Origin of the sequence: Capnocytophaga sp. oral taxon 336 str. F0502 (genome assembly GCF_000411575.1) — a bacterium.
In the GTDB taxonomy this organism is placed as follows: Bacteria; Bacteroidota; Bacteroidia; order Flavobacteriales; family Flavobacteriaceae; genus Capnocytophaga; species Capnocytophaga ochracea.
Genome location: NZ_KE150490.1, coordinates 328059 through 385433 on the forward strand (window position 1 = coordinate 328059; position 57375 = coordinate 385433).

General features: G+C 39.5%; 61 protein-coding genes (1 of these 61 cut by a window edge). 35 read left to right on the forward strand and 26 right to left on the reverse strand.

Annotation, left to right across the window (positions count from 1 at the left end; all coding sequences use genetic code 11):
* Window positions 1–263 precede the first annotated feature (263 nt).
* The 12 genes from HMPREF1528_RS07160 (at window position 264) to HMPREF1528_RS07220 (ending at window position 10364) form a co-directional block, all read left to right on the forward strand.
* The gene (locus tag HMPREF1528_RS07160) at window positions 264–878 is read left to right on the forward strand and encodes a TetR/AcrR family transcriptional regulator (protein WP_016479217.1); all 615 of its coding nucleotides are present in this window, start codon (window positions 264–266) and stop codon (window positions 876–878) included.
* Between the two features lie 219 nt (window positions 879–1097).
* Window positions 1098–2390, forward strand: coding sequence for a TolC family protein (locus HMPREF1528_RS07165; RefSeq protein ID WP_016479218.1), 1293 nt, complete (start codon window positions 1098–1100; stop codon window positions 2388–2390).
* Complete coding sequence (locus HMPREF1528_RS07170; protein WP_016479219.1) at window positions 2387–3319, forward strand: HlyD family secretion protein; 933 nt, start codon at window positions 2387–2389, stop codon at window positions 3317–3319. Before HMPREF1528_RS07165 ends, HMPREF1528_RS07170 begins: the two co-directional genes overlap by 4 nt.
* 153 nt (window positions 3320–3472) lie before the next feature.
* On the forward strand, window positions 3473–3976 hold the full coding sequence (locus HMPREF1528_RS07175) for a hypothetical protein (protein ID WP_016479220.1): 504 nt from the start codon (window positions 3473–3475) through the stop codon (window positions 3974–3976).
* Between the two features lie 121 nt (window positions 3977–4097).
* Window positions 4098–4922 carry a hypothetical protein gene (locus HMPREF1528_RS07180; RefSeq protein ID WP_016479221.1) on the forward strand — a complete coding sequence of 275 codons (825 nt, stop codon included), beginning with the start codon at window positions 4098–4100 and terminating at the stop codon, window positions 4920–4922.
* A gap of 611 nt (window positions 4923–5533) precedes the next feature.
* A complete protein-coding gene (locus HMPREF1528_RS07190; RefSeq protein ID WP_016479223.1) occupies window positions 5534–6040 on the forward strand; it encodes a hypothetical protein in 507 nt (168 codons plus the stop codon).
* A gap of 94 nt (window positions 6041–6134) precedes the next feature.
* Window positions 6135–6533, forward strand: coding sequence for a hypothetical protein (locus HMPREF1528_RS07195; RefSeq protein ID WP_002672913.1), 399 nt, complete (start codon window positions 6135–6137; stop codon window positions 6531–6533).
* A gap of 198 nt (window positions 6534–6731) precedes the next feature.
* Complete coding sequence (locus HMPREF1528_RS07200; RefSeq protein ID WP_016479224.1) at window positions 6732–7343, forward strand: hypothetical protein; 612 nt, start codon at window positions 6732–6734, stop codon at window positions 7341–7343.
* Window positions 7344–7761: 418 nt separating this feature from the next.
* Window positions 7762–8229, forward strand: a complete 468-nt coding sequence (locus HMPREF1528_RS07205) for a GNAT family N-acetyltransferase (protein ID WP_016479225.1) — start codon at window positions 7762–7764, stop codon at window positions 8227–8229.
* Window positions 8230–8248: 19 nt separating this feature from the next.
* On the forward strand, window positions 8249–8782 hold the full coding sequence (locus tag HMPREF1528_RS07210) for a hypothetical protein (RefSeq protein ID WP_016479226.1): 534 nt from the start codon (window positions 8249–8251) through the stop codon (window positions 8780–8782).
* 33 nt (window positions 8783–8815) lie between these two features.
* Window positions 8816–9658, forward strand: a complete 843-nt coding sequence (locus tag HMPREF1528_RS07215) for a hypothetical protein (RefSeq protein WP_016479227.1) — start codon at window positions 8816–8818, stop codon at window positions 9656–9658.
* Window positions 9659–9806: 148 nt separating this feature from the next.
* The gene (locus tag HMPREF1528_RS07220; protein ID WP_016479228.1) at window positions 9807–10364 is read left to right on the forward strand and encodes a hypothetical protein; all 558 of its coding nucleotides are present in this window, start codon (window positions 9807–9809) and stop codon (window positions 10362–10364) included.
* A gap of 7 nt (window positions 10365–10371) precedes the next feature.
* Here the strand turns inward: HMPREF1528_RS07220 and HMPREF1528_RS07225 are convergent, their stop codons facing one another.
* Complete coding sequence (locus tag HMPREF1528_RS07225) at window positions 10372–10701, reverse strand: DMT family transporter (protein ID WP_009744566.1); 330 nt, start codon at window positions 10699–10701, stop codon at window positions 10372–10374.
* A gap of 92 nt (window positions 10702–10793) precedes the next feature.
* Between HMPREF1528_RS07225 and HMPREF1528_RS07230 the strand changes: the two genes are divergently transcribed.
* The 4 genes from HMPREF1528_RS07230 (at window position 10794) to HMPREF1528_RS07245 (ending at window position 14812) form a co-directional block, all read left to right on the forward strand.
* Entirely contained in the window at window positions 10794–11699 is a 906-nt protein-coding gene (locus tag HMPREF1528_RS07230; RefSeq protein ID WP_016479229.1) for an ABC transporter ATP-binding protein, read from the forward strand.
* 106 nt (window positions 11700–11805) lie between these two features.
* Window positions 11806–12540, forward strand: coding sequence for an ABC transporter ATP-binding protein (locus HMPREF1528_RS07235; RefSeq protein ID WP_016479230.1), 735 nt, complete (start codon window positions 11806–11808; stop codon window positions 12538–12540).
* 15 nt (window positions 12541–12555) lie between these two features.
* Entirely contained in the window at window positions 12556–13686 is a 1131-nt protein-coding gene (locus HMPREF1528_RS07240; protein WP_016479231.1) for an ABC transporter permease, read from the forward strand.
* A gap of 7 nt (window positions 13687–13693) precedes the next feature.
* Window positions 13694–14812: an ABC transporter permease gene (locus tag HMPREF1528_RS07245; protein ID WP_016479232.1), complete on the forward strand. Its 1119-nt coding sequence runs from the start codon at window positions 13694–13696 to the stop codon at window positions 14810–14812.
* 106 nt (window positions 14813–14918) lie between these two features.
* Here the strand turns inward: HMPREF1528_RS07245 and HMPREF1528_RS07250 are convergent, their stop codons facing one another.
* The 5 genes from HMPREF1528_RS07250 to HMPREF1528_RS07270 form a co-directional block, all read right to left on the reverse strand.
* On the reverse strand, window positions 14919–15647 hold the full coding sequence (locus HMPREF1528_RS07250; protein WP_009410716.1) for a Bax inhibitor-1 family protein: 729 nt from the start codon (window positions 15645–15647) through the stop codon (window positions 14919–14921).
* Window positions 15648–15755: 108 nt separating this feature from the next.
* On the reverse strand, window positions 15756–16823 hold the full coding sequence (fbaA, locus tag HMPREF1528_RS07255) for a class II fructose-bisphosphate aldolase (RefSeq protein WP_016479233.1): 1068 nt from the start codon (window positions 16821–16823) through the stop codon (window positions 15756–15758).
* 298 nt (window positions 16824–17121) lie between these two features.
* Window positions 17122–18492 (reverse strand): M16 family metallopeptidase, encoded by a 1371-nt coding sequence (locus HMPREF1528_RS07260; protein ID WP_016479234.1) that lies wholly within the window; start codon window positions 18490–18492, stop codon window positions 17122–17124.
* A gap of 10 nt (window positions 18493–18502) precedes the next feature.
* A complete protein-coding gene (locus tag HMPREF1528_RS07265; protein WP_016479235.1) occupies window positions 18503–19771 on the reverse strand; it encodes a M16 family metallopeptidase in 1269 nt (422 codons plus the stop codon).
* Window positions 19772–19869: 98 nt separating this feature from the next.
* Complete coding sequence (locus HMPREF1528_RS07270; protein WP_016479236.1) at window positions 19870–21237, reverse strand: TlpA family protein disulfide reductase; 1368 nt, start codon at window positions 21235–21237, stop codon at window positions 19870–19872.
* Between the two features lie 320 nt (window positions 21238–21557).
* Between HMPREF1528_RS07270 and panD the strand changes: the two genes are divergently transcribed.
* Window positions 21558–21908 carry an aspartate 1-decarboxylase gene (gene panD / locus HMPREF1528_RS07275; protein WP_016479237.1) on the forward strand — a complete coding sequence of 117 codons (351 nt, stop codon included), beginning with the start codon at window positions 21558–21560 and terminating at the stop codon, window positions 21906–21908.
* Window positions 21905–22858, forward strand: a complete 954-nt coding sequence (locus HMPREF1528_RS07280; protein WP_016479238.1) for a YbhN family protein — start codon at window positions 21905–21907, stop codon at window positions 22856–22858. Before panD ends, HMPREF1528_RS07280 begins: the two co-directional genes overlap by 4 nt.
* A gap of 76 nt (window positions 22859–22934) precedes the next feature.
* On the opposite strand, the gene rimM is transcribed toward HMPREF1528_RS07280, so the two are convergent.
* The gene (rimM, locus tag HMPREF1528_RS07285; RefSeq protein ID WP_016479239.1) at window positions 22935–23468 is read right to left on the reverse strand and encodes a ribosome maturation factor RimM; all 534 of its coding nucleotides are present in this window, start codon (window positions 23466–23468) and stop codon (window positions 22935–22937) included.
* A gap of 4 nt (window positions 23469–23472) precedes the next feature.
* A complete protein-coding gene (locus HMPREF1528_RS07290) occupies window positions 23473–24015 on the reverse strand; it encodes a 30S ribosomal protein S16 (RefSeq protein ID WP_016479240.1) in 543 nt (180 codons plus the stop codon).
* 152 nt (window positions 24016–24167) lie between these two features.
* On the opposite strand from HMPREF1528_RS07290, the gene HMPREF1528_RS07295 reads away from it, so the two are divergent.
* Complete coding sequence (locus HMPREF1528_RS07295) at window positions 24168–25196, forward strand: threonine aldolase family protein (RefSeq protein WP_016479241.1); 1029 nt, start codon at window positions 24168–24170, stop codon at window positions 25194–25196.
* 4 nt (window positions 25197–25200) lie between these two features.
* Here the strand turns inward: HMPREF1528_RS07295 and hemE are convergent, their stop codons facing one another.
* The 8 genes from hemE to HMPREF1528_RS07335 all read right to left on the reverse strand — a co-directional run bounded on the left by hemE (window position 25201) and on the right by HMPREF1528_RS07335 (window position 32420).
* Window positions 25201–26226, reverse strand: coding sequence for a uroporphyrinogen decarboxylase (gene hemE / locus HMPREF1528_RS07300; protein ID WP_016479242.1), 1026 nt, complete (start codon window positions 26224–26226; stop codon window positions 25201–25203).
* A 74-nt stretch (window positions 26227–26300) separates the two neighbouring features.
* Entirely contained in the window at window positions 26301–27050 is a 750-nt protein-coding gene (gene tpiA / locus HMPREF1528_RS07305) for a triose-phosphate isomerase (protein WP_009420925.1), read from the reverse strand.
* 250 nt (window positions 27051–27300) lie between these two features.
* A complete protein-coding gene (gene ychF / locus HMPREF1528_RS07310) occupies window positions 27301–28392 on the reverse strand; it encodes a redox-regulated ATPase YchF (protein WP_002672862.1) in 1092 nt (363 codons plus the stop codon).
* 79 nt (window positions 28393–28471) lie between these two features.
* Window positions 28472–29413, reverse strand: a complete 942-nt coding sequence (locus HMPREF1528_RS07315) for an NAD(P)H-dependent flavin oxidoreductase (protein WP_016479243.1) — start codon at window positions 29411–29413, stop codon at window positions 28472–28474.
* 3 nt (window positions 29414–29416) lie between these two features.
* Window positions 29417–29836, reverse strand: a complete 420-nt coding sequence (locus tag HMPREF1528_RS07320) for a VOC family protein (RefSeq protein ID WP_016479244.1) — start codon at window positions 29834–29836, stop codon at window positions 29417–29419.
* 1 nt (window position 29837) lies between these two features.
* Window positions 29838–30194, reverse strand: coding sequence for an MmcQ/YjbR family DNA-binding protein (locus HMPREF1528_RS07325; protein ID WP_016479245.1), 357 nt, complete (start codon window positions 30192–30194; stop codon window positions 29838–29840).
* Between the two features lie 97 nt (window positions 30195–30291).
* Window positions 30292–31776, reverse strand: a complete 1485-nt coding sequence (locus HMPREF1528_RS07330) for a cellulose synthase family protein (RefSeq protein WP_009410730.1) — start codon at window positions 31774–31776, stop codon at window positions 30292–30294.
* 131 nt (window positions 31777–31907) lie between these two features.
* Window positions 31908–32420, reverse strand: a complete 513-nt coding sequence (locus HMPREF1528_RS07335) for an NUDIX hydrolase (RefSeq protein ID WP_016479246.1) — start codon at window positions 32418–32420, stop codon at window positions 31908–31910.
* A gap of 342 nt (window positions 32421–32762) precedes the next feature.
* On the opposite strand from HMPREF1528_RS07335, the gene HMPREF1528_RS07340 reads away from it, so the two are divergent.
* The 6 genes from HMPREF1528_RS07340 (at window position 32763) to mraY (ending at window position 38821) form a co-directional block, all read left to right on the forward strand.
* The gene (locus HMPREF1528_RS07340) at window positions 32763–34019 is read left to right on the forward strand and encodes a dihydroorotase (RefSeq protein ID WP_016479247.1); all 1257 of its coding nucleotides are present in this window, start codon (window positions 32763–32765) and stop codon (window positions 34017–34019) included.
* Window positions 34009–34755 (forward strand): alpha/beta hydrolase, encoded by a 747-nt coding sequence (locus HMPREF1528_RS07345; protein ID WP_034567948.1) that lies wholly within the window; start codon window positions 34009–34011, stop codon window positions 34753–34755. The genes HMPREF1528_RS07340 and HMPREF1528_RS07345 overlap by 11 nt, the downstream gene beginning before the upstream one ends.
* Window positions 34756–34758: 3 nt before the next feature.
* Entirely contained in the window at window positions 34759–35658 is a 900-nt protein-coding gene (locus tag HMPREF1528_RS07350) for an ion transporter (protein WP_016479249.1), read from the forward strand.
* A complete protein-coding gene (gene miaA, locus HMPREF1528_RS07355) occupies window positions 35648–36574 on the forward strand; it encodes a tRNA (adenosine(37)-N6)-dimethylallyltransferase MiaA (protein WP_016479250.1) in 927 nt (308 codons plus the stop codon). Before HMPREF1528_RS07350 ends, miaA begins: the two co-directional genes overlap by 11 nt.
* Before the next feature lie 279 nt (window positions 36575–36853).
* Window positions 36854–37552: a hypothetical protein gene (locus HMPREF1528_RS07360; protein WP_016479251.1), complete on the forward strand. Its 699-nt coding sequence runs from the start codon at window positions 36854–36856 to the stop codon at window positions 37550–37552.
* 33 nt (window positions 37553–37585) lie between these two features.
* On the forward strand, window positions 37586–38821 hold the full coding sequence (gene mraY / locus HMPREF1528_RS07365) for a phospho-N-acetylmuramoyl-pentapeptide-transferase (protein ID WP_016479252.1): 1236 nt from the start codon (window positions 37586–37588) through the stop codon (window positions 38819–38821).
* 83 nt (window positions 38822–38904) lie between these two features.
* Here the strand turns inward: mraY and HMPREF1528_RS07370 are convergent, their stop codons facing one another.
* The 4 genes from HMPREF1528_RS07370 to HMPREF1528_RS07385 are packed head-to-tail and all read right to left on the reverse strand — an operon-like array spanning window position 38905 to window position 42381.
* Complete coding sequence (locus HMPREF1528_RS07370; protein WP_016479253.1) at window positions 38905–40074, reverse strand: MalY/PatB family protein; 1170 nt, start codon at window positions 40072–40074, stop codon at window positions 38905–38907.
* Window positions 40075–40134: 60 nt separating this feature from the next.
* The gene (gene murA, locus HMPREF1528_RS07375; RefSeq protein ID WP_016479254.1) at window positions 40135–41445 is read right to left on the reverse strand and encodes a UDP-N-acetylglucosamine 1-carboxyvinyltransferase; all 1311 of its coding nucleotides are present in this window, start codon (window positions 41443–41445) and stop codon (window positions 40135–40137) included.
* Window positions 41432–42094 (reverse strand): DUF4290 domain-containing protein, encoded by a 663-nt coding sequence (locus HMPREF1528_RS07380; RefSeq protein WP_002672843.1) that lies wholly within the window; start codon window positions 42092–42094, stop codon window positions 41432–41434. Before HMPREF1528_RS07380 ends, murA begins: the two co-directional genes overlap by 14 nt.
* Window positions 42091–42381: a DUF493 family protein gene (locus HMPREF1528_RS07385; RefSeq protein ID WP_002672841.1), complete on the reverse strand. Its 291-nt coding sequence runs from the start codon at window positions 42379–42381 to the stop codon at window positions 42091–42093. Before HMPREF1528_RS07385 ends, HMPREF1528_RS07380 begins: the two co-directional genes overlap by 4 nt.
* A gap of 743 nt (window positions 42382–43124) precedes the next feature.
* Here HMPREF1528_RS07385 and pepE point away from each other — a divergent pair.
* From pepE to hemW, 4 genes are all read left to right on the forward strand, one after another.
* A complete protein-coding gene (pepE, locus tag HMPREF1528_RS07390) occupies window positions 43125–43817 on the forward strand; it encodes a dipeptidase PepE (protein ID WP_016479255.1) in 693 nt (230 codons plus the stop codon).
* Between the two features lie 168 nt (window positions 43818–43985).
* Window positions 43986–44519 carry a hypothetical protein gene (locus tag HMPREF1528_RS07395; protein WP_002672833.1) on the forward strand — a complete coding sequence of 178 codons (534 nt, stop codon included), beginning with the start codon at window positions 43986–43988 and terminating at the stop codon, window positions 44517–44519.
* Window positions 44520–44532: 13 nt separating this feature from the next.
* Window positions 44533–45078: a crossover junction endodeoxyribonuclease RuvC gene (gene ruvC, locus HMPREF1528_RS07400; RefSeq protein WP_002672831.1), complete on the forward strand. Its 546-nt coding sequence runs from the start codon at window positions 44533–44535 to the stop codon at window positions 45076–45078.
* Between the two features lie 13 nt (window positions 45079–45091).
* Window positions 45092–46243, forward strand: coding sequence for a radical SAM family heme chaperone HemW (gene hemW / locus HMPREF1528_RS07405; protein WP_084667258.1), 1152 nt, complete (start codon window positions 45092–45094; stop codon window positions 46241–46243).
* Here the strand turns inward: hemW and HMPREF1528_RS07410 are convergent.
* The 5 genes from HMPREF1528_RS07410 to HMPREF1528_RS07430 all read right to left on the reverse strand — a co-directional run bounded on the left by HMPREF1528_RS07410 (window position 46217) and on the right by HMPREF1528_RS07430 (window position 49651).
* On the reverse strand, window positions 46217–46690 hold the full coding sequence (locus tag HMPREF1528_RS07410; RefSeq protein WP_016479257.1) for a hypothetical protein: 474 nt from the start codon (window positions 46688–46690) through the stop codon (window positions 46217–46219). The genes hemW and HMPREF1528_RS07410 overlap by 27 nt on opposite strands.
* Window positions 46683–48011: an exonuclease domain-containing protein gene (locus HMPREF1528_RS07415; protein ID WP_016479258.1), complete on the reverse strand. Its 1329-nt coding sequence runs from the start codon at window positions 48009–48011 to the stop codon at window positions 46683–46685. Before HMPREF1528_RS07415 ends, HMPREF1528_RS07410 begins: the two co-directional genes overlap by 8 nt.
* Before the next feature lie 99 nt (window positions 48012–48110).
* The gene (gene rplS / locus HMPREF1528_RS07420) at window positions 48111–48458 is read right to left on the reverse strand and encodes a 50S ribosomal protein L19 (protein WP_002672812.1); all 348 of its coding nucleotides are present in this window, start codon (window positions 48456–48458) and stop codon (window positions 48111–48113) included.
* Window positions 48459–48614: 156 nt separating this feature from the next.
* Entirely contained in the window at window positions 48615–49307 is a 693-nt protein-coding gene (locus tag HMPREF1528_RS07425) for an LrgB family protein (protein WP_002672811.1), read from the reverse strand.
* A complete protein-coding gene (locus HMPREF1528_RS07430) occupies window positions 49307–49651 on the reverse strand; it encodes a CidA/LrgA family protein (RefSeq protein WP_009410752.1) in 345 nt (114 codons plus the stop codon). The genes HMPREF1528_RS07425 and HMPREF1528_RS07430 overlap by 1 nt, the downstream gene beginning before the upstream one ends.
* A gap of 128 nt (window positions 49652–49779) precedes the next feature.
* On the opposite strand from HMPREF1528_RS07430, the gene HMPREF1528_RS07435 reads away from it, so the two are divergent.
* Entirely contained in the window at window positions 49780–50745 is a 966-nt protein-coding gene (locus HMPREF1528_RS07435; protein ID WP_002672807.1) for a hypothetical protein, read from the forward strand.
* 129 nt (window positions 50746–50874) lie between these two features.
* Window positions 50875–53295: a glycosyl hydrolase family 95 catalytic domain-containing protein gene (locus HMPREF1528_RS07440; RefSeq protein ID WP_016479259.1), complete on the forward strand. Its 2421-nt coding sequence runs from the start codon at window positions 50875–50877 to the stop codon at window positions 53293–53295.
* 268 nt (window positions 53296–53563) lie between these two features.
* On the opposite strand, the gene HMPREF1528_RS07445 is transcribed toward HMPREF1528_RS07440, so the two are convergent.
* Complete coding sequence (locus HMPREF1528_RS07445; RefSeq protein ID WP_016479260.1) at window positions 53564–54823, reverse strand: M64 family metallopeptidase; 1260 nt, start codon at window positions 54821–54823, stop codon at window positions 53564–53566.
* A 310-nt stretch (window positions 54824–55133) separates the two neighbouring features.
* Here HMPREF1528_RS07445 and HMPREF1528_RS07450 point away from each other — a divergent pair, with 310 nt between their 5' ends.
* The 4 genes in view from HMPREF1528_RS07450 to HMPREF1528_RS07465 are tightly spaced (at most 24 nt apart) and all read left to right on the forward strand, a layout consistent with a single transcriptional unit that may run on beyond the window.
* Entirely contained in the window at window positions 55134–56171 is a 1038-nt protein-coding gene (locus tag HMPREF1528_RS07450; protein WP_016479261.1) for a glycosyltransferase family 9 protein, read from the forward strand.
* Between the two features lie 9 nt (window positions 56172–56180).
* Window positions 56181–56900, forward strand: a complete 720-nt coding sequence (locus HMPREF1528_RS07455) for a head GIN domain-containing protein (RefSeq protein ID WP_009410756.1) — start codon at window positions 56181–56183, stop codon at window positions 56898–56900.
* 7 nt (window positions 56901–56907) lie between these two features.
* Window positions 56908–57327: a type II 3-dehydroquinate dehydratase gene (gene aroQ, locus HMPREF1528_RS07460; RefSeq protein WP_002672802.1), complete on the forward strand. Its 420-nt coding sequence runs from the start codon at window positions 56908–56910 to the stop codon at window positions 57325–57327.
* A 24-nt stretch (window positions 57328–57351) separates the two neighbouring features.
* Window positions 57352–57375, forward strand: partial view of an AsmA family protein gene (locus HMPREF1528_RS07465; RefSeq protein ID WP_016479262.1) — the start only. The gene runs 2772 nt beyond the window's last position; 24 of the gene's 2796 nt are visible here — the first part of the coding sequence; it begins with the start codon at window positions 57352–57354; the stop codon falls past the right edge of the window.

The following is a 57375-nucleotide window of genomic DNA, read 5'->3' on the forward strand; positions in this document are numbered from 1 at the left end:
CATTAATCATTAACCATTAATCATTAACCATTAATCATTAACCATTAATCATTAACTACGCTTCCCATTTGCTAATTTTCTAATTTTCTAATTTGCTAATTTTCTAATTTTTCACCTACCCATAGGTTTTATTTATATATGTAAATATATGACTTTTAGATTGTTACTACTACCTATGTACTATGTAAATTAAATTTTTGTTCTAACCATTTGGTTAATTCAAAAACTCGTTGTACCTTTGCCCCCGAAAATCAGAAGTAACGATGAAGAAGACAAAAGATATAAGCACCGAAGAACGCATCAAAGCCGCTGCCCGCAAAGTCTTTCATCAGAAAGGTTTTGCAGGCACACGCACTCGCGACATCGCCGAAGAAGCGGGTATCAACCACGCAATGCTCAACTATTATTTTCGTAGTAAAGAAAAGCTCTTTGAAATGGTAATGATGGAAACAATGGCGCAATTCTTTAAAGGAGTAAACCTTATGCTGAACGACGAAAGTACCTCTCTCGATGAGAAAATAGACCTCATCGTCTCTAACTACGTCGATTTACTCCTCAAAGAACCCGAATTACCTACCTTTATACTCAATGAGGTGCGTCCTAACCCGCAAGCATTTGTAGAGCAAAACCCTATTAAAGAGGCACTTACTCACTCTGTGCTCACCCGTCAATATGCCGAAGCTGTAGCCCGTGGCGAAATCACAGAGCCTAACCTAATGCAAGCTATCCTAAATGTCATCGGGTTGGTAATATTTCCTTTCATTGCAAAACCTATCCTAACCTCAATTATCAACATACCCGAAGAACAGTACAAAGTCCTAATGCTCCAGCGTAAAACTCTTATCCCCCAATGGATTAAAGCGATGCTATGGAAATAATAATACGATTTCTCTTAAACAATTGTCTTTGCGGATTGTCCCCCTTCGGGGGAACGGAGGCTAAATAACATTTTTTTTATCTATACCCTAACCAAATGGTTAAACTAATTTATTAACACTATAATACCCCTAAAAGCCTTAATTCATCAGTCTTTTACTCTGTTTTATGGCTTGCCCCCTCTCTTTCGGAGAGGGGGAACGGGGGTGAGGATTGCCACTATGAAACACCTTATCCTAACACTCACCGCATCTATAGCCCTTACTCTCACCACGCAAGCGCAGGCTATCCTTTCTTTGGAGGACTGCTATCGTCTTACTCGTGAGAACTACCCTACCATCAAAAAGCTCGATTTGGTAGCCAAAACCGAAGGCTATACCCTTGCCAATGCCAATCGTGCTTACCTTCCACAGGTCTCTATCCTAGGGCAAGCCACTTACCAGTCGGAAGTAACCGACCTCTCTAAAACCATTGTAGGAGCACTCCCACTGCCTCCTAACGTCTCTTTGCCTACGATTGACAAGGAGCAATACAAGGTCGTGGGCGAGGTAAGCCAACTTCTCTATGGAGGTGGTGCGATTCACAGTCAGAAGGCAGTCGCCAAAGCTCAAAGTGCTGTCCAAGCGCAAGCGGTCGAAACGCAGTTATACACCCTAAAACAACGCGTGAGCAACCTATATTTTGGGGTATTACTCATCAATGCCCAGTTATCGCAAAACCGCCTCAATATCGAAACGCTTGAGTCGCAATTTAAGAAGGCGGAAGTAGCCCTAAAAAACGGTACGATCCTCCCCAGCAATGTAGACGAGTTGAAAGCCGAAATCCTCCGTGTAAGAATGCAAACCACCGAGTACGAAGCCACCCAAACTACATACTTGCAAATGCTGTCTACTTTCATAGGCAAAGAGCTCACCAACGCTTCCCAGCTTACACAGCCTACGCCCCAATCCCAGTCTCAAAGCGTAAGTACCGAGATTTTTCGTCCTGAACTCAAAGGGTTTCAGCTACAGGAATCGTTGCTCAAAGCGCAAGAAAAACAGCTCAACACCGAATTCCTACCCAAGCTCAGTGCGTTTTTCCAAGGCGGTTACGGGCGTCCCACACTCAATATACTCAACAACCAAGCGGACTTCTACTACATCACAGGGCTCCGCTTGCAGTGGAACTTAAGTCCGCTATACAACCTATCGAGCAAGAGACATATTTTGCGCCTCAATCGCGAAAGTATCGCAACCGACCGTCAAGCCTTTTTGCTCAACACAAAACTCGAACTTACCCAGCAGTCCGAGCAACTTAAAAAGCTACAAAAGCTGATAGAACAAGACGAAGCATCGGTAACTTTGCGCCATTCCGTCGCCAAAGCAGCCGAAGTACAATTAGACAACGGGGTTATCACCACTCACGAATACTTGCAGAAAGTCAATGCTTGGCATCTTGCTCAGCAAACCCTTATCCTGCACCAAATACAACTCCTCCAAGCTCAAGAGAATCATCAATTAATTATAGGAAAATGAAAAAGATAGCACTTATTACTACATTGATAGCTTTAATAGCTTGCAATAATAAGAACAAATTCGACGTTTCTGGCAACTTCGAAGCCGACGAAGTCATTGTTTCTGCCCAACAGACGGGGCAACTCATCGACTACGATGTAGAAGAAGGCAAAACTCTTACCGAGGGTCAAAAGATCGGTCAGATAAACGTCGCCCTTCTCAAGATACAGAAAGAACAGGTGGAAGCCACTATTGCCTCACTCAAAGAGAAAACCCAAAACCCTGCCGACCAGGTGGCACTCATTCGTAGTCAACTCGAAGTACAGCGCGCACAACTCGCCCAACAGGAACGTGAACTTACACGTACACAAAACTTAGTGCGTGGTGGGGCTGCTACCCAAAAGCAATTGGACGACCTCTCCGCCCTCATCGACCAGCTTCGCAAGCAGATAGCCGTAACCGAAAACCAACTCAAAGTGAGTCTGACCAATATCAACACGCAGAACCGCAACGTGCTCAGCCAAGAAGCTCCTCTGCAAAAGAATGTCGAAGCCGTTCAAGAACAAATCAATCAGGGTGATATTATCAACCCCATTGCGGGCACTGTGCTTACTAACTACGCCCTCAAAGGGGAAATGCAGACTTTTGGAAAGCCTCTCTATAAGATTGCTAATACCGACGTACTAACCCTAAAAGCCTACATCACCGGTGACCAACTATCCCAAATCAAGTTAGGACAGCAAGTTACCGTGCGCACCGATGCCGGAAAAGGCGAATACCGCACCTATCAAGGCGAAATTATCTGGATATCCCAAGAGAGCGAGTTCACCCCCAAAACGATACAAACCAAATCTGAACGCGCCAACCTTGTATACGCCATCAAGATAAAGGTTAAAAACGACAGCTATCTCAAGATAGGAATGTACGGTGAAGTGCTATTCAATAATTAATTAGTAAGAGATGCTATTTATTGTCCCTAAAGGAGATATTTTATATTCGAAAATGTCTTCTTGAGTATTCAGTATTAAAAATCTTTTGTAAAAGCATACAGTATTCGCAAAAAAATCCCTACATTTGTCCTATAATTTTTAATTTTTGAAGTTATGCCGAAGAATTTGATTAGTATGGAGGTTCCTGCTGAGACCCTCACTAAGCTTCAAGAGAAGCTAAAAGAACTTCGCGAGCTATTGGCTCCGTATTTGGTTACCCTTACGTTGGAAGACCGCAAGAGCCTGCCTAAGATGAGCGACAAAACATTGGCATTTGTTTCCAAAACGGCAGAGTATGTGAAATCTAATCCTAAACTTATCCCCCCGATGATGGAAGCTGAAGAATTAGGTAAGGATTTCACCCTCAACCAATCGTTACAACCTGTGTACAACAGCCTCAAGCAGTTGGTCGACAACCTGTCGGACACACTGATGCTCTCAGGACACGAGGCTTATGCACAGGCGTTGCTCTACTATGCGAGTGTTAAAATGGCTGCCAAACTCGGCGACCAAGATGCCAAATCCATTCAGGAAGATTTGGGCAAACGGTTCGCACTACAAGGCAGACGCTCCAAAGGCACTGACCCTGCCTCTAATGAGTCTACACCCACTCCGTAGGCAACTGACAGATGTGAGCTATAAACTCAGTTTAGTTAGTTTATAGCTCACTTTTTGGATACAAAAATAGCACAAAATATAATCCAAAGTTAATTAATAAAAATTATAAAATATTTAGATTATGGGAATTTTAAAAATTGAAAAAGAAAATAGAGAGGATTCATACAAAGTATACATTACAGATAGCACAGAAAAATTAGTGGCTACTCTTTATTTAAAAAATGAAAAAGGGGAAGTAATACAAACAGCTACTGCTTCTCTTAATATTAAACATAAAGGAGTAGCTATTTATATTGCATTTCCAGATTATAAAGCAGACCCTGAGCTAGAAGTAAAAATTCCTTATTTTAAAAAGAAAATAAAAGCACCTAAAATACCTTCTGGGCACGCAGGAATTTTATTAATAACCAATAGCGGAAAAACAGCCTATTATGAATTTGGAAGATATGCTCATTCTTGGGATAATACAAAAGGTTATGTCAGAAGAGTAGCTGTTCCTGATGTAAAATGGGATGGAAATGGAATAATAGATGTGAATGAATTAAATAAAGTATTCAAAGTTCTTTCTAAAAAATCAGGACAAAATGGAAATATAAAAGGAGCTTATATTGAAACTAATTATATTAACAGAATGTTATCCTATGCTGAAAGAAAGCATATAGAAAGTGTCCCTGATAATATAAATGACCCTACTAAACATAAACAACATTCCAAAGGTTATGAGAATTTAGAAGGTGTAGAATACTCAGAAGATAGAGAGGAATATAGTTTTACAGCTAATAATTGTGGTACTTTTGCCTTAGAAGTAGTGAAAGCTGATGAGAATATTAGTGTTCCTTCATTAGTTATAAATACTTCTCCTAATAATATACAAGATGAATTAATAGAAGAAGGTCATAAAGATGTTTTTTACAATTCAACAACAAATAAAACTACTATAAAATGAAAAGGAGGTTTCGATTATATTTTAGTATTTGGTGTTTATTATCGGTAGTTTTTGCTCCTATAATAATAGGAACATATCTTTTTTATCAGGATTTTTACAACATAAATACCATAGAATTTATTTGTGGAATTATTTTTATCACTGCTTATGTATTATTCCCTTTGTTTTTTATATATCAAATATTCATCAGAGTAAAAAATAATGAGAAAACACTAGACTTTACTATTTCTATAATATCTATTGCAGTTATTCTTATTAGTATTTTATTCTATATAGGCTTATATTGGTTAGTTGATAGAGCTATTAGTAATACTTATAGAAATGCTTAGAAGTTTTAATATTATTTTAGAAGTCCAAAGGTCAAATATCTGAGTCTATAGGCAACAAAAGTTAGTTCAAAACAAACATCTGTTAGTAAAAAGGTAACTAATGCAAGTTCATAGGTAATATCAGTCAGTAAAAAGCTAACACAAAGGAGCTCGAAGGTAACATCAGTCAGTAAAAAGCTAACACGAGTGAGTTCAGAAGTGAATTAGTTTAGTTCAGAACTAACACGAGTGAGCAGTCATTTTATTATTGGGATTGGAAAAACACATATTTATCAATAAATTATGAACGAATTTATCAAAGCATTGCATTATGACAAAAAAGACCCACGCATACCGGAAGAATACGATTTTTTCGGTGCTTTGGTGGGCGAGTGGAATATCGAATGGGTAGACCATCTGGAAGCCGACGAACCCAGACGCGTAAAAGGCGAATGGATTTTCTCTTGGGTGTTGGAAGGTACGGCGATACAAGATGTCTTTATTGTCCCCTCACGCTCGGAGCGTTTGCAAAACAAACAGCCCGATGCCGAGTACGGCACCACGCTACGTATATTCAACCCCCGAAGCTCGACGTGGGATATTTTCTACGGTTGCAGGGGCGAGGCTATCCGTCTGACAGCTCGCAGGGCAGACGATGAGATTATTCTGACAGAAAATACCTCCGAAGAGATGAGATATGTATTCTCCGAGATAACATCTACTTCCTTCAAATGGCGAAAAGAGCTCAAAAACGCATCGGGCAAATGGTACGTGATTGCCAAAGTAATGGCACAGAAAGCAAAAGAGTAATTTAAAACTTTGGTCGGAATTCTATACCCCGATATAAGTTCCAAAATAAAACAAATGATTTTAGAAATTAAATTAGTAACAATTATAAAAAAATATGATACGTAATTATTTTTACCTTGTAGTGGGAGTATTTTGCTTACTCTCTGCCGTTACTCACGAGATAAACGGCTTTGCAACTGTTTTCCCTGCCTTGTCAAACACAAATATTGATGCTGAAAGTAGGGTAACATTCAATTATCTTTGGCATATCATAGCCACCGAAAACGTAGTAATGGGTATCGCTTTAGTGTTGATGGCACTGCGCAAGAACGACAATGCAGGCAAGTTTATAGCTCTCTTTGTAATGGCTTTACTAGTGGTGCGTTGGGCAAGTATCGCTTTTAGTACCTTAACTGCCAATTGGGCTAACTTTACCAAAATACTTCCTGAAAGTGCTATAATGTGGGCGCTTATACTTCTATTGTGGTTAGGTGCAAGAAAAAAAGAACAATAAAAAAGACAAAAATATGAATATCCGAGCCATCACTCCCATATAAGTTCGGAGGCTAAACATTGGAGCTCAGAGGTTGAATTTCGAAGCTAACTTCTCTCACATTTAATGCTAATTATTTTAGATGATGAATAAAAGTATCAACTCGAGAAGAATTCAATCTCTTACTCTGTCATAATCATAATTAAAATATCAAGCAATATGAAACGTTATTATATATGTATTGTCATCTTCTTTGTCTCTGTATGCGGGATAGCACAAACTGTAGACAGTATTAGGAATATACGAGAATTTGACGAGTTCGAAAAATATACCCACTTGGCAAAAGACAGTCTTGCCATTCAAAACATTGTAGAGCATCAGAAGTTTCGTTATTCGGCACGACACTTTATCGTAGAGAAAGGAGAGAAGGGAGAAGCTGAGGTTACGCATAGACTTTTAATGTGGTCGCTTTCGTCGGTATTATGGCAGAATAAAATATCGGTTCGCAACCCACAAGCAGATTATTGCCTGACGAATCTTTATGTGTATACCAATACGGAACTTTTTTTCGATCACATCATCAACGTGTATGTATTATCTCCGTTCTCGTCTGTCAATAAGTCGTTAATGAAGTTTGTACACTCTCTAAAGGATAAAGATTATATAGTATTCGACCCCATAATGAAAATGTCGCACGTTTGTTATATGTTTTGGTACGAAGAAAAACTCATAATGATACTTGTTCCCTGTCGTATAATCTCTTTTGCAAAAGATGTAGACGATAAGATTGTAGAAGTGGCAAAAGAAGCGTTGGAGCGTTATTATAAATAAGCATTTTTGTCATTAGGACAACAAATTATTAATAAATTAAGGTAGATAATAGATCCAAAAAAAACAATGATGAAAAAACGTCTTTTATACCTAAGTATCGCGTTTTTATGCTCAGCCATACTCGCACCCATCATAGTAGTAACACGCCCACTATACCCCAGTTACTACCATTCAACCCTTGGGATAATTCTATCCAAAGCCGTTTTTATCACAACTTATATCATATTTCCGCTATTTTTTATCTATTTGATAATAGCCGAAACCAACCTTAATTTTATGTACCAACACAGCCTTAGAAAGAGGCTACACAAGCGAACAACCAGCTTCAACCTATCACTCATCACTTTAGCACTCGTGCTCCTGAGCCTTTTCTGTCGTCTCTTTTTCTAAGATTAGTAACACACAAAAAAGACAAAATATGAACATCAGAGCCATTACCCCCAATGAATACCTACTTTTAGACGATTTTCTGTATGATGCTATCTTCATCCCCGAAGGCGTAACACCCCCCGATAGAAGCATCACACAGCTCCCCGAGCTGCAAAAATACATCGCTCATTTCGGTACACAGAAAGACGATTATTGTTTGGTAGCCGAAGTAGATGGTGCTCTTGTAGGGGCAGTTTGGGCACGTATCATCGACGATTACGGACACGTAGATGACGATACTCCCTCGTTTTCCATATCGGTAAAAGCTCCTTATCGCCAAAGGGGGATAGGCACAGCCCTAATGCAAGCGATGCTCACCCTGCTCAAAAACGAAGGTTACAAGCAGGTATCGCTGTCTGTACAAAAAGCCAATTATGCCCGCAAGATGTACTTAAAGTTAGGTTTTGAGATAGTCAAAACTAACGAAGAAGATGAGATAATGGTTTACAAGCTGTAACACTCTAAATATTTGCAAGATGAAGTTAAAACTAATAGAAAGAATAAAGCTCACCAAAGAACTCGTAGACGGAGAACACTTTTTCTCTGTGGGCTATTGCGAAGCAATCGAAACCCATTTGATGAAAGTATTTGTAAGTTGGGTAGCAGGCTATGAACGCTATTACCGCATAAGTGCCGACGATTACGCATTGTTCGAAGAAGACCGCCCTGCATTCTACGAATTGTACAAAAACGAGCTCGGTGAGGATAACGAATGCTTTACTCAGAAGTTTATGGGGTCGCAAGCTCTACGCGATTACGATGGTCGTAAGAACTTTCAGATGTGTTATTCCTCAAAGGAAATAAACCCTTCTGGGCCTTATGCTTATTGCAACGGAGTACTATATATTCAAATCCTCTGGGACAAAGGCACGGTATATGTCCCTCCTTTCCAAAAAGTAAAAACCGCCAACGGCGAGTGGGACTATCCCTTGCGAAAAGATTGTTACATAGAAAAAGACCCCGAAGGCAAAGACCTCTGCTTTTGCCTCAAAAGCAATCTCATAAACTAACCTGCAAACAGCAGCATTATAATAGTAAAAAAGATGAACGCACTAAAACAAGTAATAAAAGAATTAAATTTTACAGAAGACTTTCAGAAATTGATTCTTCATCAAATTAAGATACCTATCTTAGATACTTATAATCCTGTTTGGGAATATTGGTATCCTCACCCGCCTTGTTTAATACCTTTGTTCTTAGGTACAGGAGCAGAATATACCGGCTTGTTACACCATTTTTTCTGCGACAGAAAACAAATATTTGTAGATGAGTCACTGGAATGGAGTTATTTTAGCGAGAGGGCAAGCAATGAAAAACAATTTGTTACTCTGATGATTTTGGATATGTTAGAAATTGAAGAAGAGCTTACTGAGGAAATTGAACAATTTTGCAAAGACATTCATTACAGTGAAGATGATTTACAAAAGATAGTTACTTATTGGGACGAATACGGTTATGGCAAGGAACACACAAGTCCACTGGTATATTTTACCGATAAGGAAACTATAATACCTTTCGGTGATATAGAAAGAAGTGGATATGAAGGAGACTTTCCTGCCTCTATGAATCATATCGATACAGCGCTGTGTTATAATGCTTGTAACTTTGAAATAGAGGATATAAATCGTATAACAGACCTTAAAAATATACCCAATTGGCTTAGAGAAGATACCGATAAAAAAGCATTGTTCTATAATTATCTATCCCAAAACAAGCTAAAAGAAGCGTGGTTTACCCTAAACAGCAAGGGTTGGAAGCTGAAAGATGTAGCCGAAGCACTTATGCAATTAAGGGATAAAACAAATGATAAACTGTTTCACCAGATAGCCGATTACTGGGTTTACACGTATGAACTCTCGGATTGTGATGAAACAGAGGAATATTAAGAGCTAACTTTATTAGCATATTAAGTATATGACAAGTATAAAGAATCTCCCCCGCTGACGCGAACCTGTGACTTGTGCCTATTAAGAACAGAGCTTGTAGCTCATACTCTTAGCACATTTTTTGTAGCTTACTAACAAATACAACCCTATGTTAAAGAAATACGACAAAGTAATAGCAACGGTTTTCGTCCTGCTTACCATAGTTTTTATAGTAGTCTTTCTCACTAATGACTCTTTTTTTGAGTGGATTTTTGTGCGACATCACAATATATTGAGCTGGTATGTCCGTCCACTCTTTATCGTGCCTATGGTGTATTTTGCTTTGAGAAAATCGTATGCAGGAGTGTCATTGAGTATCTTTTGTCTATTTACTAGTATGTTTTGGTTCCCCACTCCACAACAAACCGACCCTAAGGTACTCGGTTTCTTAGCCTACGAAATGGACTATCTCAAAGGCACGTGGGACACAAAAAAAATACTTTTCTCACTAAGTGTACCGCTCTTTTTCTATCTGCTGATAGTCTCAGCGTGGAAGAGAAAATGGCACTTATTGCTCTACACCGTAGTGTTAGCAGCGCTTTTAAAACTGTTATGGAGCGTGGTGAGCAGTGGTGCAAGCGGTTGGTCAGTAGCCAAACCCGCTCTTGTAGGACTGGTAATATGCGTAGTATTTATTTTGATAACAAGAAGAAAAGAGAAAAAATAAGGGAGAATCAGTGTCCATTTGCCTTTGAAAAGAGGTTAATTACCACCACCCCAGCGATGATAAGCAGGGAACCCAGTACAAAAGGCAGGTCTATTTTATTCTTAAAAACAAGAATACTCACAATGGCTGTCAGTACAATCCCTACCCCCGACCAGATAGCGTAGGCTACCCCCAGCGGAATATTCTTGAGGGCTAAGGATAAAAAATAAAAACAAATGCCATAAGACAACAGTGAGCCTACGGCAAATAACCACTTGGAAAATCCTTCCGATTTACCTAAAAGAGCAGTAGCTAAGACCTCTAAAACAATCGCTAAAGTGAGATATAAGTAATGCATATAAGTATAGTATCTAAATTCGTAGCAAAAGTACAACCTTTTTTAACAATAGAAAACAAAACAGCCTGTGTGGCTCACACCTAATTAATAAAATGACAAGCATAAGTATACATAACCTCAGCAAGTCCTATGGCGATACCCGTGCCGTGCAACACCTTTCCTTAGAAGTTAAAAAAGGCGAACTCTTTGGGCTCATAGGTCCCGATGGGGCGGGCAAAACCACTGTCTTTCGTATGCTCACCACACTCCTATTGCCTGATGAAGGCACTGCAACCATTGAGGGCTGGGATATCGTTAAGGATTATAAGGAAATCCGCAAGCACGTGGGCTATATGCCTGGGCGCTTCTCTCTGTACCAAGATCTCACTGTCGAGGAGAACCTCACCTTCTTCGCCACCGTTTTTGGTACAACTATCGTCGAGAATTACGACCTTATCAAAGATATTTATGAGCAGATAAAGCCGTTCAGCAACCGTCGTGCGGGCAAGCTCTCAGGGGGAATGAAGCAGAAGTTAGCCCTATGTTGCGCTCTCATTCACAAACCCAAAGTCCTTTTGTTAGACGAGCCCACCACGGGGGTAGATGTGGTTTCGCGCAAAGAGTTCTGGGAAATGCTGAAGAAACTAAAGGAGCAAGGCATCAGCATACTCGTTTCCACCCCTTATATGGACGAAGCCAGCCTGTGCGACCGTATTGCCTTATTCCAAAATGGCAAGGTACTATCCACCAGCACCCCCGAGCAAATCATCGCCCAGTACCCTACGGCACTCTATGCTATCAAGGCTCCCGACCTGTACGCACTGCTGAAGCACCTGCGTGAGCATCCCAACATTGATAGCTGTTACCCCTTTGGCGAGTACCTACACATTACTCTCAAGGAAAACACCAACATCCCCATATTCGAGCAACAGCTGAAAAACACCTTCCCCCACCTCGAATGGAAAGCCATTACCCCTACCATCGAGGACAGTTTTATAAGATTAATGGAAGCAAATTGAAACAATATTTATCACCTTTCCGGATTGTCCCCCTTCGGGGAAGTCTGCAACAGCAGAGTATGTGTGGGGGTAATTTGCTAATTTTTACATTTGCTAATTTAATAAGATGTACGCAATACACTGTCATAACCTAACAAAGCAATTCGGCGATTTCAAAGCCGTGAACAACATTTCCCTAACTGTTGAAAAAGGTGAAATCTTCGGTTTTCTCGGTGCCAATGGTGCGGGGAAAACCACCGCTATACGCATCTTCTGCGGACTTTCGTACCCTACCTCGGGCGAGGCTACCGTAGCAGGTTTCGATGTCTATCGAGAGCAAGAGCAGATAAAAAAACACATCGGCTATATGAGTCAGAAGTTTTCGCTGTATGACAACCTCACCGTGCAGGAAAACATCACCTTTTATGGAGGCGTCTATGGCTTGAGTCGCAAGGAAATCAAAACCTGCAGTACCGACCTTATCACCAAGCTCGGCTTGGAGGCTGAAGCCAACAAACTCGTAGGGTCGCTACCCCTGGGCTGGAAGCAGAAGCTCGCCTTTTCGGTGGCTATCTTCCACCGTCCCGAAATCGTATTCCTCGACGAGCCCACCGGTGGCGTAGACCCCATAACGCGCCGTCAGTTCTGGGATATGATATACGAAGCCTCGGCACAGGGCATCACCGTATTCGTCACCACTCACTATATGGACGAAGCCGAATATTGCCACCGCATCAGCATAATGGTAGACGGCAAAGTGGAAGCAATGGATACGCCCACCCGCCTTAAATCACAGTTTAACACTCATTCAATGGACGAGGTGTTCTACCAACTCGCCCGTAAAGCAAAACGTAATGAATAACCCCCGTAGGGGCGAATGGCAATTCGCCCACCTATTAATATGAAACAGCTCATCGCCTTTATACGCAAGGAATTCTATCACGTATTCCGCGACCGTCGTACGCTACTGATACTCTTTGGTATCCCTATAGCGCAGATTATTCTTTTCGGTCAAGCCCTCAGCAGCGAGGTCAAGAACATCGGTATCGCTGTATTAGATGAGGCAAACAACACCTATAGCCAAGAAATCACACACCGCTTGCAGGCAAGTCCGTATTTTAAGTTAAAAGAGCCTCTGTTCCGTTATGATCAAGTAGAAGACCAATTCAAGCGTGGTACCATAAAAACTGCGCTCATCTTCCCTCCCGATTTCGGTAAAGACCTCTACACCCCCAGTGGCACCTCGCTACAACTCATCACCGATGGGAGTGATCCCAATACGGCTAAAACAGTGCAGAACTACCTTTCGGCTATGGTAGCGAGCTATCAGCAAGAGCTGAACCCTGCTGTACAACTACCCTACCAGATAACTGTTGAAAACCGAATGCTGTACAACGAGGAGCAAAATGGCTCTATGAACTTCGTACCTGGGGTGATTGCACTCGTCTTTATGATAGTGAGTACTGCCCTCACCTCGGTAGCGGTGGTGCGCGAAAAAGAGTTAGGCACTATGGAAATCCTTTTGGTATCGCCTTTCAAACCTATAATGATACTCATTGCCAAAGCCGTGCCTTACCTTATTCTCTCGCTCATCAACTTTACCGTGATACTCCTGCTATCGGTCTATATGCTCGATGTCCCGATACGTGGCAATCTGCTGTTGCTTTACGCCGAGAGCACCTTGTTTATCATCATCTGTTTGTCGTTGGGGCTACTCATATCCACCGTTACTGCTTCACAGCAAACGGCTATGCTCATCGCTATGATGGGGATGATGCTCCCTACGGCTTTCTTTACCGGCTTTATGTTCCCTATAGAGAATATGCCTCTTATCTTTCAGGGGATATCCAAAGTCTTCCCCTCAAGTTACTACTACGCTATCGTGAAGAAAGTAATGCTCAAGGGATTAGATTTCACTTACGTATGGAAAGAAACGCTGATATTAATAGCAATGGCGGTAATTTTCTTAAGCCTTGCAATGAAGAAGTTTAAGATTAGATTACAATAAAGAAGAAATGAAAGTATTAAGCTTTATACTACAAAAAGAATTTAAGCAGATATTCCGAGATAAAATGATCTTGGCAATGATGTTCATAGCACCTATCTTCCAACTGATTATATTGCCCTTAGTTGCCAATTTTGATGTGAAGAACATTAACCTCGTTTATATCGACCACGACCAGAGTACCTATTCCCACCAACTGATACAGAAGATTACTTCCTCAGGGTACTTTAAACTCGTAGAGGCTCCTTTCTCTTACAAAGAAGGCATCGCCCTGATAGAAGACGGCAAAGCTGATGTAGTTTTAGAAGTCCCCGAAGGTTTTGAGCGCAACCTCGTACGCGAAGGAAAGCAGATACTCGGTCTCTCTATCGATGCAATTAATGGGAGCAAGTCGTCTTTAGGAGGGGCGTATTTGCTTACGGTGATACGTGACTTCAACACTCAGCTCGATGTAAATGTAAAAACACCTCAGCGCATAGGTAATGTAGCCAAAATCGGGGTGGAGAGTACCCATTGGTACAACCCCTATATGCAATATACACGCTACATTGTTCCAGGTATTTTAGCTATATTACTCACCATTATCGGGGGTTTTCTTTCAGCTCTTAATGTAGTCAAAGAAAAGGAAATCGGCACTATCGAGCAGATTAATGTTACCCCTATTAAGAAGTGGCAGTTTATATTAGGAAAGCTCATACCCTTTTTGGTAGTAGGGTTAATCCTCTTCACCTTGGGGCTTACGGTGATGTATGTAGTCTATGGCATCTTCCCAGCAGGAAATCTACTCACCTTGTATGCCTTTGCCACAATGTATCTCATTGCGATTCTCGGCTTCGGACTTCTGGTCTCCACCTATGCCGATTCGCAGTTGCAAGCTATGTTTATCGCCTATTTCTTTATAATGATATTCCTACTGATGAGTGGTTTCCTCACCAGTGTAGACAGTATGCCCGCTTGGAGTCAACAGGTGAGTAATGCTATTCCGGTAACCCATTTTGTGAATGCTGTCCGCTTAATTGTGCTCAAAGGCAGTAGTTTTGCACAATTACACATAGAGTTTTTGTATCTTGTAGGATTCGCTGTGCTACTCAATAGTTGGGCTATTTGGAATTATAAGAAGACAAGCTAACATAATCCGTCATATAACCTCATATAATACAAGAGTTCCATCAAGAGTACTAATCTCATTGTACTCAATGATGGAACTTATCATTTTAATATTTTAGGAGAACAGATTAGTCTCTTCTCGACATAAGTATTCTCAATATATACCAGAAAAGTAGCATAATAGAAGAGAACAACTGTAAAGCTGCCCCTACGTATTGGTCTGTGCTATATACATTTTTGATATTATAAGTTTCATATAGTATACCACCTGCTGCCAAAGCAACCATTGCTACTGAAAACCAAAGTCCTAAATCGAAACCAAAGATAGCTCCTGCCACAATAAGTCCTAAGGCTACAAAACCTCCTATTACCAATATGCTACGCAAGAACGAAAAGTCTACACGGGTAAGGAATACCACCGCTGTAAGTCCGCCAAACAAAGCAAGTGTAATAATACCAGCTTGCGAAAGGATAGCCGTACCATCAGTAAAGTACATCGCCAAAAAGATTATTGGCATAAAGATAACAGCTTCAAGTAACACATAAAGCCCTAAGCCCATATATTGGGTATTCTTATCTTGTGCTTGCGTCCATTTGCTGGCAAGGATTGAGCCTAACCAAAAGCCTCCCAAAATCAATAGCCATACCCATTTGCCACTTACCATAGAGATGATAAGGCTTTCTGGTACTACATTTAGCAAAATAGCTTCTACAGCTATAAATGCCAAAAGTGCCATTGCTACGTGTGAGTAAGTTTTGCGGTAAAAGGTAGCTTGTGCCTCATTAGTAGCATAGCTTACTATTTGAGGTGATTGATAGTTAGTGTTGTAGCTGTCGTAATTTGAATTATATCCCATATGTTTAATTAAAAATGTTTGTGTTCATATATCAAAAACTTTGCCAAAAAGTCTATTGGCAGAGGTTGCTGTAGCTTCTTGGCAAAGTTATCAAGTGGGTAAATACTACTATAAAGTATTTACGTTGTTAAGGTCTTCAAACGCTTTTTTCAAACGAGTAACAAATGTCTTTTCGCCTTCACGAAGCCATACACGTGGGTCGTAGTATTTCTTGTTAGGTGCTTCGGGACCTTCTGGGTTACCTATTTGTCCTTGCAAGTAAGCCGATTTAGCTTTCATATAGTCGCGAACACCTTCAGTGAAAGCGTATTGCAAGTCAGTATCAATATTCATTTTGATTACACCATAAGAAATAGCCTCGCGGATTTCTTCGAGGGTAGAGCCTGAACCTCCGTGGAATACGAGGTCAAGTGCGTTGTGAGGCAAATTGTATTTCTTTGAAACGTAGTCTTGTGAATTTCTTAAAATTTTTGGTGTCAATTTCACATTGCCAGGTTTGTACACCCCGTGAACGTTACCAAAAGCAGCTGCAATGGTGAATTGTGAGCTAATTTTAGAAAGTTCTTCGTAAGCGTAAGCTACGTCTTCTGGTTGTGTGAAGAGCCTGCTACTATCTACGTGTGAGTTGTCTACCCCGTCTTCTTCACCACCGGTCATACCGAGTTCTATTTCCAAAGTCATATCCATTTTGCTCATACGTTCAAGATAACGTTTGCAAATTTCGATATTTTCTTTGATAGGTTCTTCCGATAGGTCAATCATATGTGAGCTGAACAATGGTTTACCTGTTTCTTTGAAGTGTTTTTCTGATGCTTCAAGCATACCGTCAAGCCAAGGAAGTAATTTTTTAGCGCAGTGGTCAGTGTGCAAAATGATAGATGCTCCGTAGGCTTCTGCCAATTGGTGAACGTGTTTAGCACCTGCTACCGCTCCGAGAACTGAAGCGCGTTGGTTGTCGTTATTCAATCCTTTACCAGCCATAAACTGAGCACCACCGTTAGAAAATTGGATAATCATTGGGGCATTTACAGCTACTGAAGTTTCTAATGCAGCGTTGATAGAGTTTGAACTGATAACGTTGGCTGCAGGAAGAGCAAAGCCTTTTTCTTTAGCGTATTTAAATACTTCTTGTACTTCTTTTCCAAGAATTACGCCTTTTTTAATGTTATGTGCCATTCTTTAATATAATTAATTTTAGTTTTCAGAATTACTCATTATGTCATAATTGACGGCAAAGATACGATTTTCTCATATATCTTCAAAATAAATCTTATATTTTTTAGTTCAAATAACCAAAATTACTTCGTGTTTTTCACCACTTATCTTCGACTTATATTTGGTTTAAATGTTCCCTTTCTTCGTTCATTGTTCGTCTTTTCTCTATCTGCCCGTGCGGCTCGCACTATCTGCCCGTGTGGCTCGCACTGTGCTACGACTGCCTGTGCGACTCGTACCTTTAACGCTTCATTTTTCACTAAATTGCTTCCCCATACTTATCAAAATACTTCACAGAGATTTTTTTCCCGTCAAAGCTAATATTTTCAAGCTCTCTCGCTATCTCACAGCCTTTGCCTACAATGATGATTCTGAAGTTTTCTAATAGAAAATAGCTATTAGCAACTCGCTGTACGTCTTCTTTGGTTACTGCATTGATGTTCGCAAGATAGTTCTTGTAAAAATCTTCGGGTAGGTTGTGCACTTTTATATTGATAGCGTAATTGGCAATCGTCTGCGGACGCTCGGTGGCCAGTACAAACTGACCTAAGTACTGTGCTTTGGCTTGTGCCAACTTTTCTTCACTCACTACACTAGTTTGTATGCGCTTCACTTCTTTGAGTATCTCCCTAATAGCAGGTGCTGTTACGGCATTCCCTACTTTGGTCTTGATGCTAAAATTGCCTTTTGTCCATTTATCCGTTTTGAAAGTAGAAAAAGCTCCATAAGTATAGCCGTGTTCTTCCCGCAAATTCATATTGATATAACTGCCAAAATCTCCACCTAAAATACTGTTAGCTACCAACAGAGGAAAGTAATCAGGGTGCGACATTTTTAGGTCGATGAGGTTCGTAACCCTTATTTCCGATTGTACCGCGCTGGGTAAGTCTATAAAGTTGATTTGTGTTTCACTTACATTCTCAGGGATATATAAGGCAGGAGCTTCTTCTGAAAAAGGTTGCCAATCAGCGAAATGTTCGTTTACCAAAGTAATTACCTCTTCGGGGTTTACATCACCTGTAACAACCAAATAGGCGTTGTTAGGTACAAAACGTTTGCGGTAATAGTTAGTTACATCGTCTAAGGTGAGGGCAGCGATGTGAGCTTCGGTAATGTATTCGCCGTAAGGGTGAGCCGTACTGTAGCGCAAGGTTTGTTGTACGCGCTTCATAATCACTTCGGCATTACTCTCATTGGCACGAATACTTTGGATAATGCGCGCTTTTTCTTTTTCCATATCCTCTCCGGTGAAGTTAGGGTGCAGGGCAGCATCGGCAATGAGAGCCAACACACGCGGGAAATACTTAGAGAGTACTTGGGCATAAACGCCATTAGAAGCGATAGAGAGAGTCGCTGCGAGATAGTCTATTTCCTCATTAAAATCGTCTTTACTGATAGAGGTAGAGCCATTCCCCGCCATTAGCGAAATAAGGTCAGAAATCCCTTTCTTTTCTTTTTCTAATTCCGGACATTCGTCTAACGAAAGACGAATTCCCACTTGAGGAAGTTTATGGTTCTCCACAATAAGGAGAGTGAGCCCGTTCGGGAGGGTATGAGTAACAGGTGTCCCTAAATTAATGATAGGAGCAGCTCCTGGGGTAGGTTGTATAGAGCGGTCTATATGTGTCATTTTTGTTTACTTATAGATTTGAAGGTAAATAATTGAGGTCTAAACGTTGGTTTTTGTCCAAATACTTGCGTGCAGCCTCTCTGATATCCTCTCGGGTAATAGTGCGATAGTGGTCTATAGCCTTGTTAATAAGATTAGTGTCTTTGTAGAAAGTATAGTTGTCTGCCAAAGAGAGTACAATTCCTTCCATATGGCTATTTTGAGCCACAAAGTTAGCCTCTATCTGGTTTTGTAACTTTTCATATTCTCGCTCACTGATGAGTTCGGTTTGTAGTCTTGTAATTTCTTCGTCCATTTCTTGTGCCAAAGTTTCCAAACTCACACCGTCCATAGGGAGAGCTCCCATTATATAAACGCCATAATCTTCTTGAGCGTCCGAAAAAGCCAATACCTGCAAAGCTGTTTGATGCTCGTCTATCATCTTTTTGTAGAGGCGAGCGCTCTTTCCGTCAGTGAGAATGTTAGAAAGCAAGTCGATAGTAAACGAATCTTTGTCTGTCATTGCAGGAGTGCGATAGGCATATAGTTTCAGTGGGATTTGTATATTAGGGTCGTATTCGGTTACCTCAATAGTTTCAGTGATAGGAGCTTCTTCTATTTTGTTGCGTTGTATAGCATCACCCGTATTAGGAATAGTCGCAAAGTATTGTTCTATCCATTCTTTGGTCGGTATCGTATCGAAATCGCCTGCCACCACCAGTACAGCGTTGTTAGGGTTGTAGAACTTCTTCTTAAATGCGATGAACTCCTCTAAGCTTGCAGCGTCTAAATGTTCCACTTTTCCAATTACTGTTCCCGAATAAGGGTGTTTTTTAAAAAGGTACGGATTAATAGCTGAGCGGTACATTATTCTGCCGTAAGGTGTATTGTCTATACGTTGGTTTTTCTCTTCTTTTACCACTGAATTTTGAGTCCTTACTCCAATCTCATTAATAACAGGGTGCAACATACGTTCAGCTTCCATCCACAAGCCTAATTGCAGGTTGTTAGAAGGGAAGACTTCATAATAATAAGTTTTATCCTGCGTAGTAAAAGCATTGTTATGTCCGCCATTTGCCGATACAATATCAAACCATTTGCCACGTGCTATATGCTGAGAGCCTTCAAAAAGGAGATGCTCAAAGAAGTGGGCAAAGCCAGTGCGGGTAGGGTCTTCGTCTTTGGCGCCTACGTGATACATTACTCCTATGGTAACCACAGGAGCTGAGTTATCTCGGTGAAGAATCACGTGTAGTCCATTAGAGAGGTCGTATTCTTCAAAAATGAGAGATTGAGCCATAGTTAATTAGTCGATTTGTCAATGAGATAATTAGCAAAAAAACTTTGCTAAAGTCTGTATGGCTTTAGCAAAGTTGTTCAATATGAAAAAAGTATTTGTTATAAATTCGCGTTGATAAGTTCTTTTACCTTAGCATCTGATGGTCTAGGTGCACTAATACTAATGATTTTACCATTCTTTACTAACATAAAACGAGGAATACCGCTTAGGTCGTAGTTATCTATGAAATCGCGGTTCATACTTAGGTTAGTATATAGTTGGATACCACTTAGCTTCTCACGTTGTACAGCAGCTTTCCAAGCCTCTTTGTCTTGGTCTACTGAAATACTTACAAAAGTAACGGGTTTGCTTTTGTATGCTTCTTGCAAAGCTTTCATACTTGGTATTTCTTTCATACAAGGCTTGCACCAAGTTGCCCAAACGTCGATGTAAAGCAATTTGTCTTTAAGACTTTCATAAGATACTGGTTTACCATTCAAATCTTCAGCTGTAAAAGGAGGAAAATCTGTGCCAGGTTTTAGTCTTTCAAGTACCGCTATACGTCTGTCTAACTCTTTTAAGGCAGCAGTGTCTTTCACGTTTTCTTTGATACTTTTGATGAGTTCAGCATTTTCTTCAGGAGTGTTAGCTACTGAAACTCCACTGATAAAATAACGAGTAAGGTCTGCTTTGATGTTTTTAGATTTCAGATCTTTTACGTGTGCGATGAGTTTACCCCAAGGGTTTTCGTCGTTTTCGTTATCTTGAAACTTATCGAATAGTTTATTAGTAACTAATTCTTTGTAAGCTCTGTAGGTATTATAATCTTCAGCGATATCATAATCTATCTTAGCTAGCTCATCAGCAAACTCTTTAGGAAGTGCTACCTCTTCTTGAGTGAGTTTTTGGTGTGCATTTTGGTAAATAGATTTTAGATAAAGCATTTCGTAGTTAATAGCCTTTTCCTCTTTTTTAACGAAGTCTTTAGAGAGGTTCTTGGTGTTTTTCAAAAGGTCAGTATACTTTTTGCTATACTCATTTACGGCTGTTTTAAATTCTGCAGGTGCTTTAACTAAAAGTTGTTGCATACCACCACTTTTCTGAATTTCCATTGTAAGGTCAGCTTTTTTGTGCAAATAAGCATTTGCAAGCGTATCTTTGCCCGAGAATTTTATTTCTAAAGGCATCTTAGTGAGGTCGATATTAACCCCAAGTTCGTCACCTTGCTCTAAATACAACGGAATTTCTATTCCCTGAGGATTGAAAATAGTATAGTAATTAGAAGGTACGCGAAGCGTGTCTTGAAAAGTACCATCGGGTTTGATATGCAATGGCTGGTCTACTTCACCACCTATTATCTTCAGCTCCAAAGGAATCCCATTAGTGCCTTCTACTTTTCCTGAAAGCACTATATAATCAGCTCGTTTACTACAAGCTACAAAGCCTATTGCGGCTAACGACAAAATAAATAGTCTTTTCATCATCATTTGTAAAATATAATTAGGAGGCAAAGGTAAGAATATTTTTTTGTAAACAAGCACTTTCTTTCTATTTTTTTTTCTATTGTAATTTATGCAAAATAAATCTTTCTAACTAAAAACTGAGAATGACAACCTCATTTATATAAAATTACTATTCTTTAAGATGTTGAATATTAAACTTATAAATACTCTTTGTATAACAATCGTCCAAGGTTTGTATAAGCTAAGGATAGGGCAGAGGTAAGCATAATTTTTTTCTTTCTTACACTGTTTTCAATTTTTTAACGTACATTTGCGCCGTTTTTTAAAACAATACAAATATAAATATGCAAATAGAAGTATTAAAATCTAAAATTCACCGCGTTAAGGTTACAGGAGCCGATTTAGATTATATCGGAAGCATTACCATTGACGAAGATTTGTTGGAGGCAGCTCGAATGATTGAGGGAGAAAAGGTGTCGATTGTAGATGTTAATAATGGCGAACGCTTCGAAACTTATATTATTAAAGGAAAGAGAAAATCAGGTGCTATTGTACTGAATGGCCCTGCTGCTCGTAAAGTGCAAAAAGGTGATATCATCATCATCATATCCTACGCTTTAATGGATTTTGAAGAAGCTAAAACTTTTAAGCCTTCTATTATCTTCCCTGATGAAACAACCAATCTAATCGAATGAAAAAGTTCTTAAAGATAGCCCTTCCGATATTTGTAGGCGTTTTCTTGTGTTGGTATGCTTATCGCCAATTTAACGAAGAACAGTTTGTCCAAATAAAACACACATTTCTAAACGCCGATTACTTCTATATCATTTTGGCTGTATTTTTAGGATTTTTAAGCGATCTTTCTCGAGCCATACGTTGGCATTTGTTGCTAAAACCTTTGGGTTACCGCACAGCTTTCTTACATAGAGCAATGGCTGTGTTCATTGGTTATTTGGTGAATGTAACCATACCGCGTTCAGGCGAGGTCTCTCGTGCCTTAGTAGTAAGCAATTACGACGGAGTCCCTTTCGAGAAATCATTAGGCACTATCATCTCCGAACGAATTATCGACCTACTTTTGCTTTTTCTATTCACTATGCTCGCTTTCATTCTCCAATTCGAGGTTATAAGCAACTTTCTTCTCTCCAAAATCCCTTTTCAAAAACTAATGTGGTTAATGGGTATAGGAGGTTTTTCGTTTATAGTTTTTTTGTATTTCATTTACACTTCCGATAAACCTTTTTTTATCAAGGTAAAAGTCTTTTTAAACGGAATAAAGGAAGGAATCCTATCAGTCGTAAAAATAAAACATAGAACGCTATTTCTTTTTCATACTCTTTTTATTTGGGCAATGTACTTTTTGATGTTCTATATTCCGTTTTTTGCCCTACCCGAAACTGCACATATCAGTTTGCCCAATGTGCTTACAGCCTTTGTGGTGGGTAGTTTTGCAATGACCTTTACCAATGCAGGCTTTGGTTCTTATCCCTTTTTTATTGCCGAAGTACTATTTTTGTTTGGAGTAGCTACTCCTGTGGGTACAGCCTTTGGTTGGATTGTATGGACGTCACAATTTGCTATGACGCTCTTATTGGGTAGCCTTTCATTCTTTTTTCTTCCCTTGTTGAAGAAGCATAATCCGTAGATTTTTCTTATTAAGGTAAAAAAACAAGGTTATCAAAAGCTATTTTGATAACCTTGTTTATATTTTATGCTTGTTCTTAATTTTCTAAATACAAATCAATAAGTCCTTCTGGAGTTTTTACAATAATTTTCTTGTGGGTTCTATCTATCTTCTCAATAAACTCATCAGCCATAGGAATAAGTATCTCATTTCCGTTCTCATTCTCAATTTCAAATAACGCTTGAGAAGTACTGTCGTTTATTCCAACTATTTTCCCTACTACTCCGTAGTGCACATCTTCCACCTGAAACCCTATCACTTCGTGGTAATAAAACTTATTCCCCGATAGTTTAGGCAATACCGTAAGAGGTAAATAAACTTTGTGTTTCAATAGAGCTTCTGCATCAGCCTCAGTTTCTATCTCTTCAAACTTTACGCGCAATAAATCTGACTTGTGTAAAGTGCTCTTTTCAATAAAAAAAGGAACCAGATTATTGCCTAAGGCAATAAATACTGATTCCATTTCTTCATACATTTCAGGGTCGTCGGAATCTAACTTGATTAGCACCTCGCCCTTAAAACTAAACTTCGACACAATTGTTCCTATATAAAAACAATCTTTTAAAGTCATAGGGTTATGCCTCAGTTTCGTTATTTTCTTCCGCAGGAGCTTCAGCTTCGGTAGCTTCTGTAACCTCTTCGGTTGCTTCAGCTGTTGCTTCGGTAGCTTTAGCTACAGCAGCGTTCTTGCGTTTCTCATTAGCTTCTTTTTCAGCGTCCAAAGCCTTTGCTTTTGCTTCAGCTTTCTCTTTAGCTAATTTTTGCTCTTTTGTAGATACTTTGTTAGCTTTCTCTTCTATCCAAGCATTGAACTTAGCCTCTGCTTGTTCTTCGGTCAAAGCTCCTTTGGCAACTCCACCAAGCAAGTGGTATTTAAGCAATACCCCTTTATAAGAAAGAATACGACGTGCTGTGTCACTAGGTTGTGCTCCGTTTTTCAACCATTTTACAGCTGCATCTACATCTATTTCAATCTGAGCAGGATTGCTAATAGGATTGTAAGTTCCTAACTTTTCAAGGAATTTACCATCTCTTTTTGCACGTGAATTAGCAGCTACAATCCAATAGAAAGGCTTGCCTTTTTTTCCGTGACGTTGTAATCTAATTTTTACTGGCATAAAAAATTTAATTAGTGAGGTTCACGACCTCGTTATTAATTCAGGCGCAAAAGTAATAAATTTTTTCATATTCACAACGTTCTTACATAAAAAAGTTTTACTTTTGCATTCTGAATTCGTAATAGTAGCTCTCTATTACCTTTGAACAAACTATGAAAATATCATTTAAAAACGACTATTCCGAAGGGGCTCACCCTTCTATTTTAAACCAAATGTTAGAAAGCAACCTCGAACAACAACAAGGATATGGTTGCGATACTTATACTACTAAAGCAAAAGCTCTTATTGCCGAAAAACTAAATAATCCTCAAAGTAAAATATATTTCGTAAGCGGAGGTACACAAGCCAATCTCTTAGCATTAGGAGCAATGTTACGTCCTTATGAAAGCGTTATTACCTGCGAAACCTCTCATATTTGCGATAGCGAAACAGGTGCTATCGAGGCTACCGGACATAAAATACACCTAACCCCTGCAATAGATGGCAAAATACAACTTGATGATATTCGTGAAGTAGCAACTTGTTACACCAATTTTCCTCATCAAGTAGTGCCCCGATTAGTATACATTTCCAATGCCACCGAATTAGGCTCTATCTATACGCTTCAAGAATTAAAAGATTTGTACCATCTGTGTCAAGAACTGAACCTCTTACTCTATATCGATGGAGCGCGTTTAGCTCACGCTCTCAATGCTTCTGGCAATGATATTACTTGGGAAGATTTAGCTCGTTATACCGATGCTTTCTATATAGGAGCTACTAAAAATGGGGCAATAATGGGAGAAGCAATTGTTTTAAACAACCCTGAACTTCAATTGGGCTTTGAGTACCATATCAAACAAAAAGGGGCTTTACTTGCCAAAGGAAGGTTTCTCGGCATACAGTTCTTGGAGCTTTTCCAAAATAATTTATTTAATGAATTAGCTCTTCACGCAAATGCTCAAGCTAAACGTATTCAAGACGCTTTTATAGAAAAAGGAGTACACTTCTTGTCGCATACTCCTACTAATCAGGTGTTCCCTATTCTCACTAATGAGCAAGTAGCTCTTCTCCAAAGGCAATTCGATTTTTATATATGGAAGAAAGTCGATGAAACCCATACTGCCATACGTCTTATCACTTCTTGGGCTACTAAACCAGAAAATGTAGATATTCTCATTAATGCTATTAAAAAACTATAGCTTTTTATAAGCGATAAGATTTTACTGCCTCTACAAAAGCAATAGCGTTTTCTACGGGCACATTAGGTAAGATACCGTGCCCTAAGTTAGCGATATAATGGTCTTTTCCAAAAGCATTTATCATCTCTTTCACCTTCTGTTTGATTTCGGCAGGAGGTGCTAAGAGTCGTGAGGGGTCGAAGTTACCTTGTAATACTTTTTTACCTCTTGTAAGTTCGCGCGCTATTTCAGGGGTGCACGTCCAGTCTACGCCCAAAGCAGCTACGTTAGAAGTCGCCATTTCAGGCAAAGCATACCAACAGCCTTTCGCGAAGACAATCACTTTGGTAAAAGGAGCAAGAGCTTCTACTATTTGGTTGAGGTATTGCCACGAGAATGTGCGATAGTCGTCAGGAGCTAACACTCCTCCCCAGCTATCAAAAAGCTGTACGGCATCTACCCCTGCTTTTACTTTTTCTTTCAGGTAAAGAATCGTTGTGTCAGTAATCTTTTGCAATAAGCTGTGTGCTACCGAAGGCTGCGTAAAACAAAGCTCCTTAGCCGTCGAAAAATCACGTGAACCTGAGCCTTCTACCGCATAACAGAAAATCGTCCAAGGCGAACCCGCAAAGCCAATTAAGGGCACACGATTGTTTAGCATTTGCTTAGTGAGCTTTACCGCCTCCATTACGTAGCCCAAACGCTCTTCAATATTAGGCACCATCACTTGTTCCACATCTTTAGCCGTACGGATAGGCTTTGGTAACCACGGTCCCACGCCTTTTTTCATCTCTACTTCTATATTCATAGCCTGAGGCACTACCAATATGTCCGAAAACAATATCGCAGCATCTACCCCTACTATATCTACCGGTTGTACGGTGATTTCCGCAGCCAGCTCCGGTGTCTGACAGCGCGTAAAGAAGTCGTATTTATCGCGTAAAGCTCTAAATTCGGGCAAATAGCGTCCTGCTTGACGCATCATCCACACAGGCGGTCGTTCAGTAACCTCACCGCTGAGTACTCTCAAGAATAAGTCGTTTTGTATCATATTTTAATTTACATAAAGAAGACTGCCCAAGAACAAAGTTCATTGGACAGTCGTTATAAAAGGAATAATAACTTTTAAATGCTTTTGATAATAGTAACAAAATCATCAGCTTTAAGGGCAGCTCCACCTATGAGTCCGCCATCTACATCTTCTTTTGCAAAGATTTCTTTTGCATTATCCGGTTTTACACTACCTCCATACAAGATAGATACTTTATCAGCAACCCCTTTGCCGTATTTGTCAGCAATAGTTTTACGAATAAAGTGGTGAATTTCTTGTGCTTGGTCAGGAGTAGCGGTTTCGCCTGTACCAATAGCCCATACAGGTTCGTAAGCCAATACAATATGTTGCCAAGCCTCAGCAGGCAAGTGGAACAAACCATTTTTGATTTGGCTACCTACCACATCAAAGTGCTTATTAGCTTTGCGGTCAGCTAACTCTTCACCAATACAGAACACTACACGCATATTGTGTTTAAGAGCTGTGTTCACTTTTTTAGCTAAACTCTCATCAGTTTCGTTAAAGTAAGCACGGCGCTCAGAGTGTCCTAAAATAGTAGTTTTTACCCCAATACTGCCTAACATTTCAGCCGAAATTTCTCCCGTGTAAGCACCGTTTTCAGCAAAGTGCATATTTTGCGCAATTACTTCGATGTGGCTACCTTTTACTGCTTCTACAGCTGGAATAAGGTTTACAAAGGTAGGGGCAATCATTACCTCAGCATTTGTTTGAGGTACTTTTTTCAATAGGTCGGAAATAAGTGCTAACGACTTGTTAAGGTCGTTGTTCATTTTCCAGTTCCCTGCTACAATTTTTTTTCTCATATAATGAACTTTTTATTTTCTAACTTCTCGGCAAAGATATAAATAATTTACCAATTAGCAAAATTACTGATGAACACTACTAACGAATTAACTAATTAGCTAATTTATATTGTTTCTAATAGAATATTGCCATATCTTTGCCTCGTCTTTTAAAAGCGATTGCTTTTCAAGCACAAAGTTGAACCATAAAGATTATTTAATTTAGAATTATTTTTGTCGGTAAGCGATGGGAATCTGCTTACCGGCTTTTTTATACGTTAAAGCGGAAGTGCATAATATCGCCGTCTTTCACGATATATTCTTTACCTTCCACGCGCATTTTACCAGCTTCTTTTACTTTAGCCTCACTGCCATAAGTAATAAAATCATTATAAGCGATTACCTCAGCACGAATAAATCCTTTCTCAAAATCGGTGTGAATTACCCCTGCGGCTTGAGGAGCAGTGTCTCCTTGATGAATCGTCCACGCACGCACTTCTTTTACCCCTGCGGTGAAATAAGTTTGTAGGTTCAGCAGGTGATAAGCTGCACGAATCAGTTTAGAGGCTCCTGGTTCTTCTAAACCTATATCCTCCAAGAACATTTGGCGTTCTTCGTAACTTTCCAATTCGGTGATGTCAGCTTCAGTGGCTACTGCCAATACAATCACTTCGGCATCTTCACCTTTTACGGCATCTTTCACTTGTTCCACATAAGCGTTCCCATTTTTAGCCGATTTTTCATCTACATTGCACACATATAGCACAGGCTTGGTAGTGAGCAGTTGGAAGCTGTCCAGCAATTCTTTTTCTTCATCGCTTACTTGCACGGCACGAGCCGAAACACCCGTGAGCAATGCCTCCTTTACACGGTTGAGCAAGTCCATTTCTTTCGCCGCTTTCTTATCGCCTGCTTTCGCTGCACGCGTTACTTTTTCCAAGCGTTTTTCAACCGTTTCAAGGTCTTTTAACTGCAATTCTATATCAATAGTTTCTTTATCGCGTATAGGGTCTACACTTCCATCGACGTGTACGATGTTGTCATTCTCAAAACAACGCAATACGTGAATAATCGCATTACACTCACGTATATTTCCCAAAAATTGGTTACCCAAACCTTCGCCTTTACTGGCGCCTTTCACCAGTCCAGCTATGTCTACAATCTCTACCGTTGCAGGCATTACACGCTCAGGTTTTACAAGGCTTTCGAGTTTCTCTAAACGGGGATCAGGTACGTTTACAACACCCAAGTTGGGCTCTATAGTACAAAAAGGGAAGTTAGCACTCTGTGCTTTAGCATTTGATAAACAATTAAATAAAGTAGACTTCCCCACGTTGGGCAGTCCTACAATTCCTGCTTTCATATATATTTATTGTATAATTTTAGGGTGCAAAAGTACGGTAAATAACAATAATGACAAATATTCTAATAATACTATTTTATCAATGAGGTAATTTCTTAATACTTCTCCTGTATTCCATCACCATCTCATCAATTACTTCTTTTACGCTTTGCACCTGGGTAATCAGACTCGCTACTTGTCCTATTTCCAACTCGCCTTGTTCTACGTCTCCTTCAAACATTCCTTGTTTGGTACGGCGATTACCTACTAAGGCTTTAAGGTTTTCGACAGTAGCTTGCTGAGTGTTGTAGAGCTCTTTTACCTCCTTATAGAAGCCGTTTTTAAGCAAACGTACAGGGGCTAATTCCTTCAACGTAAGTTCTGTATCACCTTCTTCGGCTGCTACTACTCTTTCTTTAAAATTAGGGTGTACAGAAGCTTCGGTAGTAGCCACAAATCTACTGCCTATCTGTACCCCTTCGGCACCTAAGGCAAGAGCAGCAAGCATTCCGCTACCTGTAGCAATTCCCCCTGCGGCAATGAGTGGAATATCTAATACTTTGCGTACAGCAGGAATGAGTACCATTGTGCTAGTCTCTTCACGTCCGTTGTGACCGCCTGCTTCAAAGCCCTCAGCTACCACAGCATCTACGCCGGCAACTTGGGCTTTAAGGGCAAACTTACTACTGCTCACTACGTGAGCTACTTTTATGCCTTCTTTTTGTAATAAAGACGTATAGGTAGCCGGATTTCCTGCCGAAGTAAATACAATCTTTACCCCTTCGCGCAAAATCACTTCAATAGCTTTGTCCATTTCGGGGTACATAATAGGAATATTTACCCCAAAAGGTTTATCAGTAGCCGCTTTACACTTACGTATGTGTTCTGCAAGAGTTTCGGGGTGCATAGAGCCTGCGCCCAATAGTCCCAAACCGCCTGCATTGCTCACTGCTGAAGCCAATCGCCAACCGCTTGCCCATATCATTCCTCCTTGAATAATAGGGTATTGAATATTAAAAAGTTCTGTAATACGTGTTTTCATTGTCTACAATTTAAGGTTTTTATTCTCATCGAACTCCCAAAAAGGATTATAAGCGACTTCAAACACATAACCGTCTAAATCTTTAAAGTAACCGCTATAGCCACCCCAAAATACTTTTTGAGCAGGTTTCACTATGGTAGCCCCTAGTTTGCTAACTTTGGCTAATACAGCGTCTACTTCCGCTTCTGAGGTAGCATTGTAGCTGATAGTCATTCCTGCAAACGAACTTGGCTCATAAGGCAAAGTAGTATCTTCTGAAAGTTCTTCTAAGGGGTAAAGCCCCAATACGATGCCTCCCAAAGGGAAAAGAGCATAGTCGTCCATACTTTTATCTGATTTTTGCCAACCTAAGCCTTCGTAGAAGCTAAGGGCTTTCTGAAAATCGCGAACGCCCAAAGTAATCAAAGTAAATTTTTGTCTCATACTATTGATTTGTTAAAAGTTCTTTCTCTTTTTTAGGTACTTTGGCGAGTACTTCTTCGTAAGAATGTTGTACCATTTCTTCAATAAGAGAGGGAGGAAGGCTCTCTACCAAAACTGTATTCCAAAGTTTTTTGTTTAAGTGATAGCCTGCTACAATCTTTTCAGGGTATTGCTCACGAAGCTCCAAAGCGCGCTCAGGGTTGCATTTGAGACTTGCCCTCAAAGGGACGCTTTCTAAATTCGTAAGCACGAATATCCTCCCACAAATGCGAAAAACCAATATGTCCTCGCCGAAAGGCATATCTTCAGTAGTATGTGGTAAGGACAAGCAAAAGTCTCTGAAAGTTTCTAAGTTCATTGTTTTAGGTAAGAGATAAGATAAAAGGGTTGCCTATGATTCAAGACAACCCTTTATTTTATACATTCATTTGTTAATTTACAAATATACTAATCAATTAAGCTTTTGAGGTAAGTGATTTGAAGAATACAAATCCAAAACCTAGGGTAAGCATACAGTGGAATGGGAACATACCAAAGTCGTTAAGACGAACGGCACTGTATAATCCAAAGAGGAAATACAACATTAGTAAGAATTCTACTATCATATTAGGCGATAGTTTGGTATTGATGTATTTGTTGTTTTTCCAGCTATCGGAGAGTGCATTGATATTGAATTTAGGGGTACGCACAAACTCACTGCGTTTACCAGTGTGTCCTTCGAGTACTGCAACAGTGTTATGGAAAGAGAAACCTAAGGCTACTGAGAAGAACGTTACAAACAGTTTGATGTAGTTTAAAAAGTCGTCGAAGGTCTTTCCTTGCAGGTTCTTATAAGTAAACCAATAGCAAATAAACAAGATAACAGTACTGATGATAAAGAAACTAGTAATGTGGAATATCCACGCTAAATGTCCGTATTGATTTTTGATGTACAACATAGGGATACTAAGAACTGATACCACAAATACCCATAAGAACATAGAGCTATTGAGGAGGTGCATTACCCCGTGAAATTTGGTTTTCCAACCTATGTTTTTAGCTGCTAATACACGGCTTACTGTTTTACGGAAGTTCTCAGCCCCTCCTTTGTTCCAACGGAACTGTTGAGAGCGTGCTGCTGAAATAACTACTGGAAGCTCGGCAGGCGTTTCTACATCTTCCAAATATTTGAATTTCCAATTTTTTAATTGAGCGCGATAACTAAGGTCGAGGTCTTCGGTAAGGGTGTCGCCTTCCCAGTTACCTGCATCGTAAATGCACGCTTTACGCCAAATACCTGCTGTACCGTTGAAGTTGATAAAATATCCTTTAGAATTACGCCCTACTTGTTCAAGAGTGAAATGGACATCAAGAGCGAGAGCTTGTATTTTAGTAAGGATAGAATAATTGCGGTTGATGTGCCCCCAGCGAGTTTGCACTACGCCTATTTCAGGGTCTTTGAAGTATACTACCGTACGTTTGAGCCAATCGGGTTGAGGCATAAAGTCGGCATCAAAGATGGCAACAAAATCACCTTTGGCAATAGCTAACCCTTCTTTAAGAGCACCAGCCTTAAAGCCTTCGCGATTGGTGCGACGAATGTGCTTAATATCCAAGCCTGTAGCTTGTAGTTCTTTAATGATTTCAGCGGTTTCAGCTACTGATTCGTCGGTAGAGTCATCGAGCACTTGAATTTCGAGTTTGGTACGAGGGTACTCCAATTTTGCGATATTTTCGAGCAAACGACGTACTACATACTTTTCGTTGTAAAGTGGTAGCTGGATGGTTACGTACGGAATCTCCTTAGGGTCAAGCAAGTTAAACTTAGGAGCCTCGTCGTTTTGTTTGCGATGTTTGAGATAGTTCAGTAGCAAACTAAGCATTGAAAGGCTATATAAGAAAATGCCTACTAATGCTGTACAATAGATAATAATAATCGCGTAATTGATAATTGTTGCCATAAATTATTGTTTTATGTTCTTTCTTTTAGATTTTGCAAATGTACGTGTTTTTTTGAAAACACCAAGCAAAAAAGAAATTATTTTTTAAGAAATCTCTCTTTTTTCTAAACTAATAAACTGTATATCAATAATTAGCTTCGAAGTTGTTTTATGACTGTACGCACTGATATAAAACCAATTTCTTCTTCTCGAATATCTTTAAGAGCTATCCACCGGAGTTCTTTTATTTCATCGGGGGCTACAATATGTACCTCTTCGGCTTTGAGCTCGCATTCAAAAAAGATATCCATAGTGCGGTAGGGTACATTTTTGTACAGATAATTATTGGGGTAGGTGGTGATGAAGCGCAGTTGCTCAGGTTTGATGATGAGTCCCATTTCTTCCTTTACTTCGCGACAAGCTGCTTCTTGAGCCGTTTCGTTGGGGTCGATAAAACCGCCTGGGAGGTCAAGTTTTCCTTTGTCGGGGTTCATATTACGGACTGTAAATAGTATTTTATCTTTATGTTTGAACACTACTGCTACCGCAGCGGCAATATTGTGGAAATAGGTAAAACCGCAATCGTGGCATAAAAAGCGCACGTTATTAGGAAATTCGATGTTTGTAGAAGTACAATTCGGGCAATGTTTAAATATGCTTTCCATAGTTTTTGGGTGTTTTCTAAAATTAGGTGAATGTTGAAATAACAGATTTTTAAGGTTAGAAAAATATTCTGATAACCTATCTTGGACAAACCTTATACGAATCTTGGACGAATCTTGGACGATAGCTATACCTGTGGTATAACTGTGTAAAGGGTGTTTTGTAGAAAAATTTTCTGCACCTTATAGGGATTCGCTTATAAAAATAACTTTTTGTACTTGTTGTCTTTTTTTATTAGGCGACAAATGTACTAAATTTTGTTATCTGAAAAAAATAATTTGTAAAAATAGTTTTTAATTGTTTTTTTAGTTGTACCTTTGCAGAGAAATTAAAAGCGTAATTCTATGGATATATTACTCAAGTCGGCAAAGATTATTGATGAAGAGAGTGCCTATCACGGTGCTGTAAAAGATATTTTAATTTCAGATGGGGTTATTAAGCAGATATCCAATCATATTGCTGCCGAAGGGGTAGATAAGGTGCTGGAAAACACTTGTATATCACAAGGTTGGACGGATAGCAGTGTTTGCTTTGGCGAACCAGGCTTTGAAGAGCGGGAGACCTTAGAGAATGGAATGCTTACGGCACAGAGAAGTGGTTTTACACACGTGCTCGTCAATCCGCTTACTCACCCCGTAGCCGACAACAAGCAAGCTGTAATGTATATCAAAGAAAAAACGAAGCATTTTGCTACTACCGCTCACCCTATTGGGGCATTAACGGTAGAGAGCAAGGGGGAATTTCTTGCCGAGCTTTACGATATGCAAAATGGAGGAGCTGTGGCTTTTGGCGATTATAAGAAGCCCATACACAACAGCAACCTGCTGAAAATAGCCTTGCAATATACACAGCCTTTCGGTGGCATTGTTATTTCTTTTCCTAACGATGCTAAAATTATGGGTAAAGGTGTGGTGAATGAGCATATAGAAGGCACACGATTAGGACTAAAAGGCATTCCTGCTTTGGCTGAAGAACTGTGTGTAGCGCGTGATTTGGCTATATTAGAATACGCAGGGGGGAAGTTACATATTCCTACTATATCCACAGCAAAATCGGTAGCGCTTATTGAGGAGGCAAAAAACAAAGGATTGGACGTAACTTGTAGCGTAGCTATCCATAATATTCAGTTTACTGACGAGGTTTTAGAAGGGTTTGATACCAATTACAAAGTGTTGCCCCCTTTGCGCGATACTGAAAATGTAAAGGAACTAAGAGACGCCTTACAAAGAGGAGCGATAGACTTTGTTACCTCTGACCATAATCCGTTGGACATAGAACTCAAATTTAAAGAGTTTGACCTTGCCTCGTTTGGAACTATTGGGTTAGAAAATGTGTGGGGTGTGCTGAGTCAGTATACAACTGTTGAGAAAGCGGTAACACTGCTTACCTCGGCTCGCAAACGTTTCGGGATACCTACTGCACCCATAGCTGAAAATACAGAAGCTGATGTTACTATCTTTACTCCCGAAGGAGAGACTGTTTTTACAAAAGAGATGATATTATCAGCTTCGAAGAATAGTGCTTTTATAGGAGCGACGATGAAAGGAAAAGTATTGGGGATTATTGCTCACAGACAAGCAATATTGAACGATGGAGTTTAAGAAATGTCTTACCTTTGTTATAGGGAGCTTGATTTTATTATTTACAAACTGTTACTTTAAAACAAAGAAAAAAACAATGGAAACACATAAAAAACTACCTTTAGAATACGTAATTCGCGAACCACAGGTAAGGACTAAACGTTCGCCTGTAATATTTATGTTGCACGGTTATGGGAGCAATGAGGAAGACCTTTTCTCCTTTGCCGATGAATTACCCAAAGAATACACGATTATATCATTGCGTGCGCCTTATAATTTAACCTCATTTGGTTATGCGTGGTATATGATTAACTTTGATGAAGACCAAGCCTATTGGAGCGATAATGAGCAGGCTATTGAATCGCGTGAGTTAATAATGAAATGTATTGATGAGGCTTGTAAGGTATATGATTTGGATACGAGAAACATAAACCTCTTAGGATTCAGTCAGGGGAGTATATTAAGTATGGCTATTGCGATATCTTATCCTAAGAAAATACGCAGAGTAATAGCACTGAGTGGTTACTTAAATGAGGATATCTTGAAAGACGGATATAAGAAAGAGAACCATTCGGCTACGCACTTTTACGTATCGCACGGCACCAGTGACCAAGTAATACCTGTGGAATGGGACAGGGAAACTCCTGAGTTTTTAAAATCGATAGGGGCTAAATGCACTTATGAAGAGTTTCCGATAGGGCACGGTGTATCACCACAAAACTTTTATTCATTCCGTGAATGGCTTAGTAAATATTGATTTATGGACAAAGCAACACTTAAATCAGAATATAATATATTCAAGCAAAAGGCTTATATTATTATCTATGGGACGAATACACGCTTAGGTAAACTATTTGACCTTGTGCTGTTGTCGCTCATTACTATCAGTGTGATAATGGTAATGCTTGAAACCGTAAAGGGTGTTGACTACCATTTGCACGGTTTGTTAGTGTTTATGGAGTGGGTGATAACCGTTTTCTTCTCACTTGAATATATCTTGCGTATTATTACCAATAAAAAGCCTTATAGATATATTTTTAGTATGTATGGCATTATAGACCTCATTGCTATTTTGCCGATGTACATATCGTTCTTCGCTCCTGGTGCAAAGGCAATATCAGTAGTGAGGGCTTTGCGCTTATTGCGTATTTTCCGTATCTTGGATTTAGCGAGTTTTATGAAGCAAGGGGAGGAGCTGAAAATGGCTTTGCGCACTAGCCGAGACAAAATTCTTATCTTCATTTATTTCATATCGGTGATTTGTATACTTTTAGGATCAGTAATGTATGTAGTGGAAGGACACCAGAACGGGTTTAGCAGTATCCCACGCGGTGTTTACTGGTGTATTGTAACAATGACTACCGTAGGCTTTGGAGATATAGCTCCGCAAACTACATTGGGACAGCTGATAGCTTCGTTTGTAATGATATTGGGTTATGGCGTTATTGCGGTACCTACGGGTATTGTTACTGCTGAATATACCCATATGAAAAAGAAACATTCTATTGAGGGGAGCAAAAAACAACACAAAGAGAATGAGGTTGCTGGAAAATTAGTTTGCAAACGATGTTCTTTTGATAAACATTTGCAGGGGGCTAAATATTGTAGCCAATGTGGTAGTGAGTTAATACTCCAAAAGAGCAATCACGATGAAGCATAAAAAAATACTTTTGAGTGTGGTAGGACCTACTGCTATTGGAAAAACGCGAATGGCTATAGCCTTAGCACAACACTTCGGTACTGAAATCATCTCTTGCGACTCACGTCAGTTTTTTAAGGAACTTTCTATAGGCACAGCTGTTCCTTCTCCCTATGAATTGGCTCAGGTAAAGCACCATTTCATTCAGCATAAATCTATTTTTGAGTCTTATTCGGTAGGTGATTTTGAGCGCGATGCTATTAGCTTGCTCAACACACTTTTTAGAACTCACGATGTGGTAGTAATGGTAGGAGGAAGTGGGCTTTATGCTAATGCAGTGCTCAGAGGATTAGATGATTTTCCTGAAACCGATGAACAGATAAGAAAAGAGCTGAATGCGCAGTATAAAGCAGAAGGCATTGTTTTTTTGCAACAAAAGCTAAAAACTTTAGACCCTGTGCAATACGAGAAAATAGATACAAATAATCCGCAACGAATGATACGCGCCTTAGAAGTGTGTATGGTAGCAGGGAAGCCTTATTCGTCTTTTTTAAACAAAAAAGAAACGATGAGAGACTTTGAGAGCATACAAGTAGGACTTACGGCAGAGCGAGAGGTGCTTTACAATCGCATTGATGAGCGAGTAGAGCAAATGCTTGAAGGTGGGTTGCTTATAGAAGCACAAGATATGTTTCGGCACAAGGAACTCAATGCTCTGCAGACAGTAGGCTACAAGGAGTTATTTGCTTTTTTTGAAGGGAAGACCTCGTTTGGCTTTGCGATAGAGGAAATTAAGAAGAACACCCGTCGATTTGCCAAGCGACAATTTACGTGGTTTCACAAAGATAGTTCTATACATTGGTTTGATTATAGGACAACGGTGGAGGAAGTTCTTCAGAAAACCACAATACCAGAAATGCCAATAATACCAAATTAATGACAATGCGAGATCGTAACACGACAGGCAGGTGCGAGCCACACAGGCAGTCGTAGCACGATAGGCAGATAGAGAAAGAACGAACAAAGAACGAACAAAGAACGAACAAAGAACGAACAAAGAACGAACAATAAACGAAGGGAAGGCGGAGTTAAAACAAACCTAAGAAGGAGGATAGAGGAAGATATTTTGAAGTAAAAAAGGTACGTTTGATTTGAGGAATGATAGAAGTATTGTAAAAAATATTATCTTTGCACCAAAATTTGTGATTGATAACTAATGAAAAAACTGATTTTATTAGCTTTTGCGCTACAGGCATTGCAATCTTGTAGTGTAACAAATACCTTTACATTTCATAAAGATGCTACCATTTCTACCGATATGGCAGTAGATATGAGTGAAATGCTTGCTATGCAAGCGAAGGCAAAACAAGGAGAAAACAGTTTGAAAAACGTGAATATGCCCGAATTTCCAAAAGAATGGCAATCGGTTTACGACTTTCAAAAAACAGTAGAAAAGGATAGCATTCCTGCTGATAAAGCTGAATTGCTGAAACGTGCAGCTATTAAAGGACTTTTTAAAGACAATAAGGAAGTAGGTTTTCAGGTTAGGTTCGACCATTTTGCGCCTGAAGAATACGCTTCTATCACCGCCGCTATTGGTAGAGGGACACGCAATAACAACCCTCTGAGTATTTCGGCTTTTAAATGGGACGGCAAGGAGTTGCGCCTCAATATCGCTGCTTTGGAACAAAATACAGATGACGAAGAGCAAGCAGAGCGCGTAGCACAGATGAAGAAGATGTTTAATATTGATATCAATAATACGCTTGTATTCGAGGGCAAAATAAAGAAGATAAAAGGCAAACACCCTTATATTGAGAAATTAGATGCTCATACCGTGAAAATTGATTTAAAAGCCACTGATGGCAAAAAGAAAAAGAGACGCGATAAAGAGATTACAATCGTTATCAAATAGTTCTTATCTCTTACCACTTAACTATTATTTAAAATGTTATATTATTTATTAGAATATCTTGAAAAATATTACGACTTTCCAGGGTCGGGGCTTTATAAATACTTATCGTTTCGAGCAGGCTTGGCTTTAATGCTTTCCTTGCTTATTTCTACCATATATGGGAAGCATATTATTCGCCTCCTACAACGCAAACAGATAGGCGAAACGGTGCGAGACTTAGGGCTTACGGGGCAGAATGAGAAAGCAGGCACTCCTACTATGGGGGGGATTATCATTATTTTTGCTACGCTTATACCTGTACTGTTGTTGGCTAAGTTAGATAATGTATATACCCTATTGCTACTCATCACTACTGTGTGGATGGGAGCTATTGGCTTTATCGACGATTATATCAAGACTTTCCGCAAGAATAAAGACGGACTGAAAGGACGTTTTAAAATATTAGGACAAATAGGCTTAGGAATTATCGTAGGGGCGACGCTCTATTTCAATGATAATGTAACTATTAAGAGTGAGAAAACAGGTATTGGACGAACACGTACTGAAGTAGTAGCAGAAACAGCCACAGAGAATTTTGTTCCAGAAGTGAAATCGACGAAAACTACTATTCCGTTTGTGAAGAATAACGAGTTTGACTATGCTGACCTCATTGCGTGGGCAGGAGATAATTATTATCATTATGTGTGGTTGGTATTTATTCCTATTGTGATTCTTATTGTTACAGCGGTTTCTAACGGAGCAAACCTTACTGATGGTATAGACGGATTGGCAGCGGGAAGCTCGGCTATTATAGTCCTAACATTAGGGCTATTTGCGTGGATTTCGGGTAACATTATCTTCTCAGAATATTTAAACATTATGTATATCCCAAGAGTAGGGGAGATGACGGTATTCATAGCAGCTTTTGCAGGAGCTTTGGTGGGATTTTTGTGGTATAATACCTATCCTGCCCAAGTGTTTATGGGCGATACAGGAAGTTTGACCATAGGCGGGATTATAGCTGTAATAGCCATAGCAGTACGCAAAGAACTCTTGTTGCCTGTGCTCTGTGGTATCTTCCTCATTGAAAACTTATCGGTGATATTGCAAGTGGTTTACTTTAAATATACGAAGAAAAAGTATGGTGAAGGTAGACGTATCTTCTTGATGTCGCCTTTACACCACCATTACCAAAAGAAGGGATATCACGAGAGTAAAATAGTGATGCGCTTTCTTATTGTAGGGATTTTCTTAGCGGTGATTAGCATTGTAACGCTAAAATTGAGATAAGAGCTCAATTAAAAGCTTGGATATATTGGAGAATAGAAATGTGAAAAGCGCCTAAATAATCTGATTATTTAGGCGCTTGACTTTTATATTGAAGTTATTGCGTCTTTGAGTTGAGCTAAGGCTTGCCTTACCACACTACGCGGACAAGCTAAATTGATGCGCATATAGCCATTGCCTTCTTCACCATAAATGCTACCGTCATTTAAGGCTAAGTGCGCCCTATTGGTACATAGAGCGACTATATCTTTTTGGTTGAGCTGTAACGCACTGAAATCAATAAACACTAAATAAGAGGCTTGAGGTATGATGACTTTTAGTTGAGGTATGTTTTCCTTGATATAACTTACCACTTCATCAATATTACCTTGAACGTAAGTGAGCATTTGTTGTAACCATTCTTCGCCTTTGTTATAGGCTGCTACAACGGTATTAAAAGCAAAGACATTGCCGGCAGCTAATTCGTTCCCTTCTACATAGCTTTCGAAGCGACGACGCAGAGTAGGATTAGCAATTACTGCATAAGAGGTAGCTAAGCCTGCCATATTAAAAGCCTTGCTGGGAGATGCAAATACAACGGAGTTCTGTTTAGCTTCTTCGCTTACTGAGGCAAACGGAATGTGCTCGTAGGGAAGTAAGGTAAGGTCGGCGTGGATTTCGTCAGCTACTATTATTACGTTGTTCTGAGCACAGATAGTTGCTACTTTTTTGAGTTCTTCGCGCGTCCATACACGTCCGCCAGGGTTATGAGGGTGACAGAAGAGGAAGAGTTTACAGCCTTTTATCTTTTTTTCGAAGAGTTTAAAATTGATATGATATTGCCCATCTTTCAGTTCTAATGGACAGTTTACTAATTCGCGATGGTTATTGCGGATTACCTGAGCGAAAGGATTATATACAGGTTGCTGAATCATCACCTTTTCACCACGCTGAGTAAATGCCTGTACTGCCATAGCCAAAGCTGGTACTACCCCAGGTACGAATGAAATCATTTCTTTGGTAATCGTCCACTTATGACGGCGCTTTTGCCAACTGATAATGGCTTCATACCAACTTTCGGGTTTCACTGTGTAGCCAAAGACTTCACATTCCATACGTTTTTTCATCACTTCCACTATGAAAGGAGGTGTTTTAAAATCCATATCGGCTACCCACATAGGGAGCAAATCGGTGCGTCCCCAGCGGGGGGCTAATGCCTCTAACTTGAGAGCATCGGTGTGTTTTCTGCAAACTACTTCGTCAAAATTATAATTCACTTTTTAATGATTAATGTTTAATGGTTAATGATTAATATGTTACGTGTTATCGGATATCTATTAGGAAACTCTTACTATTTGGGCACCGAGGGCTTTGAGTCGTCCGTCGATGTTTTCGTAACCACGGTCTATTTGTTCTATATTGTAAATGGTAGAGGTGCCTTTGGCTGAAAGAGCTGCAATAAGCAAGGCTATACCGGCACGAATATCAGGCGAGGTCATTAGGGTTGCGCGCAAAGGAGAACGGAAATCATTACCGATAACGGTAGCGCGGTGAGGGTCGCATAGTATAATTTTAGCACCCATATCTATGAGTTTATCGATAAAGAATAGCCTACTCTCAAACATCTTTTGGTGAATAAGCACTTCCCCACGTGCTTGGGTAGCGACTACCAGCACGATGCTGAGTAGGTCGGGGGTAAAACCAGGCCAAGGGGCATCGGCTACTGTTAGGATAGAGCCATCGATATAATTTTGGATTTCATAGCCGTTAGTATGAGCGGGGATATGAATATCGTCGTTTTTCTTTTCGAAGGTAATACCTAATTTCTGGAAGATAGTAGGCATAATACCCAAATGCTCCCAGCCTACATTCTTAATGGTAATTTCACTGCAGGTCATAGCAGCTAAGCCTATCCAACTACCTATTTCAATCATATCGGGGAGGATAGTGTGTGTACAACCCTCCAAGCGTTCTACCCCGTTGATAGTAACGAGGTTGGAACCGATACCTTGTATATCGGCTCCCATAGCGTTGAGCATATGGCAGAGTTGTTGTACATAGGGCTCGCAAGCTGCGTTATAAATAGTTGTAGTACCTTCGGCTAATACGGCAGCCATAATAATGTTGGCAGTACCTGTAATAGAGGCTTCTTCTAAAAGCATATAGCTTCCTTTTAGTTTCTTGGCTACTACGCTATAAGTAAAGTTATTTTCATCATATTCGAAGTGGGCACCTAATTTGATGAACCCTTCGAAGTGGGTGTCGAGGCGACGGCGACCTATTTTATCACCTCCCGGTTTAGGAATATAGCCTACTCCAAAACGTGTGAGCAGAGGACCTACTATCATAATAGAACCTCGCAGGGCTTGCCCTTCGGTATGAAAAGCCTCGGACTTTAAATAGTCTATATTGATATCGTCGGCTTGAAAGCTATAAGTGCCTTTCCCGAGCTTTTGGATTTTGACTCCTAAATTCTCGAGCAAAGAAATCAGTTTATTCACATCTTGAATATCGGGAATGTTGTGAATGGTAACTTTTTGGTCGGTGAGTAAAACCGCACAAAGTACTTGTAGTGCTTCGTTTTTAGCTCCTTGTGGTGTAATACTTCCTTTGAGGGTATGTCCACCTTCTATTTTAAAAACGCCCATTGTTATTTTTTTTATTGGTTGAGAATATTCTTTTAGCTTGCTGAGGTTGCGGTTGAGGAGTGCGTTTAGTTAGATTTTGCTTCGTGCGGATAAGGTCACGACTATTAGTAAGGTCTTCGTTAGCCTTTCTCAAATCAATTTGCCCGTTACTCAGTTCGTATAGATGTTCAAAAACTACGCTATCGTCTACGCTTTCCTTATTCCAAGTGAGGAAGCATTTCTTCATATGGTTAGCGATAGAATACTCTAAAGCTTCACGTAGGTCGCCTTTTTCCCAATTTACGCAAGTGTTTATCATACGAATAATTACGTTGCCGTAGAAGCGGTAGCGGGGATGTGCTTGAGGGTATCTAAGTCTTTCGGGATGTTTATGAAGTGTGGAAGGCGTGGGTTTTTCATAAGGAGAATCGACGTCCAACTGAAAATCGGACATTATAAAGAGCTGGTCCCAAAGTTTATGTTGAAAATCAGGGACGTCGCGCAAGTGAGGGAATAAGTTTCCCATTACGGCGACGATACTTCGAGCCGTTTTATTACGTGTATCGCGGTCTTTAAGGAGTACCGCTTTTTCTATCATTTTTTGGATGTGTCGCCCGTATTCAGGGATGATTAAGTGAGGGCGTTCGGTGTTATATTCTAAGGTCGTCATAATGATAATATTCCTTTTACTTTACCTGCTTCTTTGTAATAGACAATTACCTCATCGGGGTTTTTAACGGTAAGGCTTACCGAAACACCTGTGTACTTATCGTTAGACGATGGGCGTGTGGTGATTTCGGCATCGGTATTTTTGAATACCTCTTTGAGCTGATTGAGTTTGGCTTCATCAGTAGGTATTACGAATTTATAGAGATAACGAGTGGGGAAGAGCGAAGTCTCGATGAGTTCATTCTTTAAGCGCTCGTAAAATTCGGCTAATTCTTGTTCTGTTTTCATTGTAATATTTGCTTAATTATATGAAATGTAATATTGAGTGCAAAGGTACGAAAATAGTTGGAAAGAAAAAAGGAAAAGGTAAAAAAGTGTATTTAATGCCAATAATACTAATAATGCCAGAAATACCGATAATTAACTTTGCCAGTGGAAAATGAGAAAAATGAGGAAATGAGAGAATGAGGAAATGGGTAGTGATAAGAATGGTTTTTTGACAGGTCTGACTTGTCGGACAAATCGGGCTGGTTAGGGTTTTCGGAAGGAAACGAAAATTTTCAGAAGGAGACTAAGGGGGCTTTTGATGAAAAAAGGGTGTAATGAGGGTGGGGTTAGCTTATAGAGAGCTTATAGGAAGCTTATACGAATCTTGGACGATTGGTATAGAAAGGGTATATAAATAGTTGATTCATAATATCATACAACAAGGCTAAAAATGTTAAAAACGGGGTTTCGAGGCGAAAGAAAAGAAATCCTCACCCCGTCCCTCTCCCAAGGAGAGGGGGTGTAGTGACGAGTAGAGAGCGACGAAAAAAGGAGAATGTGGCGACGTAAAAGCGGAGGAAACCTCCCCCTTCTTACATACTCCGCTCTCGCGGTGTACATACCCAGCTATTGCTGGCTACCTCAGAGAGGGAGAATGTGGCGAGGGAAAAGTAAAGGTAAAATGGAGGTAAAATAAAAGAGGAAGGGATACAAGCTATTTGATTTTTTATTATCTTTGCGTGTTATAACTAAATAGAGCACTGATGAAAAGAATATTATTAGCGAGTACTTCTACTGTATATGGGGGTACTTATCTTTCTTATTTACAAGATGAATTGATTGATTTCTTTACAGGAATTGACGAAATATTGTTTGTGCCTTATGCACGCCCCAGTGGTATTACGCACGATGAATATACTCAGATTGCGCAACAGTTTTTCAATAGGGTAGGGAAGAGTATAGTGGGCTTACACACATTCGCTGACCCTAAAAAGGCTATTAGGCAGGCAAAAGCGATTTTTACAGGCGGAGGTAATACCTTTGTGCTGGTGAATCAGTTGTACGGATTGGAAGTGATGGACGTATTGCGTGAAGCAGTAGAAAAAGGGACGCTTTATATGGGAACAAGCGCAGGGAGCAATATCGCTGGACAGACAATGCAGACTACTAATGATATGCCTATTGTTTACCCGCCTTCGTTTAAAACCTTAGGGCTTATGCCTTTTAATATCAACCCTCATTACCTTGACCCAGACCCCCAAAGTAAACACAAGGGAGAAACTCGCGAAACGCGAATTAAGGAATTCCACGTTTTTAACGATACTCCTGTGATAGGTTTGCGCGAAGGTAGTTGGCTACGTGTGGAAGATGAGAAGGTTAGCCTTAAAGGCGATTTGACGGCTAGAATCTTCCTAAAAGAGCAAGAACCTTACGAAAGTACGGAAATTTTGTTGTAGGCAAAGGAAGGAATGTACTACACTTATAATCAGATTGTTATATAAGAGGTTTAACAAAAAAGAAGATTAGAAGGGAATATTTTTACGAAGAAAAAGTGTTATTTATTTTTGTAAATCAATTTTTTGTAATACTTTTGAGCCGTAAAAACACTTATTAGACATTTAATTATGAAATTTTACTTTTGTTTTTTAGCCTTATCATTGGCACTTGTAGCGTGTAACGACAATGGTAACCAACTCACTCCTGAGCAGAAAGAAGCAAAATTGCAACATAAGTTGGACTCGATAGCTGAAATAAAATTCTCGGAAATAGTGAAGGAAGACGTAGACTCTTATCCTATTTTTAGAGGGGTATGTGATACAGCAACGACGAAGATAGGACAGAAAGAATGTTTTGAGAGGACTTTTACAACCCTTTTTCAAGAGCGTTTGAAAAAAGCCCCTTATGAAGTAACAGAGCCTGTTACCGACCGTGTATTACTGAATATAAAAGTGGATAATACAGGTAAAATAGTGCTTATAGATATAGAAGCCAATGATAAGACAAAAGAATTACTAAGTACTGATAGTGAAACCTTTGAAGACTCATTGCGCGCTAATTTATCGGCGCTCTCAGAGCAAGATGCTATCGTACCAGCTACCAAGAATGGACTGAACGTGAGTACGCAATTTAATTTGCCTATTGAAATTAACGTTAAATAATTGGTCGTAGCTTTTGGAACGCATTATTTTAGGTATCGACCCAGGCACTACTATTATGGGGTTTGGGCTTATTCAGGTGGAAAGAGATACTATGAAGCTCTTACAGCTGAATGAGCTTCAACTTAGTAAATACAGCAATCACTACTTAAAACTAAGTGTGATTTTTAATCGCACTTTGGAGCTGATAGATACCTATAAGCCTGATGAATTGGCTATTGAGGCGCCCTTCTTTGGCAAGAATGTACAATCGATGTTGAAACTCGGAAGAGCGCAGGGAGTGGCGATGGCAGCGGGGCTATCGCGTGAAATTCCTATTACTGAATACGAACCTAAAAAGGTGAAAATGGCTATTACGGGTAATGGTAGTGCCTCCAAGGAACAAGTAGCCAAAATGCTTCAACAACTTCTGAATATAAAAGAACTCCCCAAACACTTTGACGCAACCGACGGTCTGGCGGTGGCTGTTTGTCACTTTTTTAACGGTGGCAAGTCGCAAAAACAACAAAGTTATAGTGGTTGGGACGCTTTTGTAAAACAAAATCAAGACCGTATAGGTTAAAAAATACTTCATTTTGTATAGCTTATACATTCATATTCCCTTTTGTAGGCGTGCTTGTTATTATTGTGATTTCCATTTTTCGACTACTCTGAAAAGAAAAGGAGAAATGGTAAATGCCCTTTGTGAGGAACTCATTTTGCGCAAAGGGGAAGCCGTAGGTAGTGAGTTACAGACAATCTACTTAGGAGGAGGGACGCCCAGTATCCTTTCGTATGACGAATTACAACAACTTTTTCGCACTATCTTCACACATTACAAGGTAAATACCACAGCTGAAATTACCTTAGAAGCTAATCCTGATGACTTTTTTAGAGCTACTTCTCCCGAGCAATTTTTGAAACAATTACGCTCTTTGGGTATCAATAGGCTCAGTTTGGGAGTGCAGTCGTTTTTTGAAGAGGACTTGCGATTGATGAATAGAGTGCATACGGTAAGCCAAGTAGAGACTTTATTACAGATAGCTCCACAGTATTTTAATAATATCACGATTGATTTGATTTACGGCATTCCCCAAATGAGTGAGGAACGCTGGCAGGAGAATATCAATAAGGCACTGTCTTTCGATATTCCGCATATCTCAGCCTATGCGCTTACGGTAGAAGAAAAAACAGCTTTGCACAAGTTTATTGCTACGGGGAAAATCGCACCAATAAGCGATGAGCAGGCTTACACTCACTTTCAAATGTTGATAGATACTCTGGAAGCAGAGGGGTTTATACAATACGAGTTTTCAAACTTTGGCAAAGAAGGATATTTTAGCAGGAATAACACGGCTTATTGGTTTGGCAAGCCCTATATGGGAATAGGTCCTTCAGCCCACAGTTTTAACGGGAAGGAGCGTAGTTGGAATATTGCTCATAACATTAAGTATATACAACAAATACAGCAGGGGATTTTGCCACAGGAAAAAGAAGAACTTACCCTTAATAACCGATATAACGAACTCATCATCACGCGTATACGCACGATGGTAGGGATTGATTTAGAAGAAGTGAGAACAGTATTTGGGGAAGGTTACCGCCAATATTTGTTACAACAAGCACAGAAGTACCTTGCCGATGAGCTTTTAGTTATAGAAGAAAACCATCTGAAAGTAACGCGCAAAGGCAGATTCCTCTCAGATGGTATAGCTTCGGATTTATTTAGGGTGGATGACCTCACTTAGTGGTTTGAAGGTAGGGTTTAGATTTCCGTCGATATGGTATTCCAAAAGTAGGTCACCCCACAATTCACCATCAGTAAATTCACAAATCACCCATTTTTCATTCAGTATTCTTATTTTATTAAACAAGAACTTCCCATTGCTTTCAGATTTGATGTAAGGGTTTTTAGTATCCTTTACGTTCATCTCCATTAAAGCATTGACAACAATTTGTGAAGGATTGTCAATTTTCAAATCTTCGAAATACTGTTGTGCTAATTCGTTTGTTTCGAGGCTGAAGTTAAGTGCTTCGATGCGTTGTTCATCGAGTTTCTTGATAGAATCGGTGAGTTTTGAAATCTTCTCAGCTGATTCTTTCATCGCTGTAACATTTGCATTGCTATCTGTTTGGTTGCAACCAGCTAAAAGGGCAAAGGCTCCTAAAAGCGTAATAAAAATTCGTTTATTCATTATGATAAGGTTTTTGTTCGCTTAGATTTAGCACTTTTACTTTGGGTTTTCGTCGTAAGTAAGCGTGCAAAAGGTGACGGTTTGTTAATGAATTGGGTAAAGGAGTGATGAGGTTTTGCAACATCTCTAATTGAGTAAGCTGGAAATTCAGATTAAAGAAGGCATAGCCTTGAATATTGCCGTCGACTACTAAAATAATGCTTTTCTCGCCGATTACTCTACCTTTATCTACAATAGCTACGTTTCGGTGCACAAGTCCGTATTTTGAAAGCACCTCAGAGGCGCGTGTGTTATACTCCTCAACGGTTTCGTTATTGAAATCTACTTCGTTTAAATGGTACTCTTCAGTGATTTGATTTAAAAAGTGCTGGGCTTGTTCTTTGGTTTCAAAAGTAGTGATAATTTCGTTTTGAGTGGATAATAATTCTATTGAAAAACAAAGATATCCCTTAGTATTAAAGTGAGAAGTGAGTGCATAAGTGATATTTATTTCTTTTTCAGGATTTCGCCTATTACATTTTGGGAGGTTGAGGTGTATTTCTTCTAACCTTTTTAAAGCAGCGATGAGTTCATTGCCTGTTTCTTGATAAGTAACTCGATAAGTATGACGTTGCAAGTATCTATCGCGTTTGGACGGAGAAGTGAAGAGCCTGTTTACTTGCTGTTTAATATTTTTGTGTTTCCCGATGTAAATGACCTTACCTTCTTCGTTATGCATATAAAAAATTCCTAATGTTTCAGGGAGAGTGTCGAGTATTTTCAGATGACGAGAAGCCATTTCTAAACGAATATCTTGCTTGACAGAGGTAGTAATGATATCCTTTTTGGTGTCCTTTTCGAGTAGGTATTTAAAGAGTTTTAGGGTAGCCAAGGCATCACCAGAAGCGCGATGCCGGTCGCTTACAGGAATACCTAAGGAGCGCACTAACTTACCTAAACTATATGATTCTTTATTGGGAATGAGTCGCTCGGAGAGTTCTACGGTGCAGAGCGTTGTACGGACAAAGTCGTATCCTAAGCGGCGAAATTCGGTTTGCAAGATGCGATAATCGAAGGCTGCATTATGACCTACGATAATGCAATCGGTGGTAATTTCGACAATGCGTTTGGCAACCTCATAGAATTTAGGGGCATTGCGCAACATTTTGTTGTTGATGCCTGTAAGTTTAGTAACGAACTCTTGAATGGGGCGTTCGGGGTTTATCAATGATATGAACTGGTCGGTTATTTCGTGTCCGTTGAACTGATAGATGGCGATATCGGTAATGCCCTCTTCATTGTATTTACCTCCTGTGGTTTCTATGTCGAGTATTGCGTACAAATGTTTAGGTGTTAGGTTTTATGGATTAGGTATTAGAAAAGAAAAAAGCAAAGAGGAAGGAAGGTCTTACTCTTTGCTTTTATAAGTTTGTTTAACTGATTAGCGAACTTCTTTAATACGGGCTTTTTTACCAGTAAGTCCTCTAAAATAGTAAATGCGAGCACGTCTTACTTTACCTTTTTTGTTTACTTCAATTTTTTGAAGGGCAGGCATATTGATAGGGAAGATACGTTCTACACCTACAGTTCCTGACATTTTACGAATAGTAAAAGTAGCGGTTACGCCGTGACCTTTGCGTTGAATAACAACGCCTTTAAAAAACTGAGTACGTTTTTTATCACCCTCTTTAATCTCGTAATACACAGTGATAGTATCACCAGCAGAGAAATCGGGGAAGTCTTTTTTTTCGATAAAGTTGTCTTGTACGTACTTTAATAATGGTTCCATAAAAAATATAAATAATTATGTTATCAATGGGCAACATTCACGACTCTCGCCAGAGGTTACTCCAAATCGGGGGCAAAGGTAGTACTTTTTTTTGAATTAGCAAGATACCTGTAAAAGAAAAATTTTGTAATATGCTAATGAGATGTGATAAGTTACTTAAAAAAGCAAATGTACTACTGGGGGTGCTAATACAGCGGTAAAGATGCCGTTAAAAATCATTCCTAAACTAGCATATACCGCATATTTTTCACTTAGGTTGAACGCCGCCATAATACCCAAAGCGTGAGAAGCAGTACCTAATGAAATACCTTTAGCCATAGGGCTTTTGATGCGAAACCAATTCAGGAAGGTAATACCAAAAAGATTCCCTAAGAAACCAGTGGTCATTACCGCCATTACTGTAATAGGTTCAATACCATTGAGCATACGCGATACTTCCAACGCAATGGGGGTAGTAACCGATTTAGGGGCTAATGAAATGGCGATATCGTCTTCGAGCCCTAACCATTTGGCTACCAAACAAACTGTAAGCACCCCTACTAAACTACCTACAAACTGAGAGAGCACTAAGGGTATCAGCTGTTTTCTTATCTTAGAGAGCTGTAAATACAGAGGTACCCCTAAGGCTACAATAGAAGGTTTGAGCCAAAAATCGATATACTTACCGGCTTCTTCATATTTTTGAGGAGAAATACCAAAGATTATTAGATAAGAAATAAGCACTAAAACAGTGATTAATACTGGATTTAAAAAAACCGAATTATATTTGCGTTGCAAAAGTAATACCCCGTAATAGAGGATAAAAGTAATAGCCAAAAGGAAGGCTTCGTTTTCTACAAAAGGTTTCATTATTTTAATTTTTTACGGAAGAATTGATATACGTGACCAGTTATAACAATCACTACTACGGTACTGATGATAATAGAAAGGAAGATAGCTAAAAAGTTTTCACCTATCTGTTTAAAGTATGCCATAATGCCAATACTTGGGGGTACGAAAAACAATCCTAAATTAGAAATTAATAAATCTGAAAGAGCTTTTATAGACTGTAATTTCACCCAACCAAGCTCTAAAAATAGGGTGAGAAAGAGCATTCCTATGATACTTGAAGGAAAAGGAATGTGTGTGAGAGCAACGATGAGTTCTCCTAAGCCTAAACAGCCGAAAACGATTGCAAAATAACGTATTAACATAATAATTTTGTACTTAAAAAACGGTTGCAAAAGTACTATTTCTTTTTTTAATAGTGTTAAAAAAAATATAAAAATTTGCTTGTTATATATTTTTTTATCTACATTTGCGGAGTAAAAAAACATAAGTTATGAGTAATAATTACGACAAACCTATTTTTATGGACTCAGCGTCCAATGGTACAGATGGAGGACAATCGTATCCTTCATACCCCAATGATGATGACAGACCGAGAGGTGGTGTTTTATCGAAAATTTTAATTGCTATTTTGGCTTTGGTAGCAGGAGGTTTAGGTTATTATACCTATTCTCTTAACAAAAACAAAGAGGCAACGGAAGCAGATCTTAACTCTCAGAAAGAGCAAGTGCTTAAAGATTTGAACGCTTTGAAAGGAAGCTACGACAAAGTAGTGGACGATAACAAAAACGTGAATCAGGATTTGCTTGATGCGCGTGACAAGATTGGTAAGTACATCGATTCATTGCAGAATATGAAACTTAATGTTTCGGCATTGGCTCGTTTTAAAAACCAAGCGTTTGCTCTTGCCAAAGAGCGTGATTTCTTAATCAGAAAGAACGACTCATTGGCACGTGCCAACACTGCTATCAGAAAGGATTTAGACAGTGTGTCAGTAAAATTAGACGACACAAGTGCTAAAGCCGATTCACTTGCTCGCCAAGCTAATAGCTTAAAGAAAGTGGTAGAAGCCGGTTCTGCACTTCAAATTAGCAAACTTACAATAGAAGCTGTAAAAGGCACTAAGAACAAAATTACCGAAAGAGGTCGTGCAGCTGAGAAATTAAGAGTTTGCTTTACTGTAGGAGCTAACAGAATAGCAAAATCAGGCTCAAGATACTTCTATGTGAAAGTAGTTTCACCATCGGGAGTTACCTTAGGAGCTAACGACTCTACCTCAGAAGGAGAAAACACAGTGAATTATAGTACAGCTACTCACTTCATCTACGACAATAAGAATGTGGATGTGTGTGACTTTATCAGCAGAACAGGAAAAGAGTTTGATAAAGGCACTTATAAAGTAACTGTTTATGATGACCGCCTCAACGAAGTAGGTTCAGCAAATTTATTATTGAAATAGCAGTTTCTTAATATAAAAATAAAAACAGTTCCATAAATAGTATGGAGCTGTTTTTTTTTGAACAATATTTGGAAGTACGCTACTTGTTTTGTACTTTTGCGACATCTTAATAAAAAATATACCAATCTTATGAGAACCAACTTATTAATTATGTTATTATTTTTAGGAACGCTACTCAAAGCACAACCTCAAGATGTATCAGTAGTGTTTCATAAACCAGCAAATCATTTTACTGAAAGTATCCCTATTGGAAATGGACGTTTAGGAGCTATGCTCTTTGGAAAGACTGATGTAGATAGAATTGTACTCAATGAAATCTCGTTGTGGTCAGGAGGGACACAAGAGGCTGATGACCCTAATGCGCACAACTATCTGAAAGAAATTCAGAAATTACTTTTAGAAGGGAAAAACTTAGAAGCACAAGCACTCTTACAACAGCATTTTGTAGCCAAAGGGAAAGGCTCTTGTTTGGGGCAAGGAGCTAACTGTAGCTATGGTTGTTATCAAGTATTGGCAGAACTGCTTTTAGATTGGAAAACCACGTCACCTATTCAAGATTACAAGCGAGAATTACGCCTTGATGAAGCAACAGCTGTTACTTCGTTTAAACGAGATAATAACTCAATAGAACAAACAGCTTTTGCTGATTTTAAAAACGATGTGATATGGGTGAAAATAAAAGCTACCTCACCGCTTAATTTAGATATTTCACTCTTCCGCAAAGAGAATGCTACGATTACCTATCAGAATAATAAAATCAGTCTTAATGGTGTGTTACCGAACGGTGGTAAAGAAGGAATGCACTTTGCATCGGTAGTTGATATACAAACTGATGGAAAGATAGAGAGTACCCATAAAGCTATTGCTATACAGTCGGCAAAAGAAATTACTTTAAGGATAAGTGCTGTAACTAATTATAACTTTAACAAGGGAGGACTTTTGGATATTTCAGTAACTAAAAAGGTTAATGAGTATTTGCAAAAAGCCCCTATGAGTTTTGATAAAGCGAAAGTTGAGAGTAGTATTGTTTTTCAGCGATTGTTTAACCGCAATCGCTGGTATGGAAAAGCGAATGCCAATACGGAAGGTCTTACTACTTTTCAGCGATTAGGACGCTTTTATAAAGGTGAGCAAGATGCTTTATTACCTATTTTGTATTATAACTTTGGACGCTATTTACTTATCTCCTCTTCACGTGAAGGGCTTTTGCCTGCCAATTTGCAAGGTTTATGGGCTGAAGAGTATCAAACACCTTGGAATGGCGATTACCATTTAAACATCAATATACAGATGAATTATTGGCTTGCTGAGCCTACCAATTTGTCGCAGCTTACCGAACCTTTACAAAGGTTTACTAAAAACTTAGTACCCAATGGAAGCAAAACAGCGAAAGCCTATTATAATGCTAATGGATGGGTGGCTCACGTTATTAGCAATCCTTGGTTTTATACTTCCCCAGGTGAATCGGCGACGTGGGGTTCTACTCTTACGGGAGGCGCTTGGTTATGCGAACATATTTGGCAACATTATCTCTTCACTAAAGATATTAACTTCCTAAGAGAGTATTACCCTGTGCTTAAAGAAGCTACAACCTTCTTTGAGAGTCTACTTATTAAAGACCCCAAAACGGGTTATTGGGTAACAGCCCCTTCAAACTCTCCTGAAAATGCTTATGTATTACCAGAACTGAAAGACGGTAAAAAACAAATAGGAACTACTTGTGTGGCTCCTACTATGGATATGCAAATAGTGCGAGAACTATTTACTAATACAAGTGATGCTGCTAAGATATTAGGTTTAGACAGTAAGAAACGCACAGAGTGGGAACGTATCAGCAGAAATACAGTTCCTAATCGCATAGGTAAAAAAGGAGACCTTAACGAATGGTTTGACGATTGGGAAGATGCTGAACCACAACATAGGCACGTTTCTCATCTTTACGGCTTATACCCATATGATGAGATTACTCCTTGGGACACACCAGATTTAGCCAGAGCCGCTAAAAAGACATTAGAAATACGGGGTGATGCAGGTACGGGGTGGTCACGTGCGTGGAAGATAAACTTTTGGGCACGACTACAAGATGGCAATCACGCATTGCTTTTGTTGCGCCAATTATTACACCCTGTAAACCCTAATATAACTGACGGACAAGGAGGAGGCACTTATCCTAATTTGTTTTGTGCGCACCCTCCGTTTCAAATAGATGGGAACTTTGGAGGTACAGCGGGCATTGCTGAAATGCTCTTACAGAGTCACGGGAAGGGTAATGTTATTCGCTTTTTACCTGCTCTTCCTTCTCACCCCGATTGGGAAAACGGCGTTATGAAAGGTATGAGAGCTCGCAATGGTTTTGAAGTAAACTTTGAATGGCAACAATTCAAATTGGAGAAAGCTGAAATTACTTCGCTAAATGGAGGAGAATGCAGTGTGTTATTACCTGCCAATAAGAATGTTTATAGTAAAGGAAAGGTGATTGTAAAAGGAAGTAATAAAGATAAAGTGATAACGTTCAGAACAGAGAAGAACAAAACATATAATATTTATTAAAAGAGCTCAATAAAAGGAAAAGAAGCCTGTACAAAAAGTTTTCTTTTGTGAGGGCGATTGGCAAATCGCCCCTACAATATAACTAAAAGAAATTGATTATTGAGGTAATCAACTTTGCCAAAGGTGCGAGCTATACAGGCAAAAACTTTGGCAAAGTGTAGCGACCCATAAAAGAAAAATACGCACTAAGATTTTCTTAGTGCGTATTTTTTATTTGTATATCTATATCACGAGGTGAGCGTTGAGAGGGTGTTTTATGGCTTCCTCTTTATTTTGTGTAAAAGTCTACTATTTTGCGAATAGCACGTTCACACACGGGGCAGAAGCCTTTTGGTTCGTTAGATTTCATACGGCAGTCTTGTGCAGGACTGTAAATACCTTTACTGGTGTAACCTCCTCCTTCGAAAGCACCTACAACATCTTTATATTTAGGAGTGCGAGGGGTAGGGATAGGAGTCTTCTTTTTTACCATATCTTTCCATTTGCTCTCAAAATTCACCAATGAGGTAATGTTTTCTTCCCAAGGTTCAATTTTAGTATTGTACATCTCTTGAAAAGTGGGATCCCAATCGTAGTAATATTCATCGGCGAGACCTACAAAACCGTGTCCGAACTCGTGTATGTATACCTTTTCAGAAAGGTTGTTATCAGCAGTGCCTAAATTTAGGTGATTGTAGAAACCACCGCCACCATAAGTTTCAGTATTTACTAAGATATAGAGTTGGTCGTAAGGGACTACTGAGGCAGCATCGGCTATTTCACAAATACTGTTGGTGGTGAGGTAGCGTTCTTGATTGAAAGTGTAGAAGGAAGAGTTAAATGCAGTGTTTTTAAAAATGTTCTTTCCGGGTACATCGGTGCCACTTTCTTGAGAAGGTACGGCTATGGCATATACATTGAAATTGTTTTTGAGCTTATCGAAAGGGGAAATGGTGAACATATAATCGGTCATACGTTGCGCATCGGCATAGAATTTCTCGGTTTCGGCTTGGGTGTATCCTTCTGCTAAGATGGCTATATCTACTTTTTTGGAAGCCTCACCATTATACAGTATTTTCTTCACAGGGAAGGCAACGGTCTTTTCTTCTTTTATAAAATAGTTGTTAGGGTCAATCTCACGAGAAGCAATCGTTTCGAAAACACTTTCACGGTTTCGTTTATCGATGTGCAGAGACAGTTTCTTTTTAGGAAAAGGAATTTGCATAGCGTGATAAAAGAGTCGTTTTTCAGTCTTGGCTTCTTCGATTTCCATCCACTCATCGGCGAGGGAGTTGAAGCCTTTTGAGAAGACAAGAGTTTCGCCGTCGAATAGTTGAAGGCGCAGGTTTCCTAAGTTCGGAAAAACAAGGTGAGTGTGCGAGCCTCCCCAATGAGGTTCACTTTTGAGCTGTTGAAAAATTACCTCTATACGCTGGGCATTGGCTAATAGATTAAAGTCGATTCTAAGGCTTCTGGAGCAATCGAAAACGGTATTATTTTGAGCGAAAGCGGACTGTACAATAAAAAAAACTAAAAATAAGTGTCTCATATTATAAATTTTTACTACATTTGCATATCCATTAACAATTTTCAATCTCAATTATAAGGCGAGAGTGAAGGAGGATACCATACAGAAAAATATACTATCTTATAGGTACCTTATACAAACCTTATACGAATCTTGGAAGATAGACGAAGGCATAATGAACCAATTTCGAACCTTACCTATCTATAAATCGAAGATAAGATAGAATAATATTCTGTTTTCACTAAGTGAATTAGCAAAAACAACTTTATCAAAGGTATCCTTTCTATTGAGAAGCCAAAGGTACTAATAAAACTTTAAATACCAAAACAAAATGGAACATTTAGCTATTTTTAGAATGTCGGCGATGGGAGATGTAGCCATCAGTGTGCCCGTTGTAACAGCTTTTTCGGAGCAATATCCCGATGTAAAAATCACTTACCTCACGCGACCGTTATTTGCACCGATGTTTTCACATATTCCTAACTTGGAGGTATTCACTCCTGAAATTAATGGAAAACACAGTGGTTTATCGGGGTTGTACAAACTGTATAAGGAATTGATAGCAAAGGGAATTGACGGTGTGGCAGACATTCACAATGTGTTGCGCACTAATGTACTGAAATTCTATTTTAAGGGTAGCAAAATACCTTTCAAGCAAATAGACAAAGGACGTAGAGAAAAGAGAGCACTTACCAGCTATAAGTGTAAAGTTTTTGAGCCTTTAAAGCCTTCGTATGAGCGGTATGCTGATGTGTTTGCTTCTTTGGGTTTCCCGATTGACCTAAGTGAACCATATATTTTACCGCCAGAAGAACCGAGTGAAACGGTACAGAAATTGCTGTGTGAAGGAGTGCGTATAGGGGTTGCTCCGTTTGCGTCGTACATAGGTAAACAGTATCCATTTGAAAAGATGTGCGAGGTGATAACGGCACTTTCTCAACGGTATGACAGTGGCAAGATTTACATCTTTGGAGGAGGAAAAGAAGAGGAAGAGCAGGTGAGCAAAATAAACTTACCTAATGCTGAAAATATGGTAGGGAAGCTCTCGTTTAAACAAGAGTTGGAGCTCATTTCGCACTTAGATATAATGATAGCAATGGACAGTGGGAATGCGCACCTATCGGCGATGTATGGAGTTCCGACGCTTACCTTATGGGGAGTGACGCACCCTTATGCGGGGTTTTATCCTTATTTACAGCCTAAGGAGAATGCTCTTTTGGCAGATAGAGAACGGTATCCACTCATTCCTACTTCGGTATATGGGAAGAAATACCCCAAAGGTTATGAGAAAGCCATAGAGACTATTACAATTGAAGAGATTATAGCGAAGACAGAAGCTATACTAAGTGACTTAACAGAAGAGAAATAATTAAAACAGATGAAATATATGAAAAGATTTATTACATTTATCCTTGTAACATTAGTTGTAGGCATAGGATACAGCCAAAAGAAGACAGAAAAAGACAAAGAAGTTATCACCGAAAACAGAAAAGTAGCGAATTATGACGCTATAGAAGTTTCGGGAGCTTATAACCTTGTGCTTACAGAAGGAGAGGTAGGCAAAATAAAAGTGAAAGGACAGAAAGAGGTACTTTCGTATTTAGAGACCAAAGTCTCCAACAATGTGCTTTATATAAGCATTGATAGGAAATACTCACTCAAAACCTCTATTACTGTGTACGTACCTATCGACACTCGTTTAAAGAGAGTAGTAGGGAAAGGAGCTGTGGATATATCTACAGAAAAGAAGTTGCAAGTGGGTTCTTTGTTAGTAAAATTAGAGGGTAGTGGAGACCTTGAAGCGTCGGTAACGGCTACTTCGCTTGATTTACAAGTGGCTGGAGCAGGAGGTATAGACATTGCAGGAGAAACCAAAAACCTAAGCATATACGTGAAAGGAGCTGGCGATGTAGATGCTGATGAGCTTAAAGCTGAAAAAGCTACTTTGCGCATAGCGGGAGCAGGAGGTATATCGGCTTATGTAACACAAGAGGTAGATGCTTCTATCGCAGGAGCAGGAGGCATTACTGTGAAAGGGAATCCGCCTGTATTTAAGAAAAGTGTGAAAGGGATAGGGCGTATTAAAATAGAAGAATAACATAGATATGAAGAAAATCATCATTATCAATGGACCGAACTTGAACCTGTTGGGCATTCGAGAGCCTTCGGTTTATGGCAATCAGACCTTTGAGGATTACCTGAAAGAACTGCATAGGAAATATACAGATATTGAATTGTATTATTTCCAGAGTAATTACGAGGGGGCACTGATAGACAAGTTACACCATATAGGTTTTGAGTATGATGGCATTATACTGAATGCAGGAGCCTATACACATACTTCCATAGCCCTTGCCGATGCGGTGGCAGCCATTACAACGCCCGTAGTAGAAGTGCACATTTCTAATACTTTTACGCGTGAAACGTTCAGGCATCAGTCGTTTTTATCGCCGGTGGTGAAGGGTGTAATAGGAGGTTTTGGCTTGAAGAGCTATGAATTGGCACTACAGAGTTTTATAGATTAAACGGATTAGGCTTTTATTGTTTTGATGAAGAAGTATATCCTCAAAAGC

Coding starts and splice junctions, on each gene's coding strand:
- HMPREF1528_RS07225 (WP_009744566.1), bottom strand. CDS start 10,701: ATGCATTACTTATATCTCACTTTAGCGATTGTTTTAGAGGTCTTAGCT.
- HMPREF1528_RS07410 (WP_016479257.1), bottom strand. CDS start 46,690: ATGAATAAACGAATTTTTATTACGCTTTTAGGAGCCTTTGCCCTTTTA.
- HMPREF1528_RS07210 (WP_016479226.1), top strand. CDS start 8,249: ATGAAGTTAAAACTAATAGAAAGAATAAAGCTCACCAAAGAACTCGTA.
- HMPREF1528_RS07195 (WP_002672913.1), top strand. CDS start 6,135: ATGATACGTAATTATTTTTACCTTGTAGTGGGAGTATTTTGCTTACTC.
- HMPREF1528_RS07340 (WP_016479247.1), top strand. CDS start 32,763: ATGGATATATTACTCAAGTCGGCAAAGATTATTGATGAAGAGAGTGCC.
- HMPREF1528_RS07455 (WP_009410756.1), top strand. CDS start 56,181: ATGAAATATATGAAAAGATTTATTACATTTATCCTTGTAACATTAGTT.
- panD (WP_016479237.1), top strand. CDS start 21,558: ATGCAAATAGAAGTATTAAAATCTAAAATTCACCGCGTTAAGGTTACA.
- HMPREF1528_RS07330 (WP_009410730.1), bottom strand. CDS start 31,776: ATGGCAACAATTATCAATTACGCGATTATTATTATCTATTGTACAGCA.
- aroQ (WP_002672802.1), top strand. CDS start 56,908: ATGAAGAAAATCATCATTATCAATGGACCGAACTTGAACCTGTTGGGC.
- HMPREF1528_RS07170 (WP_016479219.1), top strand. CDS start 2,387: ATGAAAAAGATAGCACTTATTACTACATTGATAGCTTTAATAGCTTGC.
- HMPREF1528_RS07205 (WP_016479225.1), top strand. CDS start 7,762: ATGAACATCAGAGCCATTACCCCCAATGAATACCTACTTTTAGACGAT.
- HMPREF1528_RS07265 (WP_016479235.1), bottom strand. CDS start 19,771: ATGGCTCAATCTCTCATTTTTGAAGAATACGACCTCTCTAATGGACTA.
- HMPREF1528_RS07280 (WP_016479238.1), top strand. CDS start 21,905: ATGAAAAAGTTCTTAAAGATAGCCCTTCCGATATTTGTAGGCGTTTTC.
- HMPREF1528_RS07290 (WP_016479240.1), bottom strand. CDS start 24,015: ATGCCAGTAAAAATTAGATTACAACGTCACGGAAAAAAAGGCAAGCCT.
- miaA (WP_016479250.1), top strand. CDS start 35,648: ATGAAGCATAAAAAAATACTTTTGAGTGTGGTAGGACCTACTGCTATT.
- HMPREF1528_RS07270 (WP_016479236.1), bottom strand. CDS start 21,237: ATGATGATGAAAAGACTATTTATTTTGTCGTTAGCCGCAATAGGCTTT.
- pepE (WP_016479255.1), top strand. CDS start 43,125: ATGAAAAGAATATTATTAGCGAGTACTTCTACTGTATATGGGGGTACT.
- HMPREF1528_RS07200 (WP_016479224.1), top strand. CDS start 6,732: ATGAAACGTTATTATATATGTATTGTCATCTTCTTTGTCTCTGTATGC.
- HMPREF1528_RS07215 (WP_016479227.1), top strand. CDS start 8,816: ATGAACGCACTAAAACAAGTAATAAAAGAATTAAATTTTACAGAAGAC.
- HMPREF1528_RS07190 (WP_016479223.1), top strand. CDS start 5,534: ATGAACGAATTTATCAAAGCATTGCATTATGACAAAAAAGACCCACGC.
- HMPREF1528_RS07380 (WP_002672843.1), bottom strand. CDS start 42,094: ATGACGACCTTAGAATATAACACCGAACGCCCTCACTTAATCATCCCT.
- tpiA (WP_009420925.1), bottom strand. CDS start 27,050: ATGAGAAAAAAAATTGTAGCAGGGAACTGGAAAATGAACAACGACCTT.
- murA (WP_016479254.1), bottom strand. CDS start 41,445: ATGGGCGTTTTTAAAATAGAAGGTGGACATACCCTCAAAGGAAGTATT.
- mraY (WP_016479252.1), top strand. CDS start 37,586: ATGTTATATTATTTATTAGAATATCTTGAAAAATATTACGACTTTCCA.
- HMPREF1528_RS07315 (WP_016479243.1), bottom strand. CDS start 29,413: ATGAAAACACGTATTACAGAACTTTTTAATATTCAATACCCTATTATT.
- HMPREF1528_RS07395 (WP_002672833.1), top strand. CDS start 43,986: ATGAAATTTTACTTTTGTTTTTTAGCCTTATCATTGGCACTTGTAGCG.
- HMPREF1528_RS07385 (WP_002672841.1), bottom strand. CDS start 42,381: ATGAAAACAGAACAAGAATTAGCCGAATTTTACGAGCGCTTAAAGAAT.
- HMPREF1528_RS07440 (WP_016479259.1), top strand. CDS start 50,875: ATGAGAACCAACTTATTAATTATGTTATTATTTTTAGGAACGCTACTC.
- fbaA (WP_016479233.1), bottom strand. CDS start 16,823: ATGGCACATAACATTAAAAAAGGCGTAATTCTTGGAAAAGAAGTACAA.
- HMPREF1528_RS07230 (WP_016479229.1), top strand. CDS start 10,794: ATGACAAGCATAAGTATACATAACCTCAGCAAGTCCTATGGCGATACC.
- HMPREF1528_RS07430 (WP_009410752.1), bottom strand. CDS start 49,651: ATGTTAATACGTTATTTTGCAATCGTTTTCGGCTGTTTAGGCTTAGGA.
- HMPREF1528_RS07360 (WP_016479251.1), top strand. CDS start 36,854: ATGAAAAAACTGATTTTATTAGCTTTTGCGCTACAGGCATTGCAATCT.
- HMPREF1528_RS07240 (WP_016479231.1), top strand. CDS start 12,556: ATGGCAATTCGCCCACCTATTAATATGAAACAGCTCATCGCCTTTATA.
- HMPREF1528_RS07335 (WP_016479246.1), bottom strand. CDS start 32,420: ATGGAAAGCATATTTAAACATTGCCCGAATTGTACTTCTACAAACATC.
- ychF (WP_002672862.1), bottom strand. CDS start 28,392: ATGAAAGCAGGAATTGTAGGACTGCCCAACGTGGGGAAGTCTACTTTA.
- rimM (WP_016479239.1), bottom strand. CDS start 23,468: ATGACTTTAAAAGATTGTTTTTATATAGGAACAATTGTGTCGAAGTTT.
- HMPREF1528_RS07180 (WP_016479221.1), top strand. CDS start 4,098: ATGGGAATTTTAAAAATTGAAAAAGAAAATAGAGAGGATTCATACAAA.
- HMPREF1528_RS07235 (WP_016479230.1), top strand. CDS start 11,806: ATGTACGCAATACACTGTCATAACCTAACAAAGCAATTCGGCGATTTC.
- HMPREF1528_RS07245 (WP_016479232.1), top strand. CDS start 13,694: ATGAAAGTATTAAGCTTTATACTACAAAAAGAATTTAAGCAGATATTC.
- HMPREF1528_RS07295 (WP_016479241.1), top strand. CDS start 24,168: ATGAAAATATCATTTAAAAACGACTATTCCGAAGGGGCTCACCCTTCT.
- HMPREF1528_RS07435 (WP_002672807.1), top strand. CDS start 49,780: ATGAGTAATAATTACGACAAACCTATTTTTATGGACTCAGCGTCCAAT.
- HMPREF1528_RS07165 (WP_016479218.1), top strand. CDS start 1,098: ATGAAACACCTTATCCTAACACTCACCGCATCTATAGCCCTTACTCTC.
- HMPREF1528_RS07220 (WP_016479228.1), top strand. CDS start 9,807: ATGTTAAAGAAATACGACAAAGTAATAGCAACGGTTTTCGTCCTGCTT.
- HMPREF1528_RS07175 (WP_016479220.1), top strand. CDS start 3,473: ATGCCGAAGAATTTGATTAGTATGGAGGTTCCTGCTGAGACCCTCACT.
- HMPREF1528_RS07160 (WP_016479217.1), top strand. CDS start 264: ATGAAGAAGACAAAAGATATAAGCACCGAAGAACGCATCAAAGCCGCT.
- HMPREF1528_RS07345 (WP_034567948.1), top strand. CDS start 34,009: ATGGAGTTTAAGAAATGTCTTACCTTTGTTATAGGGAGCTTGATTTTA.
- HMPREF1528_RS07350 (WP_016479249.1), top strand. CDS start 34,759: ATGGACAAAGCAACACTTAAATCAGAATATAATATATTCAAGCAAAAG.
- HMPREF1528_RS07320 (WP_016479244.1), bottom strand. CDS start 29,836: ATGAGACAAAAATTTACTTTGATTACTTTGGGCGTTCGCGATTTTCAG.
- HMPREF1528_RS07250 (WP_009410716.1), bottom strand. CDS start 15,647: ATGGGATATAATTCAAATTACGACAGCTACAACACTAACTATCAATCA.
- rplS (WP_002672812.1), bottom strand. CDS start 48,458: ATGGAACCATTATTAAAGTACGTACAAGACAACTTTATCGAAAAAAAA.
- hemE (WP_016479242.1), bottom strand. CDS start 26,226: ATGATACAAAACGACTTATTCTTGAGAGTACTCAGCGGTGAGGTTACT.
- HMPREF1528_RS07325 (WP_016479245.1), bottom strand. CDS start 30,194: ATGAACTTAGAAACTTTCAGAGACTTTTGCTTGTCCTTACCACATACT.
- HMPREF1528_RS07445 (WP_016479260.1), bottom strand. CDS start 54,823: ATGAGACACTTATTTTTAGTTTTTTTTATTGTACAGTCCGCTTTCGCT.
- HMPREF1528_RS07425 (WP_002672811.1), bottom strand. CDS start 49,307: ATGAAACCTTTTGTAGAAAACGAAGCCTTCCTTTTGGCTATTACTTTT.
- HMPREF1528_RS07260 (WP_016479234.1), bottom strand. CDS start 18,492: ATGACACATATAGACCGCTCTATACAACCTACCCCAGGAGCTGCTCCT.
- HMPREF1528_RS07450 (WP_016479261.1), top strand. CDS start 55,134: ATGGAACATTTAGCTATTTTTAGAATGTCGGCGATGGGAGATGTAGCC.